Source organism: Micromonospora sp. NPDC003241 (genome assembly GCF_053589795.1).
Genome location: NZ_JBSFSO010000001.1, coordinates 1 through 57,671 on the forward strand (window position 1 = coordinate 1; position 57,671 = coordinate 57,671).

Consider the following 57,671-nt stretch of genomic DNA (forward strand, 5'->3'; position numbering starts at 1 on the left):
CCTGTCATTTCGCCGAGCTGCGATCGGTGTAAGGAAGGGTCCCCTGCTAACGCCTGGTGTATAGCAGGGGACCCTTCCTAACATCACAGCCGCAAGCGCACCCGGCGCCGCCGGTCGCGCGGCGGCGGGTCAGTGGAAGAAGTGCCGGGTGCCGGTGAGGTACATGGTGACGCCGGCCTGCTTGCAGGCGGCGATCACCTCCTCGTCCCGGATCGAGCCGCCCGGCTGCACGATCGCCCGGATCCCGGCGTCGATCAGGATCTGCGGGCCATCGGCGAACGGGAAGAACGCGTCCGAGGCCGCCACCGCGCCCCGCGCCCGGTCGGCACCGGCCCGGCTGACCGCCAGTCGCGCCGAGTCGACCCGGTTGACCTGGCCCATCCCGACACCGACCGTGGCGCCGTCCTGCGCCAGCAGGATCGCGTTGCTCTTCACCGCGCGCACCGCCCGCCAGGCGAAGGCCAGGTCGGCCAGGGTCGCCTCGTCGGCCGCCTCGCCGGTGGCCAACCGCCAGGTCGTCGGGTCGTCGCCCGGGGCGTCGATCGCGTCGCGTTCCTGCACCAGCACACCGCCGGTGATCTGCCGCCACTCGGTCGGCAGCGGGCGGAACTCCGGTGCCCGCAGCAGCCGGATGTTCTTCTTGGCCTGGAGCACCTCGGTGGCCCCCGGCTCGTACCCGGGCGCCACCACGACCTCGGTGAAGATCTCGGCGATCTGCCCGGCCAACTCGACCGAGACCGGCCGGTTCACCGCGATGACGCCGCCGAAGGCGGAGACCGGGTCGCAGGCGTGCGCCTTGCGGTGCGCCTCGGCCACGTCCGCGCCGACCGCGATGCCGCACGGGTTGGCGTGCTTGATCACGGCCACCGCCGGCTGGTCGGCGAAGTCGTTCGCGGCCCGCCAGGCGGCGTCGGCGTCGACGTAGTTGTTGTAGGACATCTCCTTGCCGTGCAACTGCTCGGCCTGGGCCAACCCGGGCGGGCTCGCCGGGTCCGCGTAGACCACCGCGCCCTGGTGCGGGTTCTCGCCGTACCGCAGCACCGCCTGCCGCCGCAGCGCCAGCCCGGCGAACTCCGCTCCGCCGTCCTCCGCCGGGGCCAGGGACGTGGCGAACCAGTCGGCGACCGCCACGTCGTACTCGGCGATGTCGGCGAAGGCGCGGGCGGCCAGCGCCCGCCGCTGCGCCAGGGTGAAGCCACCGCCGTCGAGCGCGGCCAGCAGCAGCGGGTACGCGGCCGGGTCGGTCACCACGGCCACCGAGGCGTGGTTCTTGGCGGCGGCGCGCACCATCGCCGGACCGCCGATGTCGATCTGCTCGACGCACTCGTCCTGGCTCGCGCCGGAGGCGACGGTCTGCTGGAACGGGTACAGGTTGGACACCAACAGGTCGATCCCGGCGATGCCGTGCTCGTCGAGCTGGGCGACGTGGGTGTCCTTGCGCAGGTCGGCGAGGAGTCCACCGTGGATCTTCGGGTGCAGGGTCTTCACCCGGCCGTCGAGGATCTCCGGGAAGCCGGTCACCTGCTCCACGGCGGTCACCGGTACGCCGGCACCGGCGATCGTCGACGCGGTGCTCCCGGTGGAGACGATCTCCACCCCGGCGGCGTGCAGCGCCCGGGCCAGGTCGACCAGACCGCTCTTGTCGTAGACGCTGACCAGTGCCCGCCGGATCGGGCGGCGCCCGTCCTCGATGGAACTCACGGAACTGTGACCTTTCTCCCGGTGATCGTCCAACCCTCGCGGACCAGCCGGCCCACCTGCTCGACGAGTTGCTGCCGCTCGGCTTCCTTGATGCGCTCGGTGAGCGTGTCCACGTCGTCGTCCTCGTGCACCGGCACCGCCACCTGCGCCACGATCGGGCCGGTGTCCATCCCGGCGTCGACGAAGAAGAGCGTCGCCCCGGTGACCTTCACCCCGTAGGCGAGCGCGTCCCGGGGGCCGTGGATGCCGGGGAACGCCGGCAGGAGGGTGTTGTGGGTGTTCAGGTAGCGGTCGCCGAAGGCGGCGAGGAACCGCGTACCGACAAGCTTCAGGAACCCGGCGGAGACGACCAGGTCGGGCCGGTGCTCGGCGACCTGCTCGGTGAGCGTCGCGTCCCACTCCTCACGGGACGGGTGGTCCTTGACCCGCGCCACGAAGGTCGGCACCCCTGCGGCGGCGGCCCGGTCCAGCCCGGCGATGCCGTCGCGGTCCGCGCCCACCGCGACCACCCGGGCCCCGTACGCCGGGTCGGTGGTCGCGTCCAGCAGCGCCTGCAGGTTGCTGCCGGAGCCGGAGACGAGGACGACGATGCGGGCGGGCTCGGTCACCGGCACACCCTATCCGGCGGCGGATCGGCGCTGGTCCGGTGCCCACCCGGTGGGCCGCCCACCCTTCGCCGGCCACCGAAGTCGCACAGACCGGGTACGCTGCCGGTCGCTTGGGACCGGCGCATGTCCGGCCCGCACCCATCAGCGACACGTACGTGAGGAGCTCGTCACCATGCAGCCCGGATACCCCTCCCAGCCGCCCCAGCAGGTCGACAACAACATGACGATGTCGATCGTCGCCATCTTCCTCTTCTGGCCACTGGCGATCCCCGCCATCATCAACGCCTCGAAGGTCAACCAGCTGCTCCAGCAGGGTGACCACGCCGGTGCCCAGGCCGCGTCCGCCGAGTCGAAGAAGTGGTCCAAGTGGGCCATCATCGTCGGTGTCGCGTGGCTCGCGATCGTGCTGCTCTGCTGCCTGGGCGGTGGCGTTCTCGGTTCGCTCAGCGGCTCGAACGTCTGAGTTACGGAACCACATGCAACCCGGTAACCCCGGTCAGGACCCGTACGGCCAGCAACAGCCGTACGGGGACCCGACAGCTCCACCTCCGCACAACCCGTACGCTCCGCCGCCGGCCAACCCCTACGCGCCGCCGCCGGCCAACCCGTACGCCACACCTGAACCGCACACGCCTGCGGTCGACCCGTACCAGCAGGCCGACCCGTACGGTCAGCAGCCGCCCGCCTCGGGGCAGCCCTACGACCCGTACGGCCAGCAGCCGCCCACCTCCGGGCAGCCGTACGACCCGTACTCGGCCCCGCCCGCCGGAGCGCCGGCGTACGGTCAGCCCCCGGCCTACGGTCAGCCGCCGACGTCGGGGCACCCCTACGGTGGCCAGCCCTACCATGACCCGTACGCCCCGCAGCCGTACGGCGGTGCGCCGATGTACCCGCACGCGGGCTTCGCCGGCTCGGGAGGACAGCAGAACACCCTCGGCCTGGTGTCGATGATCCTCGGCATCGCATCGATTCCGCTGGTCTGCTGCTATCTCGGCATCCCGCTGGGGTTGGCCGCGGCCATCACCGGTTGGCTGGGCAAGCAGAAGGCCGATCAGGGCCTGGCGAACAACTCCGGGCAGGCCCTCGCCGGCCTGATCTGTGGTGGCATCGGAATTCTGCTGGGCGTGATCCATCTCGTGCTGTTGCTGATCGGCTACTTGGCCGATGCCTAGACAGGGCTGGTCGAGGGGCGCTCCGCACTGGCGGAGCGCCCCTCGCCCGTTTCTGGCCCTCGCACAGCGGTGACGGTCTCCGCCGTGACGGTCGGCCCAGCGGTCAGCTCGGGTGACGGGTGAGCCAGCGGGTGGCCCCCGCGCCGAGCACCGCCCCGCCGCCCGTGATCAGCGTCGCGGCCAGCGCCACCTGCCAACCGACCGGGCCGACCTCGGCCAGCCGTCCGGCACCGAGCGGCCCGCCGGAGACCTCGGCGAGCACCCCGAGAAGCGCCCCGGCCACCGGGCCGACGAGTACGGCCGGCACCAGCAGCCGCCGCCAGCGCAGCGGTGCGCGGTCGGCCCCGGCGGACCGGATCAACCGGCGGGCCAGTAGCCAACCGGCGCCCATGCCGACCAGGACCGGCATCGCGAGAACCACGATCGAGCCGAGCCCGTCGATCGGCCCGCTCGGCAGTCCGGCGAACAGCGGCAGCGCCGGTAGCGCGCCGACGGACACCTCGCTGGTGCGGACCGCCGTGTCGGTGCCGACGGCGAAGCCGGGCCCGAGCAGGTAGCTGGTGGCCCAGAGGGTGGCGTTGGGCGCGTACGCCAGGCTGACCAGGGTGATGCCCGCCTGCCCGGCCACGCCGGTGCGGTAGGCGCCGATCAGGTCGGCCGCGTCGCCCCCGCCGGTCGCCACGGCCAGTCCCGCCCCGGCCGCCCCCGCGCCGAGCAGCACCAGTGCGGCCACCAGGCCGGCCCGGGCCCCTTCGCGCACCGGCGTCGGCACCTGCCCGGCGAGCACGTCGGCCAGCTCGGTGGTCCGGGCCGCGCCGAGACCGGCGGCGAGTGTGCCGAGCACGGCGAGCGTCACTGCGGCCCGGGACCACGACACACCGGTGTCGCCGGTGCCCACGAGCAGCGCGGCGAGCAGCCCGATCAGCCCGTACCCGACTCCGACCGCCGCCGCGACGGCCAGCGTGCGTCCCGGCGACCGGCTGCCGCGCGCGCCGACCGCGCGGCTGGCGTGCACGCCGGCTCGGGTGAGTCGCCAGATCGCCAGCACGGTGACCGCGAGCGGGGCCAGGCCCAGAGGGCCGGCGGCGGTGTCCAGCGGTACGCCGTGCCCGAGCAGCCATCCGGCCGCCCCCGCGCGGATCGCGCCCAGCAGGGTGGCGGCGCCCTCGCTGAGCTGGAACAACCAGAGTGCGAACGCCACCGGCAGCCAGGAGGTGAGCGCGGCCCCACCGGCGGCCACCAACGCGGCGACCGCGAGGGGCGGGTGACGGCGACCGCCGGGCGTGCCCCGTTGCACCGGTACCCGGCGGGGCGGGCCGGCGCGACCGGGTGGCCGGGCGCCGACTCCGCGGGCGTCGGTGGCCCGGCGCGGCTGGTCAGGGGTGACGGAGGACATCGTCTCTACTCTGGCATGCCGGGGCCGCCTCGGCTGTCCGACACCACCCCGTCCGGAGGTGAGTTCGCCTGATCCGGCATGCCGGCGGCAGGGTCCGGTCTAGCCTCGGCTCAGGGCCGTGGCCGACGTCGCGGCAGCTAGTGTCCGAGAGGGAAGTGCCGTGAACGCTCCGTATCCACCGCCCCCGCCGCCACCGGCAGGCCGGGACCGCACCACTCTGTGGGGCGTGCTGGGCATCGTGACCGGGGTGCTCTGCTGCGGCATCCTCGGCATCGTCTTCGGTTGGTTGTCGATCCGCGACGCGCGCCGCTACCGGCAGTCCCCGGTGCTGGGCTACGTCGCTATCGGTCTGGGTGTGCTCAACATCGTGGTGAGCCTGATCCTGTCCGCCACGGGCAACTACCCGTACTGGAACCGCTGAGGGGCCGACCTTCCGGTCGGCCCCTCGAAGACTGTCGTACCGGCTCAGCCGGCGGACATGATCTCCCGCATCAGCTTGGCGGTCTCGGTCGGGGTCTTGCCGACCTTGACGCCGACCGCCTCCAGCGCGGCCTTCTTCGCGTCGGCGGTACCCGCCGAACCCGAGATGATCGCGCCGGCGTGCCCCATGGTCTTGCCGGGCGGGGCGGTGAAGCCGGCGATGTAGCCGACCACCGGCTTGGTGACGTTGGCCTTGATGTACTCGGCCGCCCGCTCCTCGGCGTCGCCGCCGATCTCACCGATCATCACGATGGCGTCGGTGTCCGGGTCGGCCTCGAACGCGGCCAGCGCGTCGATGTGCGTGGTGCCGATGATCGGGTCACCACCGATGCCGACGCAGGTCGAGAAGCCGATGTCACGCAACTCGTACATCATCTGGTAGGTCAGCGTGCCGCTCTTGCTGACCAGGCCGATCCGGCCGCTGCCGGTGATGTCGGCCGGGATGATGCCGGCGTTGGAGGCGCCCGGCGAGGCGATGCCGGGGCAGTTCGGCCCGACGATCCGGGTCCGCTCGCCCTTGCCCGTGTTGTACGCCCAGAAGGCGGCGGTGTCGTGCACCGGCACACCCTCGGTGATCACCACGGCCAGCGGGATCTCGGCGTCGATCGCCTCGATGACCGCGCCCTTGGTGAACTGCGGGGGCACGAAGATGACGGTGACGTCGGCGCCGGTGTCCTTCATCGCGTCCGCGACGCTGGCGAAGACCGGCAGCTCGGTGCCGTCGAAGTCGACGGTGGTGCCCGCCTTGCGCGGGTTCACGCCGCCGACGACGTTGGTGCCGGCCGCGAGCATCCGCCGGGTGTGCTTGGAACCCTCGGAACCGGTCATCCCCTGGACGATGACCTTCGAGTCCTTGGTCAGCCAGATAGCCATTGTCAGACCCCCGCAGCCGCCAGCTCGGCGGCCCGCTCGGCCGCGCCGTCCATGGTGTCGACCCGCTGCACCAGCGGGTTGTTCGCGCTGTCGAGGATCGCCCGACCAGCTTCGGCGTTGTTGCCGTCGAGCCGCACGACGAGCGGCTTGGTGACCTGCTCCCCGCGCTGCTCCAGCAGGGCCAGCGCCTGGATGATGCCGTTGGCGACCTCGTCGCAGGCGGTGATGCCACCGAAGACGTTGACGAAGACGCTCCGGACCGCCGGGTCGGAGAGCACGATCTCCAGGCCGTTGGCCATCACCGCAGCGCTCGCACCGCCGCCGATGTCGAGGAAGTTGGCCGGCTTCACGTTGCCGTGCCGCTCACCGGCGTACGCGACCACGTCGAGCGTGGACATGACCAGACCCGCGCCGTTGCCGATGATGCCGACCTCGCCGTCGAGCTTGACGTAGTTGAGGTCCTTCTCCTTGGCGGCCTGCTCCAGCGGGTCCACGGTCGCCTGGTCGACCAGGGCCTCGTGGTCCGGGTGCCGGAAGCCGGCGTTCTCGTCCAGCGAGATCTTGGCGTCCAGCAGCAGCAGGGTGCCGTCACCGGTCTTGGCCAACGGGTTGACCTCGACCAGGGTGGCGTCCTCGGCGACGAACGCCTTCCACAGCCCCACCGCGACGTCGACGACCTGGTCGGCGACCTCGGCCGGGAAGCCGGCGGCGGAGACGATCTCCCGGGCCTTGGCCTCGTCGACACCCTTGACGGCGTCGATCGGGGCCTTGACGACCTTGTCCGGGGTGTCGGCGGCGACCTGCTCGATGTCCATGCCGCCAGCGACGCTGGCGATGCAGAGGAAGGTGCGGTTCGCCCGGTCCAGCAGGTACGAGAAGTAGTACTCGTCGGCCACGTCCGCGGTCACCGTGATCATGACCTTGTGGACCGTGTGACCCTTGATGTCCATGCCGAGGATGTCGGTGGCGCGGGCCACCGTCTCCTCCGCGCCCTCGGCGAGCTTGACGCCGCCGGCCTTGCCTCGCCCGCCGACCTTCACCTGCGCCTTGACGACCACTCGGCCGCCGAGGCGATCGGCGATCGCGCGGGCCTCCTCCGGGGTAGTGGCAACGCCGCCGGCGAGCACGGGCAGACCGTGCCGCTCGAACAGGTCCCGCCCCTGGTATTCGTACAGGTCCACGATTGCGCGTCCCGTCCCGTCTCCGCGGCGCACCGTCGCGCCGCCACCAGCGTATGGAAAGTAAACAGTGCGGTGCCTGACATCAGTCGAAGTTGACGCAGACCGCTGAACCTCGCGCGGCCCGAACCGCACGGCACTCGCGCACCGCGCCCGCCCCGTGGATCCTGCGGACCGTGGGCAGAGGTGGTGCGGGGTTCATTGGGCGCAGCCTAACGATGTCGGCACGGGCGGCAACCGAGCGGGTGCGGGGTGTGCGGTAATCCACAGCCACCACCGACGCTGCGTCACCGGCGTGCACCGCGCCGCAGCGACCGCTCCGGTGTCACCCGTTCGAGCGATCTCGACGGGCCGGGCAGGGAACCCGGTGCCGGTCCGTAACCCGGTCGGCAGGGCCTCGTTGAGTCAGATGTCGGAGCGCTGAACGGCGCGAGGACGCAAGCGGCCGATGCCCTGTCGGTCGAGGGGTGGCGGCGGGGCATCGTGCATAGAGGGGCCGGACGTGTGAGGGGTGCGTCCGGCCCCTCCCCTTGCGCGCCTTTTCCGCGTCGGTTCCCGTGCGCGCCCGATCGGGTCCGCGCGTGCCGGGTTCAGCTCACCGGTTGGGCGACGTTGCTGCGGACCCACTCCACGATGGACTGGGTGGTCGCGCCCGGCGTGAAGATCTTGGCCACGCCGAGCTGCTCCAGCTCCGGGATGTCGGCGTCCGGGATGATGCCCCCACCGAAGACCACGATGTCCCGGGCGTCGCGCTCGCCCAGCAGTTCGAGCACCCGGCGGAACAGCGTCATGTGCGCGCCGGAGAGCACGGAGAGGCCGACGGCGTCGGCGTCCTCCTGGATCGCGGTCTCCACGATCTGCTCCGGCGTCTGGTGCAGGCCGGTGTAGATGACCTCCATGCCGGCGTCCCGGAGAGCGCGGGCCACCACCTTGGCCCCACGGTCGTGGCCGTCCAGGCCCGGCTTGGCGACGACGACCCGAACACGAGAGCTCATCTGCGCATCCCTTTCACCGGCTCCGGGGCTTTCACCTGAACGAACGGTAACCCGCGCCCCCGAACTCGGGGAACCGGGGCCGGGCCCCGGTGACGGACCCGCCGCCACGACGACCTCACACAGAGGCATGACCAACCCGGTCCGGGTCAAGGAGGACGACTCCGCCGATCGGTCACGGTGTGCGACGAACGGACGATAACGAGGGCAGCCCTCCAGTGCCGCGAGCCATGACATTAATGGACGGAAAGGGACAGAAAGGTCCAACGAGTTCGGCGCTCCGGCTTGTGGGGCGACTGACGGTTGGCTACCGTGTCCACGGTTGTCATCAGGTTTGCGGACGGGTGACGACGCGACCAGCCGGCGGACGGATCACTGATCCGGACGGCGGCCGAACGCCTCGGAACCCCGACAACGGAGGGTGTGCGTGCGCCAGCGCCTGTCGTCTGAGCCCGATCGATATCGCGGTCGCCGCCGCGTACCCACCCCCCCGCGTAGCCGCTACGCCGCAGTCGTCACCACCGCCTTCGTCGGTGCCGGCGTGGTGGCACTGGGCGCCGGCGCACTGCCGGACGCCAAGAGCGTCGAACAGTCGGTTCTCGACGAGCTGAAGCAGGCAGCGGTCAGCAGCCAGGGTGCTGCCGAGCGTGCCGACGCCGCCGAGCGGTCCTCCCGGGACGGCCGGAGCGCTCCGGAGACCGTCGAGGACTCCGGCGTCTGGCTGCTGCCACTGCAGGGCTACGACTTCAACTCCCCCTACGGCATGCGGTGGGGCAAGCTGCACACCGGCATCGACCTGGTCGCGCCGGAGGGCACCCCGTACGTCTCGATCCACGAGGGCACCGTCACCAAGGCCGGCTGGTTCGGCGGGTACGGCAACGCCGTGATCGTGCAGCACCCCGACGGCAGCGAGGCGATCTACGGCCACTCCTCGGCCGTCAGCGTCCGCGAGGGCCAGCAGGTCAAGGCCGGCGACCAGCTCGGTCTGGTCGGCAACACCGGACACTCCTACGGGGTCCACCTGCACCTGGAGATCCATGTCAAGGGCAAGCCGCTCGACCCGGTGCCCTGGCTCCAGGAGCGCGGAGTGGACATCAAGCTGCAAACTGAGGCAATTTACAGCGAGGTAACGGAGTTCTGACACCCCGTTGCACCCGTTAACCGCCCGGATCGATTGATCCGGGCGGTTTTTCGTGCCGTCCCGGATCGCAAAGTGTCCCGGGCCACAGTCGGCACTGTGGTCGAGCGCACACCCCGGCCGACGTATCGACCCGGTCATCCGGCGGCAACCGGGGACGGACCGGGAAAGCAGCACCGCCATCACCGCCCGCCCACCCAACCCCGGTACTCGACGAACACCCGGCGGACCCCAGGATTTCCAGGTCACGTACCCCTCGATCCAGTGAGGTCCACCCCGTGCAGGACGACAGCTCCACCCCGAACCCCGAGCTCCCCCACGCCCCCGCCCGGCACCGCCGCCGGATCGGCCGGCGCGGCCGTCGGCTGGCCGTCGGCGCGGTCGCCGTACTGGGACTCGGACTCGGTGGCGTCGTCGTGACCAATCTCGACGACAGCCCCACCCCGAGCCCCGTCTCACTCGACGCGCAGGCCAGCGCCGAAGCCGCCGACCGCGCGGAGGCCGCCGACCGCGCCGACCGCTCGGCCCGGGAGACGGCCGCCCCGGAGAGCCCGACGCCGACCCCGACGGCCAGCCCTACCGCGACACCCAGCGCGAGCCCGACCGCGAAACCTCGTCCGACGGCGACCAAGGCCAGCAAGGCCGCCACGAAGACCACCACGAGCGCGGCACCGAAGCCCGACTGGGTCATCCCGATGGCCGGCGCCGCGATCACCTCGTGCTACGGCCCCCGCTGGGGCACGCTGCACGCCGGTATCGACTTCGCGCTGCCCGCCGGCACACCGGTGCGGGCCGCCTCCAAGGGCACTGTCACGAAGGCCGGCGACGTCGGTGACGGGTACGGCATCTCGGTCGTCATCGACCACGGCAACGGCTACCTCACCCACTACGCCCACCTGAGCACCACTCGGGTGAGCGTGGGCGAGAAGGTCAGCACCGGGCAGACCATCGGCCTGGAGGGCTCCACCGGCGACTCCACCGGGCCACACCTGCACTTCGAGGTGCACCAGGGTCAGATGTGGAACCAGATCGACCCGGCGCCGTTCCTGCGTGCCCGGGGCATCGACGTGGCGTGCTGACCTGACGCCCAGCGTCCGGCGCACCGGCCCACCCCGGGCCGGTGCGCCGAGCCGTCAGATCTTCTCGATCGGGGCGTGCCGCAGCACCAGCCACAACGTCTGGTCGCCGAAGTCGATCTGCGCGCGGGCACCCGGACCGTGGCCCTCCACCGTCACCACCCGACCGAGTCCGTACCGCTGGTGGTTGACCCGGTCCCCGGCGGAGACCTTGGGGCCCTGCGGCAGCTCGCTCGCGGTGGCCAGCCGACTGCCGTCCACGCCCAGCTTGCGGGCCAACTGGACCGCGCGGGGCGTACCGCCGGTGAAGCCGCCGCCCACCCGGTCCGCGCGACCGCCCACGCCGCCGCCACCGCCGCCCCAGGAGGTGTACGACCCCTCGGTGCGCTCCCAGCGGACCAGCTCGGTCGGCAGTTCCTCCAGGAACCGCGACGGCGGGTTGTACGCCGGCTGCCCCCACGCCGACCGGGTCACCGCCCGGGACAGGTAGAGACGTTGCCGGGCCCGGGTGATGCCCACGTATGCCAGCCGCCGTTCCTCCTCCAACTCCCGGGTGTCGCCCAGCGAGCGCAGGTGCGGGAAGACGCCGTCCTCCAGGCCGGTCAGGAAGACCACCGGGAACTCCAGCCCCTTGGCGGTGTGCAGGGTCATCAGCGTGACCACGCCCTGGTGCTCGGGATCGTCGGCGGGGATCTGGTCGGCGTCGGCCACCAGGGCCACCTGCTCCAGGAAACCGGCCAGCGTGGCCCGCTCCCCCTCCGCGCCGGTCGCCTCGATCCGTTCGGTGTACTCCCGGGCCACACTGACCAGTTCCTGGAGGTTGTCCACCCGGCCCGCGTCCTGCGGGTCCAGGCTCTCCTCCAGCTCGGTCAGGTAGCCCGAGCGGGTCAGCACCGCCTCCAGCACCTCCTCGGGGGTGCCGTCGACGGCCACCTCCCGAGCGGAGTCGAGCAGCGCGACGAAGTCGGCGATGCCGTTGGCCGCGCGGGTGGAGATGCCCGGCGCGTCCTTGGCCCGACGCAGCGCGGCACCGAAGGAGACGCGGTCCCGGCTGGACAGTGCCTCCACGCACGCCTCGGCCCGGTCACCGATGCCCCGCCGGGGCGTGTTCAGGATCCGGCGCAGACTCACCGTGTCGTCGTCGTTGACCACCGCGCGCAGGTAGGCCAACGCGTCGCGGACCTCCTTGCGCTCATAGAAGCGCACCCCGCCGACGACCTTGTACGGCAGGCCGACCCGGATGAACACCTCCTCGAAGACGCGGGACTGCGCGTTGGTGCGGTAGAAGACCGCCACGTCGCCCGGCCGGGTCTCGTCGGCGTCGACCAGCCGGTCGATCTCCCGACCCACCCAGTCCGCCTCGGCGTGCTCGGTGTCGGCGACGTACCCGACGATCTGCTCGCCCGCCCCGGCGTCGCTCCACAGCCGCTTCGGCTTGCGCGAGGTGTTGCGGTCGATCACCGCGTTGGCCGCGTTCAGGATGGTCTGGGTGGAGCGGTAGTTCTGCTCCAGCAGGATGGTGCGGGCGTCGCCGAAGTCGCGCTCGAACTCCAGGATGTTGCGGATCGTCGCGCCCCGGAAGGCGTAGATCGACTGGTCCGCGTCACCGACCACACACAACTCCGCCGGCGCCAGCCCCTCGGTGCCGGAGACCAACTCCTTGATCAGCACGTACTGCGCGTGGTTGGTGTCCTGGTACTCGTCGACCAGCACGTGCCGGAACCGGCGGCGGTAGGTCTCGGCGACGTGCGGGTGCGACTGGAGCAGATGCACCGTCGTCATGATCAGGTCGTCGAAGTCCAGCGCGTGCGCCTCGCGCAGCCGTCGCTGGTACAGCGTGTACGCCTCGGCCAGCGCCCGCTCGTTCGGCCCCGACGCCCGGCCCGCGAAGGTCTCCGGGTCGACCAGCTCGTTCTTGAGATTGGAGACCTGGGCCGCCAGGCCCCGCGCCGGGTAGCGCTTCGGGTCCAGGTCGAGCTCGCGGGTGACCATCTGCATCAACCGGCGGGAGTCGTCCGCGTCGTAGATCGAGAAGGTGGACTTGAGCCCGGCGTGCTCGTGCTCGGCGCGCAGGATCCGTACGCAGGCGGAGTGAAACGTGGAGACCCACATCATCCGGGCGCGCGGACCGACCAGGGCGGCCACCCGTTCCTTCATCTCACCGGCGGCCTTGTTGGTGAAGGTGATCGCGATGATCTCGCCGGGGTGCACGTCCCGCGCGGCGAGCAGGTACGCGATCCGGTGGGTCAGGACCCGGGTCTTGCCGGAACCGGCACCGGCGACGATCAACAGCGGTGAGCCGGCATGGGTGACCGCGTCCCGCTGGGGGCCGTTGAGGCCCTCCACCAACTCGGACGGATCGAGGCGGCCGGGAGCCGGCCGGCGCGGTGGCAGCGCCCGGTCGGGCTCGGGCGCGGACGGGGACGCGGGGATGTCGAAGAGAGGATGCATCGCAGGGCGAGTCTATGCCGCCGCCCCGACATCCCCGCCCCACGCCGCCGCCCCGTGAAAGGAAGGGTCCCCTACTAACGCCTCGTGCATAGGAAGGGTCCCTTCCTAACCGGTTTCCTTGCGCGGCGACGGCTGCTGCGGGCATACTCGACGGCGTGATCGACCAGCGCTTCTACTTTTACTACGGCCCCGGGAGTCCGGCAGCCGTAGGTCGCGCCTGATCGACAAGACCTACGAAAAGCCCCGGGCTCTCGGAGTCCGGGGCTTTTGTCGTCCCGGGATCCGGGCACCGGGCACCACACCGTGAGAGGTACCCGAAGATGACAGACGTGATGGAGCAGAACGGCGTCCCAGGCGAGTCCGGCACGGCCCCGAACGGCACCGGCGCGGGGGGCAGCACCAGCCCCGGCGCGGACACCCCGGGCACCGGGACCGCGGAACCGGGCGCCGCCGCCCGCATCGCCGACATCCGGGTACGGATCGACGAGATCGACCGCACGATCGTCGAGCTGTGGCAGGAGCGGGCCGCACTGTCCCGCGAGGTCGGCGCGACCCGGATGGCCTCCGGCGGCACCCGGCTGGTGCTCTCCCGGGAACAGGAGATCCTGGAACGCTTCCGGGTCGCCCTCGGTGCCGACGGCACTCAGTTGGCGCTGCTGCTGCTGCGGGCCGGTCGCGGCCCGCTCTGACCCGGGCAGGTCGATCGGAGTGGCACACTGGGGACCGGCCGTCCCCGTGAACGGGCGCCGGGCCGACCGTGGACGACCCGGCCGTGGCGGCCCGGACACGGCAGCCCGGACACGGCAGCCCGGACACGGCAGCCCGGACACAGCAGCCCGGACACAGCAGCCCGGACACAGCGCGGCCCGGAAGCGGCAGCCCGGACACAGCGGCCTGGAAGCGGCAGCACTGACACAGCGGCCTGGAAGCGGCAGTCCGGGCGCCAGGGCAGTCCGGGCACGGCGGCTTGGACGCGGACCGGGGCGCCGGCCGCTGGTGACGGCCGACGCCCCGAATCACTGAGGAGGCACTACCTTCACCGCCGCTCCCGGTGTGGATGACCGGCCACGACGGCGTCTGCGTGGCTACTCCGTCGCGTGCACCACGTCGCGTACCTCGGCGAAGTGGCAGGCGCTCGGGTGGCCGGACTTGTCCCTGATCTGCAGCAGTGGCTCCTCTTCCGCGCAGACGTCCTGGGCCTTCCAGCAGCGGGTGCGGAACCGGCAGCCGGACGGCGGGTTGGCCGGCGACGGCACGTCGCCGGTCAGGACGATCTGGTCACGGTGCCCACGCAGCTTCGGGTCCGGCACCGGCACCGCCGACAGCAGCGCCTGGGTGTACGGATGCGTGGGCGTCTCGTAGATCTGGTCCTCGGTGCCGATCTCGACGATCTTGCCGAGGTACATCACCGCGACCCGGTCGGCGATGTGCCGCACCACGGACAGGTCGTGGGCGATGAAGATGTACGACAGGCCCAGCTCGTTCTGGAGCTTCTCCAGCAGGTTGATCACCTGCGCCTGGATGGATACGTCCAGCGCCGAGACCGGCTCGTCGCAGAGGATGATCTCCGGGTTGAGCGCCAGCGCCCGGGCGATGCCGATACGCTGCCGCTGGCCGCCGGAGAACTGGTGCGGATAGCGGTTGATGTGGTCGGGGTTCAGACCGACCAGCTCCAGCAGCTCCTGCACCTTGGGCCGGCGCTGGCCCTTCGGCACCACGTCCGGGTGCACCTCGAACGGCTCGCCGATGATGTCGCCGACGGTCATTCGCGGGTTAAGCGAGGTGTACGGGTCCTGCATCACCAGCTGGATGTTCCGCCGGCCCCGACGCCGTGCCTCGGCACCGACCTTGGCCATGTTCTTGCCCTGCACGAACAGGTCACCGGAGGTCGGCGTCTCCAGACCGACGAGCAGCCGGGCCAACGTCGACTTGCCGCAACCGGACTCGCCCACGATGCCGAGGGTCTCGCCGCGCCGCAGCTCCAGGTTGATCCCGTCGACCGCGCGGACCGCGCCGATCTGCTTCTTGAAGACGATGCCCCGGGTGAGCGGGAAGTGCTTGACCAGGTCGCGGGTCTCCAACACCACGTCACTCATCGCCCTTGACCTCCTTCCAGAAGTGGCACGCAGCCGTCCGGCTCGGCGACACCTGGTACAGCGGCGGCGCCGGGTCCTGCTTGCAGACGTCCTGGGTGTACCGGCACCGGGGGTTGAAGGCGCATCCGCGCGGGATGTTGGTCAGCGCCGGGGGCAGACCCTTGATGGCGCTGAGCTCCTGGCCCTTGAGGTCCAGGCGCGGGATCGACTCCAACAGACCCTTCGTGTACGGGTGGGCCGGGCTGGCGTAGATGTCGTTCACGCCGGCTTCCTCGATGACCCGACCGGCGTACATGACGGAGATCCGGTCCGCCACGTCGGCCACCACACCCATGTCGTGGGTGATCAGCACCAGCGCCATGTTCCGTTCCCGCTGGAGCTCGGCGAGCAGGGCCATGATCTGGGCCTGCACGGTCACGTCCAGCGCGGTGGTCGGCTCGTCCGCGATCAGCACCTCAGGGTCGAGCGCCAGCGCCATCGCGATCATCACGCGCTGCCGCATACCACCGGAGAACTGGTGCGGGTAGTCGTTCACCCGCTGCTGCGCCGCCGGGATCTTGACCAGGTCGAGCAGTTCGACAGCCCGGGCCTTGGCGGCCTGGCGGGACATGCCCCGGTGCTTACGGAACAGCTCGGCGAGCTGGAACCCGACGGTGAAGACCGGGTTCAGCGCGGAGAGCGCGTCCTGGAAGATCATCGCGATCCGGTTCGCGCGCACCTTACGACGCTCGGACTCCGGCAGCTTGAGCAGGTCGACACCCCGGTACAGGATCTCCCCACCGGTGACGAACCCGGGCGGGCTGTCCAGGATGCCCATGATCGCCTGAGCGGTCACGCTCTTGCCGCAGCCCGACTCACCGAGGATCGCCCGGGTCTCGCCGGCCCGCACATCGAAGCTCACCCCGTTGACCGCGCGCGCCACGCCGTTACGGGTACGGAACTCCACCTGCAGGTTCTTGACCTGAAGTGGCAACGCGTTCGGGTCGAGGCCCGGCAGCGCGTCCAGTTTGACGTTCACATCACTGCTCATGCCGACACTCCGCTTCGCTCCGCGCCGGCATGAGACACCAACGCGCTGAGCCTGCTGATTCGCTCGCTCCGCTCACTCATTCGGGATCACCGGAACTTCGGGTCGAGGGCGTCACGCAGTGCGTCACCCATCAGGATGAAGGACAGCACCGTGCCGACCAGCAGGCCACAGGGGAAGAGCAGCAGCCACGGGTCCTCCAGGAAGTAGACCTGGTGAACCGAAATCATGATGCCCCACGACTGCGCCGGCGGCTGGAGCCCGACACCGAGGAAGGTCAGCGTGGCCTCCGCGGCGACGAACGAACCGAGCACGATGGTGGCGTAGACCAGCATCGGGGCGATCGCGTTCGGCAGGATGTGCCGGAACATCAGCCGCGAGTTCCGGGCACCGACCGCCTTGGCCGCGTGTACGTAGTCCAGGTCCTTCGAGGAGATGACGCTGCCTCGGGTGATCCGGGCGATGGTCGGCCAGGCGAGCAGGAACAGCACGAGGGTCAGCGTCCAGATGTTCTGCCGCTTGATGACCGTGAGGAACACGATCGCGCCGAGCAGGAACGGCAGCGACAGGACGATGTCCATCACCCGGGAGATGATCGCGTCGACCCAGCCGCCGTAGTAGCCGGCGAGCAGGCCGAGTACGCCACCGACCAGCACGATGCCACCGGTCGCCATGACCGCGATGACCATCGACGGCCGCGCGCCGTAGATCGCGTGCGCGTAGTAGTCGCAGCCCAGGATGTCGTACCCGAACGGGTGCTCCCAACTGGGCGAGATCCGGGACCGGTCGGTGTTGCAGGCCCGCGGGTCCTGGCTGGTCCACAGCTTCGGGAAGGCCGCCATCGAGCCCACCACGAGGATGTACAGGGAAGCGATCATGAAGACCGGGTCGCGCAGCAACTGCCGCCGGGCGTCCGCCCAGAGACTGGCGCTGCGCTCCTTGCCGCCGACCGGCGCATCGGTCGTGGGGCCGTCACCGCCCACCGGTGCCCCGCCGACGGCGGCGCCCGCACTACTCAGGTCACTCATGCCGGCGCTCCGCTCCGCTGCGCGCCACCATGAGGCACCAACACACTGAGCCCGATGATTCGCTCACTACGCTCACTCATGCTCATACCTCGTTTCGCTCCACCGGCACCCGGGAGCGGTCGGAAGATCCTGCGTCGGCATCGTCACCACGGTCCGGTCACTCATAACGGATCCTCGGGTCGAGCACGGCGTACAGGAGGTCGACCAGCAGGTTGGCGATCAGGACGACCAGCACCAGCATGGTCACCACGCCGATCACCACCGAGGACTCCCCGGTACGCGCGGACATCGTCACCAGCCGGCCGATACCCGGCACGTTGAAGATGGTCTCGGTGACCACCGCGCCGGCCATCGCGGCGCCGATGTCGACGCCCAGGAAGGTGATCACGGGGATCAGCGAGTTCCGCAGCGTGTGCACACCGATGACGCGCTTGGTGGTCAGGCCCTTGGCCTTCGCCGTCCGGACGTAGTCGGCCCGGATGTTCTCCATGATGCTGGTCCGGGTGAGCCGGGCGGTGACCGCCAGCGACGTCGCACCGAGCACCATGCCCGGGATGATCAGACTCGCCCAGGGATAGTCGGGCTTGAAGCCGGGGCTGAACATGCCGGTGGAGATCACGTCGGGGATCCAGCTCTGGCCCCGCAGCACGTTGCCGAACTTGACGCCGACGAACTCCCGCACGATCAGGCCGAGCACGAAGATCGGCACCGAGATGACGAAGACCGTGCTGATCTTGACCGTGTAGTCGGCGAAGCTGCCGCCGCGCAGACCGGCGAGCACACCGGCGGCGATACCCACGACCGCCTCGAAGACGATGGCGATGAGCAGCAGCTTGAGCGTGAACGGAATGGCGTCCGCCACCAGGTCGGTGACCTCACGCTGGCGCAGGTTGATGCCGAAGTCGAAGTTCAGGAAGATGCCCTGCAGCCGGTCCAGGAACATCCCGAAGCAGGGGTTGCCCTTCTGGTCGAGGCAGGGGTCACCGTAGCCGAGTCGCTCGGTGATCGCCTCCAGCAGCGCGGGCGGCGGCGTCCGGTCCCCGAACAGCGCCCGGACCGGGTTCCCGCTGAACTGGATCGCCAGTGAAGTCAGGTAGTGGAGCAGGAACATGGTGCCCAGCACGGTGGGGATGAACTGGAGCAACCGTCGAATGACGTAGCGCCCCATGTCGGGGTCTCCTCTCGGCGCTGACGTGGCGGCAACGATCACCCTGGTGGGGAGACCGTTGCCGCCACGTCGTGTTACGGCAGGATCAGGCGGTTGAAGCTCAGTTCTGCTTCAGCGAAATCGCTGCGTAGTCGGCGTCCGAGACGGAGTTCCAGACGAACTGGTCGACGTTCTCGCTGTAGAGGGCACCAACCTTGTTGAACCACATCGGGATGACCGGCAGGTCCTCACCGACCAGGTCCTCCGCCTTCTGGTAGGACGGGATCGCGGCCTGGATCGAGTCGGCCGAGTCACCCTCCTTCATGGCAGCGTCGAACTCGGGGTTGCTGTAGGTCGAGTTGTTGCTGCCCGAGCCCGTGCCGTACAGCGGGTAGAGGAAGGTCTCCATGAACGGGTAGTCCGGACCCCAGCCGAGGCGGAACCCACCGGTGAACTTCTTCTGGTCGGCGGTCTCCAGGTACTCCGCGAACTGCAGGTTCACCCGCAGCTCGTAGTCGATACCCAGGGCCTCCTTGATCTGGTCACCGACCGCCTGCAGCCACTGGTCGTGGCCGGCACCGGCGTTGGCCCACAGGATCAGCTTCTCACCGGCCGGCCAGCCGCCGGCCTCGGCGAGCAGCTGCTTGGCCTTCTCGACGTCCTTCTTGGCGTACGGCGTGACGTTCTCCCGCGCACCCTCGAAGGTCGGGGCGACGAAGCCGGTGGCCGGGGTGAACCGGCCGTCGAAGACGGCGTCGATGATCGACTGGCGGTCGATCGACAGCGAGAGCGCCTGGCGGACCCGCTTGTCCTTGAAGTTGTCCTGGTAGAGCGGCATACCGACGTAGGTGAAGCTGTCACCCGGCTGCTCGTACATCCGGTCGGCGTAGGTGGCCTTGGCCTCCTTGTACCGGGCCGGCGGCACGGTGTACAGCACGTCCAGCTCGCCGGCCTGGAAGGCGGCATAGCCGGCGTCGATGTCAGCGAAGATGCGGTACTCGATGCGGTCCGGCTTGCCGGGCTCGCCCTTCCAGCTGTCGCTGCGGACCACGTTGATCGCGACGTTGTGCTGCCAGTTGCCGTCGATCTTGTACGGGCCGTTACCGATCGGCTTCTCGTTGCAGGCCGCGATGTCGGCGATGCAGGCCTCGGCCATCGGGAAGAAGCCCGGGTAGCCGATCGTGGTCGGGAAGCCGGAGAACGGAGCCTCCAGCTCGACGGTGAAGGTCAGGTCGTCGACCTTCTTGAGGCCGGACAGCTCCTTGGCCGTCGGCTCCGGGGCCTTCTGCGGGCCGTCGCCGTCCGGGTCGGTGGACTGGACGTCCTTGATACCGGCGATCCGCTTCATGAAGTAGCCGTTGTTCTGGGCGTTCGGGCTGTAGGCCGCGAAGTTCCAGGAACGGATGAAGGAGTCGGCGTTGACCGGCTCACCGTTGTCGAAGGTGTAGCCGTCCTTGATCTTGATCGTCCAGAGCTTCTGGTCGTCCGACTCGACCGACTCGGCCAGGTCCATCTCGACCGCAGCGCTCTCGGCGTTGTACTTGACCAGACCACGGAAGAGCGAACGGATCACGTACAACGACGGCTCGTCGTCACCGCCGGAAGGCGTCAGGAACGCCGGCTCCGCGTTGTAGACGCGCAACGTACCGCCGGCCTGGCCGCTCGACTCGCTGTCGTTGTCGCTACCACCGCCGCAGGCGGTGGCCAACATGGCGGTGGCGGTCGCCGCGACCGCCACCTTCAGGAATTTCCCGCGCATGGGAGTGCCTCCTCAGGGCGCTCGGCTCACGAGGGGGTTGTGAGGTGCCTGCCACTGTGACACCCGATGCGCCCAAGCCGAAAGGCGTGTTATCAACCCGATACCCGCCCGGGACGGCCTCGACATCGACCCGGAGCCCCGTCCACGCCACCCGACAGGCATGCTATGAGCTGCCCGTCAACGGCTTTTTCGCGCCCGAATGGCCGATTGCCGGCGCGGCCGGAACACCCCGAAGCATCGACCAGGAAACCTGAGGTGAATCCCGCCACGTCGCCCTGAATCCTAACCGAAAGGACGATGCCGATTCCAGACGGGAGACCGAATCAGTTCCTCGGGTGATCGTCTGCCCGAGGCCCGGACGAACCCCCGTCCGCTCACACCAACCGGCGGTCCGCGGCCCAGCGGGACAGCTCGTAGCGGTTGGACATCTGGAGCTTGCGCAACACGTTGGAGACGTGGGTCTCGACCGTCTTGATCGAGATGTACAACTCCCGGGCGATCTCCTTGTACGCGTACCCCCGGGCCAGCAGCCGCAGCACCTCGCGCTCGCGGTTGGTGAGCTGGTCCAGCTCGGGGTCGGCGACCGGGGCGTCGGGGCGGGCCGCGAAGGCGTCCAGCACGAACCCGGCCAGCCGGGGGCTGAACACGGCGTCGCCGTCGGCCACCCGCCGGATCGCGGCGGCCAGCTCGTCCGGCGAGATGGTCTTGGTGACGTAGCCCCGGGCACCGGCCCGGATCAGCCCGATCACGTCCTCGGCGGCGTCGGAGACGCTGAGCGCCAGGAACCGCACCTGCGGATGGCTGCGCCGCATCGCCTCCAGCACCGCACGACCGCCCCCGTCGGGCATGTGTACGTCGAGCAGCACCACGTCCGGTTCGGTGGCCGCGATCCGGCTGACCGCCTCGGACACCGTGCTCGCCTCGCCCACCACCTCCACGTGCGCGCCCAGCTCGGCGCGTACCCCGGCGCGGAACATGGCGTGGTCGTCGACCAGGAACACGCGCAGCCGCTCGGGTCCGGCTCCCGTCGGCTCGGCCGCTGGCGTCGACTGCTCGGTCATGATCTGTCCCTTTCCGCCGTGGCCGAGTCCCGACTGATCGGCAGGATCAGTCGCACCTCGGTCCCCTCCCCCGGCCCGGAGCGGATCTCCGCCCGGCCGCCGTGTCGCTTCATCCGCCCGATGATCGAGCCCCGTACACCGTGCCGGTGATCCTCCACGGTATCCGGATCGAAGCCCGCTCCCCGGTCCCGTACGAAGACGCTGACCTGGTCGGGTTCCACCTCGGCATAGAGCGAGACGGTCTGCACCCCGGCGTGCCGGGCGGCGTTCACCAGCGCCTCCCGGGCCGCGGCGACGATCGCACCGACCCGTTCGTCGGTGTCCCGGTCACCGACCACCACCGTCTCCACGGTGATCGCGAAGGTGTCCTCGACCTCGGCGGCGGCCTGCTCCAACGCGGCGGCGAACCGTTCGGTGGGCGAGGCGGTGGGCTTGTAGAGCCAGTTCCGCAGCGAGCGCTCCTGGCCCCGGGCCAGCCGCTGGACGGCCTTCACGTCACTGGCGTTGCGCTGGATCAGCGCGAGGGTGTGCAGCACCTGGTCGTGCACCATGGCCGCCAGCTCGGCGCGTTCCTGTTCCCGGATGCGTCCCTCGCGCTCGGAGCGGAGCTGGTTCCACGTCCGCCAGAGCACCGGCGCGGCCACCACCCCGACACCGGCCAGGCCGACCAGCGCGAAGATCACGCCGTTGATCACCGCGTCGAGGTTCTGCGCCGGGGAGTACACGGCGGCGACACCGATGATGCCGACGGCGACCAGTACCCCACCGCCGACGAAACGGAGCACGAAGGCCCGCCGGTCGCTCTCCTCCACCACCGCGCCGAGCCACGGCACCGGCATCGACTCGCCCCACTGCCGCCGCCGCTCGGGGGTCGACTGGTGCCAGATCACGCCGGCCCCCACCGCGATGATCGCGACCAGCCAGCCGGCGGTGCCCGCGGCACCCACCGAGTCGAAGAGCATCATCTGGACCAGCAGGACACCGAGCCCGATCGCCACGAACGGCAGCAACTGCCCGAACTCCCGCCGGGGCGGCACGGCGGTGTCTCCCGGCCGCAGCGGCACGACGGCCCAGAAGGCGGCGTAGAGCAGCAGGCCGAGCCCGCTCAGCCCGAGCAGCACCATGAAGGCGACCCGGACCCGGAGCACCGGGACGCCGAGGTGCTCGGCGATGCCGGTAGCCACCCCGGCGGCCATCCGGTGCTCCGGGGCCCGATAGAGGCGCGGTGGCTGACTGACGGTGCTGATCACGTACTCCCTGGTCAGGACGGATCGCGCCGGAGAAGGACGGTGCGGCGGCGCTGGTCCGATCGTCACACGCGCGGTGGTCGGCCGACCACGGGGACGCCCCGGACATCACCGCCCCACCGATCTCAGGGTGGGGTCAGGGTCGTCTCCGGAGGTCGCTCGGGTCCGCCGCGCAGCAGTATCGAGACATGACCGACGACGCTGCTCAGCCGCACCGGCCCGGGCCCACGGAGAAGGCACCGGGGCACGACGTCCCGGCGCCGGACGCGTCCGGACCACCGGGGGCCGTCCAGGACGGTCCCGACACCCCGGCCGCCGAGCCGGACGGTTCCGGCACCTCGGCCGCACCGCCACCGGCGGGGGGAACAGCCTGGGACGCGATGCCTCCGCCGGTCGGCACGCCACCACCCGCCGGGCCGGGGGGGCCGGGCGGGTACGGCGGGTCACGCGGGTACGGCGAGTCGGCGTACCCCGGTGGCCCGTCGGCCGCCCCACCACCCGGGGGGACCGGCACGCCACCACCCGGGGGGACCGGCGCGCCGCCGCCGTCGGACGGCCCCTGGTCGCACTTCGGCGGTGCCGGATTCACCTCGCGGTACGGGTTGGTCCGTCCCCGAGACGGCCGCTACCTGGCCGGGGTGTGTGCCGCCGTCGGTCGCGCCACCAACACCGACCCGGTGCTCTGGCGGGTGCTGCTCGCGGTGCTCGGCTTCTTCGGCGGCATCGGCATCCTGCTCTACGTCGCCGCCTGGTTGATCATCCCGGGCGAGGGTGACACCGCCTCACCGGTCGAGTCCATGCTCGGTCGGGGTCGGTCCAGCATGTCCCCGGTGACCGTGATCGTGCTCAGCATCCTGGTCGCGATCAGCTTCGGCTTCATCGTCACCGACGCCTTCCGCGCGGTGCTGCTCGGCGCGGCGATCCTGGTCGGCGGCGCGTTGCTGCTCAACCGCCACCAGCAGCGCGCCCCGCAGCCGGCGGGCGGAGCGTCGGCGCCACCTGCCGGACCACCCGGCCCGGTGCCACCGGTGAGCTATCCCGGCCCCGCCGGGTATCCGCCGCCGGCCGGTGGGTTCGGCCGCACCACTCCGGCGTTCGCCGCGCCGGCCGCCTTCCACGCGCCCGCCCCGGCACCCGCTCCGGGCGGGCAGACCGAGGAGCCGACGCGGTACCTGCCGCCGACGCCCCCGTGGCCGTCCATGGGCGCGCCGACGCCACTGGTGGTGCCGCCGACCGTGCCGCCGCACTCACCCACCTACCGTGCCCCGTTCGCCCCGCACGGCCCGTACGCCGGGCAGACCCCGGTGGTACCGCCGCCGCCCAGGCCCAAGCCGCCGAAGAAGCCCCGCGAACGCTCCGCCCTCGGTGCGGTGACCTTCTCGCTGATCTTCGTCGCGCTGGGTGTGGTGGGCATCCTCGACCTGCTCGACGTCTTCCACGTCAGCGCGTCGGCGTACTTCGCGGCGGTGCTCGCCGTGATCGCGCTGGGCCTGCTCGTGGGCACCTGGTTCGGCCGGGCCCGCTGGCTCATCGCCCTCGGTCTGGTGGCCTCCGCCGCGCTGGCGGTGGCCACGGTCGCCGAGTCGTACGACCGGGTCCGTGGGGTGGACGGCACCGTGACCTGGGCACCGACCGACCACCGCGAGCTCGCGGTGCGGTACGAGCAGAGCTTCTCCGACGCGGTGCTCGACCTGCGCGGGGTCGACTTCGACCAGAAGGACACCGAGATCACCGTGGTCATCAACTTCGGCGAGGCCACCGTGGTCGTTCCGCCGAACGTGGACGTGACGGCCAACGCGCATGTCACCGCCGGTGACGCCAACGTCTTCGGCCAGCGTGCCGGCGGCCTGGACAACCGGCTCACGGAGATCGTCGACCTCGGCGCGGACGGTGCCGGTGGCGGCAAGCTCCGCCTCAACCTGCAGATCAACGCCGGACACATGGAGGTGACCCGGTGAGGGTGCATCGCACGGACCTGGTGTCGTTCGCCTTCGGGCTGCTCTTCCTCCTGCTCGCCGCGTGGTGGCTGCTGGCCCAGGTGCTCGGCCTGGTCCTGCCGCCGGTGGGCTGGTTCCTGGCCGGCGGGCTGATCCTGATCGGTGTGCTCGGCCTGGTCGGCGCGCTGCGGTCCAGCCGGCACAGCTCGGCGGACGAGTCCACCGAGGCCGGTCCGACCGACCCGGTCGGACCGTCCCCCACCGGCCCGGACGCGGACCCGGCCGACGACCCGGTCACCGGGGCGGCACCGGGCCGGGCGGAGATGGACGACCAGACCCTCGATCTCCCCCACCCCGACGACACGTCGCCCCCGTCGCCACGGGGGCCCGCCGCCTGACCATGCGACGCTTGTCGTCAGCGGCCTATGCTGGCCGGTGTGCTCCCGCCTCCGTCGGCCGGTCCACGCCGCAGGGCGTCCTGCGCGGGCCGCCGGCTCGCGCGGGCCGTCCGTGGCGGGCCCGGCCCCGCCGCTGGCGGTGATCTCGCGACAGTCGCCTCTATCTCGTCAGGAGCCAGTTCGACATGACCCAGTCCCCCGCCGTGCGTGTCCCCGGGCGGTCCGGTCCGGTCCGCCTCGGCGAGCGTGCCGCCCGTACCCTCGTCGCCGAGTTCGCTCGGATCAACGACCCGAAGGCCGCCCTGCTGGTGGGCGCCGCCCCGGAGTCCGCCGTGCTGGCCGCGGCGATCGACGCGCTGCTGCCCGGCGACACCCTCACCCTGGTGCCCACCGAGCGGGTCAGCGCGACGGCGCTGCGGGAACACGTCACCGCCCAGGGGCGCTGGGTCGCCGACCGGGTCCGCGTGGTGGACACCCTCACCGAGGCCGAGCCCGCCACCGTCGTCGTCGCCGGTGAGCCGTTCGTCGGCACCGCGGACGAGACCCGGAGCGCCGTCGAGGAGCTGACCAAGTACCTCGCCGACGGCGGAGTGCTCACCGTCTCCACCGCAGTGGGCCGGACCGCCGGCGCCGCCGCCGAGCTGGAGCGGCAGGGCGCACTGCACGGCGTCGGCGCCGATCTGGTGCTGCTCAACTCGCCTCCGGTACGCGTCTACCGGCTCCGCTTCACGCCCGCCGACGCCGCGTCGGCGGAGCGCCTCGCCCCCGCCTACCGGCCGTCGAGCGTGCCGCTGACCCGCGACATGCACATCGACTCCAACGGCGTGGCCGCCGCCGGCATCGCCCTCGGGCTGGCCGCCCTGACCCGCCTGGCCCGGCCGAAGTCGAAGCTCTGGCTGCTGCCCGCGCTGGCCGCCGCACCCGTGGCCGCCTTCTTCCGCGACCCGCAGCGGGACGTGCCGGAGGACCCGTCGGCCGTGGTGGCCGCCGCCGACGGCGAGGTGCTGTCGGTGCAGCGCCTGCACGACGAGCGCTTCGGCGACGGCGAGTTCCTGCGGGTCGCCGTCTTCCTCTCGGTGCTCGACGTGCACGTCAACCGCGCACCGGTGGCGGGCAAGGTGGTGGACTACTTCGTCGCCGACGGCGGGTTCGTCAACGCGATGAAGCCGGACGCGGAGCACAACGTGGCCGCGTACACGGTGCTGGACACCGCGCACGGCACCGTCGTGGTGGCCCAGCGGACCGGGCTGATCGCGCGGCGGATCGTGCAGCGGGCGCCGATCGGCGCGCTGCTGGCCCGGGGCGAGCGGTTCGGCCTGATCCGGTTCGGCTCGCGTACCGATGTCTACCTGCCGGCGGATGCCGCCGAGCCGCTGGTCGGGCCGGGCGACAAGGTCGTCGGCGGGGCGAGCGTCATCGCCCGCTGGCGCTGAGCAGCACGAAGAAGGGGCGCCCCGGCCGGGGCGCCCCTTCTTCGTGCCATGTCGATCAGGTCAGATGATGGTGCGACGCTGCCGGAGCCAGAGCACCGGGCCGCTGACCAGGTAACCCACCACGATCAGCCCGAACGTGACCCGGATGTCGATCAGCGCGCCGAGCACCGGGGCCACCCAGATCCACGGCGGGAGCTTGACCAGCCGCGCGAGCTTGGCGTACGGGAAGCTGCTGACCATGGTGAAGGCGAGCAGCGCCACCCCGGCGACCTGCACCAGACCGGGCACCGGCAGGCCGATCACGACCATCAGGGCGAGCACGGCCGCCGCCATGGTGGTCGGCACGCCGCAGAAGAAGCGGCCGTCCTTGGGCGAGACGTTGAAGCGGGCCAGCCGGATCGCGGCGCACGCGGCGACCAGTGCGGCGGCCACCCCGGCGGCGGCCATCGGCACCTCACCGGCGAGCGAGGCGTAGACCACCACCGGCGCGGCGAGACCGAACGAGCACATGTCGGCGAGCGAGTCCATCTGCGCGCCGAAGGGGCTGGAGACCCCGAGCTTGCGGGCCAGCGCGCCGTCCAGGCCGTCGAAGGCGACGCAGGCGATGAGCAGCAGGGCGGCCAGTTGTACGTCGCCACGCATGGCGACGAAGATCGCGTTGATGCCCAGCACCAGGCTGGCCAGTGTGCAGGCGTTGACCAGGGCGAACTTCATCCGCCGGGCCATCGTCCGCTCGCCGGGGAGCAGCGGGATCGGTGTCTGGGCGCTCTCCTCGACCGGAGCCGGCACGACGGCGGGGCTGACCGGGGCGATTGTCTCGATCCGGGCGCGGTGGAACCGCTGCAGGCCGTACCGGCGACGCGGGCGGTCCTGGTACCTCGGCTCGGGCAGCACGTCAGCCGTGCCGCCCCCCTCCACACCTCGACGACCGACGCGGACCAACAGGACCTGGCGGGCGAGACTGCCGCTGCGGCGCAGCGGGCCCGTCCAGTTGCGTCCGGCGGGACGCGGGCTGTCAGTGGTACGACGCCGGCGCCATGGGGCTCTCGGCACGCTTCCTCCATCACCGGATCGTTGGCCGCCACCTGGGGCCGGCGTCCGGCTCTCTCGTGCCGGGTCTCTTCGACCCGGCAGCCGTTTTGCGGAGTACACCATTGCATAGGGGGACGGGGATTGGCGATAGCTACCGGCGGTACTTATATCTGCCTCAACCGCGCAAACCGCCGTCTTATTCCCATCTCGGACTTCCTGCCCGTTTTTGTTGTCAGCCCTGCCTCGACTGTACCGGAGCAGGTCATCACCGGCCTGGTGAGCAGTGGCCCGGGCAGCGACGCGACGCGCGTCACACGAGCGCGTCGAGCGCCCAGGAGGCGATCTCCGTCAACGGGAGTTCTCGCAGCTCAGGAGCGGTGAACCAGGCGGAGTCGGCGGTCGAGCCGCCAGCCAGTTCGGTCACCGCCGCAACGGTCGGAAGGTCGACCAGAACCCGGTAGACGACGCGGATCCCGTGCCAGTCGAGCGGATAGCCCTCCGGACCCAGCGCAGCCGGATTGTGCAGATTGTCCACTTCGATCAACTCGGTCACCCGACCCAGTTGTCCGGACTCCTCGACCAGTTCCCGTAGCAACGCGGTGACCGGCTGTTCGCCATGATCCGTACCGCCGCCGGGCAGGTGCCAGCGGCCGGCACCCGGATAGCCGTCCGCGATCAACGACAGCAACACCCGACCCGCCGGGTCGGTGACCACGCCGTACGCCCCGAAACGCTGCCGACGGTGGGGCTCGGGAGGCGGGAAGGGCGCCGTCCGACGCAGCGCCTGCGGCGGCAACGGGACCACCGGCAGACCGAGCGCCTCGGCGGTGAACGGCAGCAGCGGCAGCACGGACGCCTCGGCCGGGGTGAACCAGCGGGCGAGGTCGGTGCTGCCGACCCGCTCGGCGCGCAGCCGCCCGCCCAGCGGGGTCACGTCGAACAGCACCCGGTCGGTGTGCAGGGCCACCCCGAGGTCCGGATACGGCGTCACGTCCGCGACCACCGCCCGCAGCCCCGTCACCTCGACGGTCAGGCCGGTCTCCTCGGCGACCTCGCGGACCACCGCGTCGGCGGGATGCTCGGCGTGCTCCAGGCCGCCGCCGGGCAGCGACCACACCGCAGGGAAGTCCGCCGCCGCCGAGCCCCGCACCAGCAGCACCCGCCGCTCGGCGTCCCGCAGCACCCCGTACGCCCCGACCCGCCGCACCTGTTCCACGCCCCCGACCCTACGGCCTGTTCCGCCACCGCCCGGATCGTCAGGCGTCAGGCATCAGGTCAGTCGAGCCGCCTGCACGGCCTCCGCCGTGACCTCGGTGAGGCGGTCGGAGGGCAGGGCGCCCAGCTCCTCCCGCGCGAACCAGCGGGCCTCACAGGTGGAACCACCGACGTCGGCGACGGTGGGCGGGGCGGGCTTGTCCACCACGACCCGGTAGAAGGCACGGACGCCGTGCCAGTCGATCGGATAGCCCTCCGGGCCGAGCGAGGCGGCGTCCCGGTGGCTGGCGACCCCGAGCAACTCGACCAGCCGCCCGTCCTGCCCGGTCTCCTCGACCAGTTCCCGGATCAGCGCGGCGCCCGGCTGCTCGCCGTAGTCGGTGCCGCCGCCGGGCAGGTGCCAGCAGCCCGCACCCGGGTACCCGTCGGAGACCCGGGTCAGCAGCACCCGCCCGTCCGGGTCGGTGACGACGGCGTACGCGGCGAAGCGCTGTGCCCGGTGCAGCCCGTCCGGGCCGGGCACCGCATAGAAGGAGGGGAACTCCGGGGCCTCGTCGGGGACGATGTCCGCCGAGGAGGCGGGCAGCCCCAGTGCGCGGGCCGTGAAGGAACGCAGCGGCAGGTGCTGCGCCTCCTCCCGGGTGACCCAGCGGGCCAGGTCGGTCGGCCGGTCGACCCGGTCGGTCAACGAGCCGCCCCGGACCGAGACCCGATAGAGCAGCCGGTCGGTGTGGATGGTGATGCCCCGCTCGGGCAGGGCACGCATGTCGGCCAGGACGTCCTGGAGGCCGGCCACGGCCACCGACAGCCCGGTCTCGGCGGCCGTCTCGCGGACGACGGTGTGGTGGGGGTCCTCGCCGTGGTCGACAGCTCCACCGGGCAGGGACCACGTGCCGGGTGTGCCGGAGCGCTCCGATGCGCGGACCAGCAACACTCGGTCAACCGAATCAGCACAGACTGCATATGCCGCGATCCTGCGGAGCGGCTCCAGCATGGTGGTCACGGAGCCAAATTCTCCCCGTGTCCGGTTACCGCAGCGGAAAAGAGTCGGATTCCTGACTGATCACTCGCCCCTGAGGGGCAGGTCAGGGTAGGACTCCGGGCCATCACCGAGGTCGATGGGCGTCGCGACGCGGACCGTGGAGTCATGACTTCCACATCGCAGGCCCCGTACAAGCAGTTGCGCCGCCCGACCACCGACCGGATGATCGCCGGTGTGGCCAGCGGCCTCGGCCGGTACTTCGCCGTCGACCCCACCCTGGTCCGCGTCGCCTTCGCCGTCGGCACGCTGCTGACCGGCGGTATCGCCGCGCTCGCGTACCCGGTCATGTGGTTCCTGATGCCCGAGGAGCCGGCCGACGCGCCGGCCTGGCCGCACCCGGCGGGCGCGGCGCCCTACGCCGCACCGCCGCCCGGACCGGCCGGTGGTCCGCCGCACCCCGCCTGGCCCTTCCCGGGCCCCGGAGCGGCACCCACCGGCCCGGCACCCACCCCGCACGCGGCGCCACCGGCCCCGCACACTCCGCACCCGACGGCGGTCCCGCAGGAGGCTCCGCACGCGGCGACCGCCGCACCGGGAGCGCCTCCGGCGACACCGCCCGCGTCGCCGACTCCGGACGTTCCGCAGGCGACCACCGCCGCGCAGGGGTCGTCGACGTCAGTCGCCGCACCGGGACCGGTCGTCGAACCGGGGCCGGAGGCCGGGCCGCAGCCGACCCCCGGGACCTCGCCTCAGCCGCCGGAGAGACCGGCCGCCTGAGGCGTCACTCCCACTCGATGGTGCCCGGCGGTTTGCTGGTGACGTCCAGGACCACCCGGTTCACCTCGGCGACCTCGTTGGTGATCCGGGTGGAGATCCGGGCGATCACGTCGTAGGGCAGGCGGGACCAGTCGGCGGTCATCGCATCCTCGCTGGAGACCGGGCGCAGCACCACGGGGTGACCGTAGCTGCGCCCGTCGCCCTGTACGCCGACACTGCGCACGTCGGCCAGCAGCACCACCGGGAACTGCCAGACGTCGCGGTCCAGCCCGGCGGCGCTGAGCTCCTCGCGGGCGATGAAGTCGGCCCGGCGCAGCAGGTCCAGCCGCTCCCGGTCGACCGCTCCGATGATCCGGATGGCCAGGCCGGGACCGGGGAACGGGTGCCGCCAGACCATCGCCTCGGGCAGGCCGAGCTGGAGGCCGAGCGTGCGGACCTCGTCCTTGAACAGCGTGCGCAGCGGCTCGACCAGGGCGAACTTGAGGTCCTCGGGCAGCCCGCCGACGTTGTGGTGGCTCTTGATGTTGGCGGTGCCGGTGCCGCCGCCGGACTCGACCACGTCCGGATAGAGGGTGCCCTGCACCAGGAACTCGACGTCACCGTGTGCGGCGACCTCCCGGGCGGCGGCCTCGAAGACCCGGATGAACTCCCGGCCGATGATCTTGCGCTTCTGCTCCGGGTCGGTCACCCCGGCCAGCGCGCCGAGGAACCGGTCCGCCGCGTCGACCACCTTGAGCTTGATGCCGGTGGCGGCGACGTAGTCCTTCTCGACCTGCTCGGCCTCGCCCGCGCGCAGCAGGCCGTGGTCGACGAAGACGCAGGTGAGCTGGTCACCCACGGCCCGGTGCACCAGCGCGGCGGCGACCGCGGAGTCCACCCCGCCGCTCAGACCGCAGATGACCTCCTTGTCGCCCACCTGCGCGCGGATCCGGGCCACCTGCTCGTCGATGATGTTCTCGGGAGTCCAGGTCGGCTCGATCTCGGCGATCTCGTAGAGGAAGCGGGTCAGCATCTCCTGCCCGTGCGCGGTGTGCCCCACCTCGGGGTGGAACTGCACACCGGCCCGCCGACCGGCGAGGTCCTCGAAGGCGGCGACCGGCGCACCGGCCGACTCGGCGGTCACCGTGAAGCCCTCCGGCGCCTCGGTGACGCAGTCGCCGTGGCTCATCCAGACCGGCAGGTCGGCCGGGAGGTCGCGGAGCAGCACGCCCGGGTCGAGCAGGCGGGGCCGCAGCGGGGTGCCGCCGTACTCGCGGTTGCCGGTGCGGGCCACCGTGCCGCCGAGCGAGCGGGCCATCGCCTGGAACCCGTAGCAGATGCCGAAGACCGGCACGCCGGTGTGGAACAACCCGTCGTCCACCTGCGGCGCGCCCGGCTCGTAGACGCTGGACGGGCCGCCGGAGAGGATGATCGCGGCCGGGTTCTTGGCCAGCATCTCGGCCACGGGCATGGTGTGCGGGACGATCTCGGAGTAGACCCTCGCCTCGCGTACCCGGCGGGCGATCAGTTGGGCGTACTGGGCACCGAAGTCGACCACGAGGACAGGACGCGGCAGGCTCATGTGCACGAAGCCTACCGACAGTCACCGGTCGGCCCGGCCGCGCCCTGCGTGCTCCCATCGACCGTCGCGTGACCGGCGCCGAGGCGGCCCGGAGCCGCCCTAGTCGGGCAGGGCACCCGGCGCGCCGGGCGGCACGGCCGGACGGTGCGGGCGGACCGTCGCGAGCCGGCGGTACGGCGTGCCGAGCGGTGGACGAGGGTCCGCCTCGCCCCGGTTGGGCCAGAGCGACGTCGCGCGTTCGGCCTGGGCGGCGATGGTCAGCGACGGGTTGACCCCGAGGTTGGCCGAGACGGCGGCACCGTCCAGCACGTGCAGCCCCGGGTGGCCGAAGACCCGGTGGTACGGGTCGACCACCCCGTCGGCGGGGGACGCGCCGATGACCGCACCGCCCAGGATGTGCGCGGTCATCGGGATGTCGAACGGCTCGGTCAGCGCGCCGCCCGGCGTACCGTCGATCTCCTCCGCCAGCAGTCGGGCGGCCCGGTGACCGGCGGGGATCCAGGTCGGGTTCGGTGCGCCGTGACCGGGGCCGGAGACCAGCCGGCCACCGAACGGACCGCGCCGCCACCGGGTGGTCAGCGAGTTGTCCACCGCCTGCATGACCAGCGCGATCACGGTGCGTTGCGACCAGCCGCGTACGGAGAGCATCCGCGCGGCCCGGCCGGGATGCCGGACGAGCTGCCCCACCCAGCGACGGACCCGGTGCGGCCCGCCCTCGACCAGCAGCGTCTGGAGCAGCCCCATCGCGTTCGCGCCCCGCCCGTACCGGACCGGCTCGACGTGGGTCTGCGGGTCGGGGTGGAACGAGCTGGTGATCGCCACCCCCTCGGTGAGGTCGACCCCGCGCGACCGGGCCTGCCGGCGGGTCATCGAGGCGCCGAGGATCGCCTCCGAGTTGGTGCGGGTCAGCTCACCGAGGCGGGAGGAGAGTCCGGGCAGCGCGCCGACCGCCCGCATCTCGTGCAGCAGCCGCTGGGTGCCCAGCGCACCGGCGGCGAAGACCACCTGGTCGGCGTCGATCACCTGCCGACGCCGCCGCAGCCAGGCCCCGCTGCGCTCGGTGTGCACCCGGTAGCCGCCCTCGACCGGCCGGACCTCGGTCACCGTGGTCAACGGGTGCACCTGGGCACCGAGCCGTTCGGCCAACCAGAGATAGTTCTTGACCAGCGTGTTCTTCGCGCCGTGGCGGCAGCCGGTCATGCAGGCGCCGCAGTGCGTACAGCCGGTGCGGGTGGGACCGGCACCCCCGAAGTACGGGTCGGCGACCGACTCGCCGGGCCGCCCGATGTGCACGCCGACCGGGGTGGCGTGCACGGTGTGCCCCACCCCCATCCGCCCGGCCACCCGTCGCATCACCCGGTCCGCCGGGGTCACCAGCGGGTACTCGGTCACCCCGAGCATCCGCTTCGCCTGGTCGTAGTGCGGGGCCAGCTCGGCGCGCCAGTCCGTGACGTCCCGCCACTGGGGATCGTCGTAGAACGCGTCCAGCGGCTCGTAGAGCGTGTTGGCGTAGACCAGCGACCCGCCGCCGACACCGGCTCCGGACAGCACCAGCACCCCACCGCCGACTCGCCGGTCGGCGGCCCGCAGCAGGGTGAGACGTTGCAGGCCGAGGCAGCCCAGCCGGGGCGCCCAGAGGAACCGGCGCAGCCGCCACGAGGTCCGGGGGAACTCGTGGTCGGCGAACCGCCGACCGGCCTCCAGCACGCCGACCGAGTAGCCCTTCTCGGCCAGCCGCAGCGCGGCGACGCTGCCGCCGAAGCCGGACCCGATCACGACCACGTCGTACCGCATGCAGGCATCATTACTCGTGAGTAGATCTCGCGCCAGGCGCGGTTTTCGCGCCATCATGCAGCGCACCCGACCGCCGTGGGCCCGACGCGTGCCACGACGCCGTCCCGGACGCCCACGGACCGGTCGGTGGCAACCCGGCCCGTCGCGCGGCGGCGGCCCGGCATCGCAGGAGGAGGCGGGGGATGGCGTTCGGAGGAGACCGTAGACGGCTGACACTGGCGGTGGCCGGCCTGGTCACGGTGGCGGTGGTGGCCGTCGGCGCGGTGGCGGTGGCCCGGACGGTCCGCGACGACCGCGCGCCGGCCGCCGTGCCCACCGGCGTCGCCACCTCGCCGACCGCGTCGCCCAGCCCGGTCCCGAGTACGCCCCCACCCGGCGCCGACATCACCGGCCCGCTCAACCTGCTGCTGGTCGGCATCGACACCCGGGTCAGCGTGCCCGGCTGGCAGCCGAACGCCGACGCCGTCCTGGTGCTGCACGTGCCGGCGGGACTGTCCCGGGGGTACCTCTTCTCGCTCCCCCGCGATCTGCTGGTGGACATCCCGGCGTTCCCGGCCGCCGACTACCGGGGCGGGCGGACCAAACTCACCCACGCGATGAGCAACGGCAGCCGGGTCCCGGGCCGACCGAACAAGCCCGACCCGGCCCAGGGGTACGAGTTGCTGCGCCGCACCGTCAGCGAGTACACCGGGCTGCGCATCGACGCGGGCGCGGTGCTCACCTTCGGCGGCTTCGACAAGCTGGTGGACAGCCTCGGCGGGGTGGACATCCGGGTCGACCAGCGGGTCGTGTCCCGGCACCGTCAGCCGGACGGCAAGCACCGCCAACCCGGCCCCGGCGTCGGCGGCTACGTCGGGCCGAGGATGGTCTACGAGCCGGGCGACCGGCACCTCACCGGCTGGCAGGCAGTGGACTACGCGCGCCAGCGCTACCTGCCCGGCGGCGACTACACCCGGCAGCGCCACCAGCAGCAGCTCGTCCGCGCGCTGATCGGCCGGATCCTCGCCGACGACCTGGCCCGACAACCGCAACGGGTCGAGCAGGTGGTCGCCGCACTCGGCGACGCCATGGTCTATGTCGGCGGGCGGCGGATCGTGGAGTTCGCGTACGCGCTCAGCACGCTGTCACCGGAGACGCTCACGCTGGTCGGCCTGCCCGGGGCGTCGGTCGGCCGGGGCGGTGCGTACCGGGGCGAGGAACTGACCACCGTCGGTCGCCGGTTCCTGACCGCGCTGCGCGCCGGACGGGCGGACGCGTACCTCGCCGAGCACCCGAAGCTCACTGTGCCGCAGTGAGCGGTGCCCGCCTGGTGGCAGGGGTGACCGGGCAGGGGTGACCGGGCAGGGGCGGTCGGGACAGAGCGGTCAGGGCAGGCCGGGCGGGGTGGTGCCGGTGAGCCAGGTATCGAAGAAGGCGCCCAGCGACCGCTGGGAGACCCGCTCGGACAGGGCGACGAAGTCGCTGGTGGTGGCGGTGCCGTCCCGGCGTTCCGTGGTCCAGGAGCGCAGGATCTCGAAGAAGGCGTCGTCGCCCACGGTACGGCGCAACGCGTGCACCACCAGCGCCCCGCGCTTGTAGACGGCGGTGCTGAACATCTGGCCCGGACCGGGGTCGAGGGTGGGCCGCGACCAGTCGGTGTCGGCGTACTGGAGTTCGAAGCTGCGCTGGGCGGTACGCCCGCCGTCGTGTTCCGCCCACAGCCACTCGGCGTAGCTGGCGAAGCCCTCGTTGAGCCAGATGTCGCCCCAGCGGGCCAGCGCCACGCTGTTGCCGAACCACTGGTGGGCCAGCTCGTGCGCGACCACCGCGTAGTTCGGTTCGCCCTCGCGGAAGAAGCCCGGCCCGTAGACCGGCCGCGACTGCGTCTCCAGCGCGTACCCGATGCGGCTGTCGTCGACCACCACCCCGCCGTACGCCTCGAACGGGTACGGCCCGAAGCGCCCGGCCAGGAAGTCGGCGATCTCGCCGGTGCGCGCCAGTGACCGGGCCTGCGGACCGGAGGCGGGCGTCCCGGTCGGCACGGCGGTCACCAACGGCTTGCCGCCGTGCGTGCCGGTCTCGACCCGGTAGTCACCGATCACCAGCGTGGTCAGGTAGCTCGCCATCGGCGACCGCTCCGCCCACCGCCAGGTGGTCCAGCTGTCGGCGCTGGTCCGCTCCCCCGGCACCCCGTTGCTCAACGCGGCGAGGCCGTCCGGGACGGTCACCTCGATGTCGTACGTGGCCTTGTCGGAGGGGTGGTCGTTGACCGGGAACCAGGTCGACGCCGAGCGGGGCTGACCGAGCGCGATCGCGCCGTCGTCGGTGTGCTGGAAGCCGCCACTGCCCAGCACGTTGTCGGCGATCGGCTGCGGCACGCCGGCGTACGTCACGTCGACCGTGAACCGGCTGCCCTCCGGAAGTCCCCGGCGCGGGGTGACGGTCAGCTCACCGTCGGCGTGCCGGTGCTGCGCCGGTGCGCCGTCCACCGTGACCGTGTCGACCGACAGCCCGGCCAGGTCCAGGTTGAAGCGGGACAGCCCGTGGGTCGCGGTGGCCCTCACCTCGGCCCGGCCGGTGAGCCGGTCGTCGGCCGGGTCGTAGCGCACCACCAACCGGTAGTGGTCCACGTCGTACCCGCCGTTGCCGCTGCCCGGTACGTACGGGTCGGCCAGGTCGACGCTGCCCGCCCGGAACCCGTCCCGGTCCGCGGGTTCGCGGTCACCGGTGCAGCTCACCAGCCCCACAGCGGCCACGACGGCCACCACGCCAGCCCGCCACCGCCGCACCGAACCCCTGCTCATCCGCCAGAGCCTACCGCCGCCCACGTGATCGATCATGGAGTTGTGGCGGTGGCGAACCGTGCGAAATCAGCACAGCCCACATGCCACAACTCCATGATCGACGCCGCCACGGGCGCGCGGGGCGGGAGGGAGCGTCAGCGGTCGAGGACCAGGCCGACGCGCTGGAACTCCTTGAGGTCGCGGTAGCCGCACTTGGCCATCGCCCGGCGCAGGCCGCCGAAGAGGTTGAGCTGGCCGTCGGGCTCGTCGGCGGGGCCGAACAGCAGCCGCTCCATCGAGCCCAGCGGCTCACCGGCCACCTCGAACGCGCCCCGGGGCAGCGACGGGTGGCTGGCCGCCGAGTGCCACCAGGCACCGCCGGCCGGGGCCTCGGCGCAGAGCGACAGCGGCTCGCCGAGCATCACCGCGTCGGCGCCACAGCCCAGCGCCTTGGCGATGTCACCGGAGGTACGGATGTCGCCGTCGGCGATCAGGTGCACGTACCGCCCACCGGTCTCGTCCAGGTAGTCCCGGCGGGCCGCGGCGGCGTCGGCGATCGCGGTGGCCATCGGCACCCGGATGCCGAGCACCGACTCGGTGGTGGACCACTCGTCCCCGCCGATGCCGACGATCACGCCCGCCGCACCGGTCCGCATCAGGTGCAGCGCGGTCTTGTAGTCGGTGCAACCGCCGACGATGACCGGCAGGTCCAGGTCGGCGATGAACTCCTTGAGGTTGAGCGGTTCGTCGGTGGTCGAGACGTGCTCGGCCGAGACGATCGTGCCCTGGATGACCAGGAGGTCGACGCCCGCGTCGAGGATGACCGGAGCCAGCGCCAGAGTGTGCTGGGGGGACACCCGGACGGCCACCGTGCTGCCGCCCTCCCGCAGCTCGCGGACCCGCTCGGTGATCAGGTCGGGCCGGATCGGCTCGGCGTACACCTCCTGGAGGCGCTTCGTGGCGCGGGCGTCCTCGCCGAGGTCGGACAGCTCCTCCAGCACCTTGGTCGGGTTCTCGTACCGCGTCCACAGCCCCTCGACGTTGAGCACGCCGAGGCCGCCCAGCTCGCCGAGCCGGACCGCCGAGGCCGGGCTCATCGTCGCGTCGGAGGGGTGCCCGACACAGGGGATGCCGAACTGGTACGCGTCGAGCTGCCAACCGGTGGAGACGTCGTCGACGTCCCGGGTGCGGCGGCTCGGCACGATCGCGATGTCGTCCAGGTGGTAGCCGCGCTGCGCGGTCTTGCCCAGCCCGATCTCGACCACGTCACGCATGGGGACTCCAGATGTCTTCGGGGGTGGAGGGGGGTGTCAGCGGGTGTGGTAGTTGGGGGCCTCGACGGTCATCTGGATGTCGTGCGGGTGGCTCTCCTTGAGCCCGGCCGCCGTGATCCGGATGAGCTGACCGCGCTCGTGCAGCTCGACGATGCTCTCCGCGCCCGCGTACCCCATCGCCAGCCGCAGGCCGCCGACGAGCTGGTGGGCCACCCGGGCGAGCGGCCCGCGGTAGGGAACCTGGCCCTCGACGCCCTCCGGGACCAGCTTCTCGTCGCTGGTCACGTCCTGCTGGAAGTAACGGTCCTTGGAGTACGACTTGGCCTGGCCCCGGGACTGCATGGCACCGAGCGACCCCATGCCGCGGTACGCCTTGAACTGCTTGCCGTTGACGAAGATCAGCTCACCCGGGCTCTCCTCGCAGCCGGCCAGCAGGCTGCCGAGCATCACCGTGTCGGCGCCGGAGACCAGCGCCTTGGCGATGTCGCCGGAGTACTGGATGCCGCCGTCGCCGATCACCGGCACACCGGCCGGGCGGGCCGCCCGGGCGGCCTCCATGATCGCCGTGATCTGCGGCACGCCGACGCCGGCCACGATCCGGGTGGTGCAGATGGCACCCGGGCCGACGCCCACCTTGACGCCGTCGGCACCGGCGTCGACCAGGGCCTTCGCACCGGCGTAGGTCGCCACGTTGCCGCCGACGATGTCGATTGCGACGTCCTTCTTGAGCCGGCTGACCATCTCCAGCACGGCGCGCTGGTGCCCGTGCGCGGTGTCCACGATGATCACGTCGACCCCGGCGTCGACGAGCGCGCGGGCCCGCTTGTACGAGTCCTCGCCCACGCCGATCGCGGCGGCCACCCGCAGCCGACCCGCGTCGTCCTTGGTGGCGCTCGGGTACTGCTCGCTCTTGGTGAAGTCCTTGACGGTGATCAGCCCGCGCAGCTTGCCGGAGCCGTCGACGATCGGCAGCTTCTCCACCTTGTGCTGGCGCAGCAGGTCGAGCGCGTCCTCCTTGCTCACCCCGACCGACGCGGTGACCAGCGGCGCGCGGGTCATGATGTCGCGCACCGGGGTGGCCGGGTCGGAGACGAAGCGCATGTCGCGGTTGGTGACGATGCCCACGAGCTGGCCCTGTCCGTCCACCACCGGCACACCGGAGATGCGGTAGCGCCCGCAGAGCTGGTCCACCTCGCGCAGCGTGTCGTCCGGGCTGGCGGTGACCGGGTTGGTGATCATGCCGGACTCGGAGCGCTTCACCAGGTCGACCTGGAGCGCCTGGTCCTCGACCGAGAGGTTGCGGTGCAGCACGCCGATGCCGCCCTGGCGGGCCATGGCGATCGCCATCCGCGCCTCGGTGACGGTGTCCATCGCGCTGGAGAGCAGCGGGATGGAGAGCGTCACGTTGCGGGTCAGCCGAGTGACGGTGTTCACCCGGCTCGGCACCACGTCCGACTCGCCGGGCTGGAGCAACACGTCGTCGAAGGTCAGCCCCAGCGGCACCACCCGGGCGGAGCCGGCCGGCAGCTCGGGCAGATGGCCGCCCAACTCGCCACCCTCGGCGCCGGCGAAAAGGTCGGAACGAGGCGAATTCTCCACGATTGCTCTCCTGAGCTGGTCGAACGGGGCTTCAGCGAGGTGGCACGGGTGGGCACCGGCGAGCGCCGGGCGAGGGTGCGTCAGGGCCATCGTACCCAGTGGCCGGGGCCACACCCGCGTCCGGCGGTCCGCGCGGCGGGGTGGCGACGACCTCAGCGGGGTACGTCGGCTTGCGCGAAGGGGGACAGGCGTCCGACGTGCCTTGGGTCTACGGTGAGGGGGTGCACGACGAGCCCATCGACCCGTTCACCGGCGATCCGACCGACCCGTCGGCCGATCTGGACGGCCCCGGTCGCGACGCCCCGCTGGATCCGCTGACCGACGTCGAACGTCAGGACGTGCTGGAAGACCTCGCCGATCTGGAGATCTACCAGGCGCTGTTGGCGCCGATCGGCGTACGCGGGCTCGTCATCGAGTGTGAGGACTGCCGGGAGCCGCACTACTTCGACTGGGACCTGCTCCGGGGCAACCTGCGTCACCTGCTCAGCTCGGGCCGTCCCCGGGTGCACGAGCCGGCCTACGACCCCGACCCGGACCACTACGTCACCTGGGACTACGCCCGGGGGTACGCCGACGGTGTGCATGACACCCTGAGCGAGGGCACCGAGGACGAGTCCACCGGCCGGGACTGAGCCGCGCCGCCTCACGCGGCCAGCGCTGCCCGCTGCCGGGCCGTAGCCGCCGTCCGATGGCCGGTAAGGAGGGGGCCCTTCCTATACACCAGGCGTTAGCAGGGGGCCCCTGCTAACCAGTCGGTGTCAGGCGACCAGGCCGGCCCGGAAGCCGGCGGCCACCGCGTGTGCCCGGTCGCGGGCGCCCAGCTTGCGGAACAGCCGCCGGGCGTGGGTCTTCACGGTGTCCTCGGAGACGAACAGCTCGCGGCCGATCTCGGCGTTGCTCTTGCCCTCGGCCATGCCGAGCAGCACCTGGAGTTCCCGTTCGGTGAGGCCGACGGTGGACCGGTCGGCCCGCGCCGGGGCGGCCTTGCCGGTCTCGGGGGCGGCGTCCGGCTCGGCCGGGTCGTCGCCCCGCTGCACCGGCACCATCGCCGGGCCACCGGCGGCGTCCCCGCCCGGCCAGGCCGACGCGGCCTCGCCGGTGGTGGGCCGGGTGCCGGGGGCCGGGCGGCCGGGGCCGCCGACGGCGGCGGTGTCCCGTGCCGGGTCGGCGATCCGGGGCCGGTTGGCCCGACCGGAGGCGGCCAGCAGCAGCAGCGCCTTGGCGACCGCGCTGGTGAGATCGTGGTCCACGCCCTGGATCAGTCCGCGCGCACCGGCGCTGATGGTCGCCGCCGCCGCCTCGGACTCCTCCGCGCCGAGCAGCAGCACGCTGGCCTGCGGCGCGCGGGCCAGGACCCGGCGGACGAAGCCGGCGCTGTCGGGCCGGGTGATGGCGGTGTCGGCGAGCACCACGTCGGCGGGGCGCTCGGCGAGCCGCAGCATCACCTCCGGATCGGAGACCGCCGTCCGGACCGCACCCGACAATCCCAACCGCGCTGCCGCGGAGGTCAGGTGCTGCGCCGCGAGCGGCGTCCGAACGCACACGAGAACCGTACGCACTGTGATCTCCTCTCCGCACACGAGCAGACCATGACCGGGTGGGGTCGGGAGGAGGTTCCCGGCAACTCTTCCAACTTTTCCGACAGATAGGGCATATGCCCCAATCTGCCAAAGGTTTTGGATCACGCACGTGTGAGCCGAGAGGGGGCTGGGTACCGAGGGGCTCAGGCCGGGAACGGTGCGCCTGCGCGGCCCGCCGCCCGGACAGCCGGCCACGAAGTATCTCGCGGTGCCGCGCGAGAGGAGGGGTGCAGATGTCGAACGTACGTAGACTGCCCGGACCGATCATCGACCTGTGGGACTGGCAGCGGCTCGGCTCCTGCCGTGGCCGTGACAGCGCACAGTTCTTCCACCCCGACGGCGAGCGAGGATCCTCCCGGCTCCGGCGGGAGTCCTCCGCCAAGAACGTCTGCCGCGCCTGCCCGGTACGCGCCGAGTGCGCCGCCCACGCGCTGGCCGTGCGGGAGCCGTACGGCGTGTGGGGTGGGTTCAGCGAGTCGGAGCGCCTGCGCCTGCTCGCGGTCGGCTGGGAGGACCTCGCCGACCGCCGGCAGAGCCGGGTCGACGTCAACCGGTTGGAGGCCCGCCTGGGCAGCTCCCACCGCGCGGCCCTCCCGCCCCAACGCAACGTCGCCTGACCGAACGCCCCCGACGCCGCGCTCCCGCCCCCCGGAAGCGCGGCGTCGGTCTGTGCGTCACTCGACCGTCAGGGTGATCGAGTGCCAGCCGGTCGCGCCGTCCGGCGCCACGGCCTGCCGTTGCCCGGTCTGCGTCTCGCCGGTGCTGTCCGTCGCCCGGACCTGGAGCGTGTGCTCGCCGGGCGTCGCCGCCCACCGCCAGGACCACTGCACCCAGGTGTCCACCGAGGCCGTCGGCGCCAACTCCGCCTCCTGCCACGGCCCGCCGTCGACGCGTACCTCGACCCGGCGTACGCCCCGGTGCTGCGCCCACGCCACCCCGGCCACGGTGACCGGGCCGGCGGCCGGACGGTGGCGCGGACGAGGCGTGTCGATCCGCGACTGCGTCTTCACCGGCCCCTCGGCGGACCAGCCCCGAGGCACCCAGTACGCGTCGAAGTCGGCGAAACTGGTCAACTCCAGCTCGGTGATCCACTTGCACGCCGACACGTAGCCGTACAGGCCGGGCACCACCATCCGGGCGGGGAATCCGTGCGCCACCGGCAGCGGTTCGCCGTTCATGCCGACGGCGAGCAACGCGTCCCGCCCGTCCCGCAGCACCGCCGTCGGGGTGCCGCAGGTCCAGCCGTCCACCGAGCGCCCGACCACCTGGTCCGCGCCGTCGAGCGGCTGCACCTCGTCGAGCAGCTCCCGGAGCGGTACGCCGAGCCACCGCGCGTTGCCGATCAGGTCGCCGCCGACCTCGTTGGAGACGCAGGCCAGTGTGACGTACCGCTCCACCATCGGCCGGGCCAGCAGGTCCGCGAAGCTCAGCGTCACCGGGTTGCGCACCCGGCCGTGGATGCGCAGCCGCCACGTCTCCGGATCCACCTGCGGCACCACGAGCGCGGTGTCGATGCGATAGAAGCGCCGATTCTCGGTGACGAAGGGCGCCAGGCTCGGCACCTGAAGGTCGACACCGGCGGGCAGCGGCGGCGCGGCGGAGACCGGGGCGGGCAGGCTGATCGCCGCCCGCGCGTCGGCGACACCACGTCGACCGGCCCACCACCGCCCGGCCGCACCGCCGACGACGGCCACCCCGAGCACCGCGCCGACACCGGTGAGGAACCGCCGCCGCGACTCCGGATCGGCACTACGCTGCGGACCCGCGCCGGCCATCGCGGGTGAATGCTGGGGCCCGGCCCCAGGCAGCTCATGTGCGCGCGGCGGTCCGGCCTCGCCCGGCCCGGGTGCGTGCTGCGGTCCGGCTTGGTCCGGGCCGGGTGCGCGCGGCGGTCCGGCTTCGTCCGGTCCGGGTGGGCGCGGCGGTCCGGCTTGGTCCGGGCCGGGTGCGTGCTGCGGTCCGGCTTGGTCCGGTCCGGGTGGACGCTGTTCCGTCGGCGGGGACCAGGGCCACGGGTCGAGTTCCAGCGGACCGGCGACGAACGCCCAGAGCGTCACGCCGCCGACCAGCGCGCCGACCAGCGACGGCAGCGCGTCCAGGCCGTCCGCGCCGGCCCGGGTCAGCGCCGCACCGGCACCCAGTGCGGCGAACGCCGCGATACCGGCCAGACCGACCACCAGACGGCGGACGGCCAGCACACCCAGCAGGGCGGCGAAGGCGGCCAGCAGCAATGCCGTCCCGACCAGCAGAGCGATCTTGTCGTACGTGCCGAAGACCGCGATGCCGAACCGCTTCACCGGCTCGGGGGCGGCGTCCACGACCAGCCCACCGACCGCCACCAGCGGGGCGGAACGAGGGCCGGTCAGCACCGCCACCACTTCGGCGGCACCGATGGCCGCCGCTGCGGCGGCGACACCGGCCAGGGCTGCGTACCGGGGAGTCGTACTGCTCACCGGTCCAGTGTTTCCGACCGTACGCCCGACCGGTAGTCACCTCGACCCGGCGTGACCGGGCCGGAACACACGCGGGGCGCACCGTCGTCGACGATGCGCCCCGCGTCCACGTACTCCTCGGGTCAGAAACCCGGGCCGTGCTGGTGGCCGTGCCCGTGGCCGTGGCCGTGACCACCGGCGGCGGGCTCCGCCTCCTTGGGCTTGTCCACCACGAGGCTCTCGGTGGTGAGCAGCAGACCGGCGATCGACGCGGCGTTGGTGACCGCGTTACGGGTCACCTTGACCGGGTCGATGATGCCCGCCTTGGCCAGGTCGACGTACTCGCCGACGGCCGCGTCGAGGCCGGTGCCCCACTCGGCGGCGATGACCTTCTGCACCACCACGTAGCCGTCGTGGCCGGCGTTCTGGGCGATCCAGCGCAGCGGCTCGACCAGCGCCTTGCGCACGATCGAGACGCCGACCTTCTCGTCACCGGTGAAGCCCAGGTCGTCGTCGAGCACCGGCAGGATCTGGGCCAGGGCGGCACCGCCACCGGGGACCGTACCCTCCTCGACCGCGGCCTTGGTCGCGGCGATGGCGTCCTCGATGCGGTGCTTGCGCTCCTTCATCTCGACCTCGGTGGCCGCGCCGACCTTGACCACCGCGATGCCGCCGGAGAGCTTGGCCAGCCGCTCGGCGAGCTTCTCCCGGTCCCACTCGGAGTCCGACGCCTCGATCTCCTTGCGGATCTGGGCGACCCGGTCGGAGACCTCGGTGCCCTGACCGCCACCGTCGACGATCGTGGTGTTCTCCTTGTCGACCACGATGCGCCGGGCGGTGCCCAGCACCTCCAGGCCAACCTGGTCGAGCTTGTAGCCCAGCTCGGGCGCGACCAACTCGGCACCGGTCAGGATCGCCATGTCCTGGAGCATCGCCTTGCGGCGGTCGCCGAAGCCGGGGGCCTTGACCGCGCAGACCTTGAGGGTCTTGCGGATCGCGTTCACCACCAGGGTGGACAGGGCCTGGCCCTCGACGTCCTCGGCGACGATCAGCAGCGGCTTGTTGTTCTGGAGGACCTTCTCCAGCAGCGGCAGCAGCTCCTCGATCGCCGAGATCTTCTGCGTGGTGATCAGGATGTACGCGTCCTCCAGGACGGACTCCTGCGACTCCACGTCGGTGACGAAGTTCGGCGAGATGAAGCCCTTGTCGAACTGGAGACCCTCGGTCACGTCCAGCTCGGTGTGCAGGGCGGAGCCCTCCTCGACGGTGATCACACCGTCGCGGCCGACCCGCTCCATCGCCTCGGCGATCAGCTCACCGATGGTGGAGTCCTGCGCGGAGACCGTCGCGACGTGCGCCACGGCCTTCTTGTCGGAGACCTCGACGGCCTTGCCGAGCAGCGCCTCGGAGACCTTCGCGGAGGCCGCGTCGACGCCCCGCTTGAGGCCGGCCGGGTTGGCACCCGCGGTGACGTTGCGCAGACCCTCGCGGACCATGGCCTGGGCCAGCACGGTCGCGGTGGTGGTCCCGTCGCCGGCGACGTCGTTGGTCTTGGTCGCCACCTCCTTGACCAGCTGCGCGCCGAGGTTCTCGTACGGGTTGGTGAGCTCGATCTCCTTGGCGATGGTCACACCATCGTTGGTGATCGTCGGCGCACCGAATTTCTTGTCCAGGACGACGTTGCGCCCGCGCGGCCCGAGGGTGACCTTGACCGCGTCCGCGAGCGCGTTGACACCGTGCTCCAGCAGGTGCCGGGCGTCGTCCGAGAAGCTCAGGATCTTCGCCATGAATGTCCCTTCGACGCGAGGTTGCCCCGGCCCGGCGAGCCGGACCGGGGCAACGTCACTGATCGGTTGGTTACTTCTCGATGACCGCGAGGACGTCGCGGGCGGAGAGCACCAGGTACTCCTCGCCGGCGTACTTGACCTCGGTGCCGCCGTACTTCGAGTAGAGGACGGTGTCGCCGACGGAGACGTCGATCGGCACGCGGTTGCCCTTGTCGTCGATCCGGCCCGGGCCGACAGCGAGGACGGTGCCCTCCTGCGGCTTCTCCTTGGCGGTGTCGGGGATCACGATGCCCGAGGCGGTGGTGGTCTCGGCCTCGTTCGCCTGGACCACGATGCGGTCCTCGAGCGGCTTGATCGCAACCTTGGTCGCGGTAGTCACGGGCATACCCTCCTGGGGTACTTGGTTTCGTTACCGATCGGCATGCCGACCGGCGTCAATTGCCACATGCCACCGGGCGGGGCCGTCGTCGCGGGTGCCGGTCCGCCTGGCGTTCAACCCCCGGGCACCAGGGCCCGGACGTTGGCACCCTCAGGGTGAGAGTGCTAATCGCAGGTTATTCCTCGGCTAGCACTCCGTCAAGGAGAGTGCCAACCCGCCACCTCGTGTCGCCACTCTTGCGCCATACCTCTGCGCTCTTGCGCCACTGTTCTGCCACTCTGGCGCCAGCGTTCGCCACGGTCGACCGCAACACGCCGACACTCGCTTCCCCACCGAACGGCCGACCCTTACTCTCCGGCGCGACTACGTGACGGAGGGCGGACAAATGGCGGACATGCCAACCCTGGATTTCCTGCGCGACCAACTGCGCCGGGCCCGCAAGCTGCGCGGGCTCAGCCAGGAAGAACTGGGCAAGATGGTCAACTATGCTCCGTCGTCGATCAGCGCGATGGAGACCGGGCAGAACCAGCTCAGCGCCGACTACCTGGCCCGGTTCGACAAGGTACTGGAGACCGGTGGCCTCTTCGTCGGGATGCTGGAGTTGATCCGGCTGCACGCCGAGCCGGACTGGTTCCGACCGTGGGGCGAGATCGAGCGCGAGGCCGTCGCGCTGCGCTGGTACGACCCGGCGGTGGTGCCGGGCCTGCTCCAGACCGAGGCGTACGCGCGGGAGATGTTGCGGGCCGGGCCGCCGCTGACCGACGAGCAGATCGAGAAGCGGGTGCTGGCCCGGATGGCGCGGCAGGAGATCCTCGCCCGCGAGGAGCCGCCACAGCTCGTCGCGGTGCTCGACGAGCAGGCGCTGCGCCGGCAGGTGGGCGAGCCCACGACCATGTACGAGCAGGTGAAGCACCTGCGCGCCCTCGCCGACCATTCGCACGTGCAGGTACGGATCGTGCCGGCCGAGACCCCGTGGTACGGCGGGCTTGCCGGACCGTTCGTGCTGGCCCGGCTCGCCGACGGCACCGAGGTGGCCCACCTGGACAACCAGCTCCGGGGCCACACCGTGGACAGCCCGAACGAGCTTGCCAGCCTCGGACGGCGTTGGGAGACTGTGGCCGGTGAGGCGCTGCCGCGCCGGCAGTCCGCCCGCCTGATCGAGGAAGTGGCGAACTCATGGACCTGACCCGTGCCGCCTGGCGCAAGTCCTCCCGCAGCAATCAAAATGGCGGCGCCTGCGTCGAGGTAGCCGACAACCTGCCCGGCGTGGTCGCCGTACGCGACAGCAAGGACCCGACCGGCCCGGCGCTCACCTTCACCCCGGCCGCCTGGCACGCCTTCGTCACCACCCACCACCCCACCCGCTGACCCACACCCGGGCGCTGATGCTGGCGCCCACCACCCTCAGCACCCGCCGCCGCAGTCGCCCCTCCACCACCCGCGACGCGCCCCGCCCCCGCCGCCTCGTGGCCCCGCCGCCTCGTCACCTCGTGGCCCTGCCGCCTCGCCGTCTCGACGCCATGTCGCCTCCGGCGCTGGCCCGGGTGGCCGGTCCGGCAGTCGCCCCGTGGCCCCGTGGCCCTGCCGTGGCCCGTCGGCTCGTGGCCCCGCCTTCGCCCTGCCGTCGCCCCGTCTTCCCATCGCCCTGCCGCCGCCCCGCCGCCTCGCCGCCGTCCCGTCGCCCCGCCGTCCCGTCGCCCTGCCGCCGCCCCACCGTCCCGCCGCCGTCCCGCCGTCGCCTCGTCTCCCGCCCGCCTCGTCGATCATGGAGTTATGGTCGACGAAACGCCCCGATCCAGGGCATTTGCACGAGCCACGACTCCATGATCGACGGGGCGATGCGCGGACTGCCGCATGATCCACGGGGCGATGGGCGGGCTGCCGCATGATCGGCGGGCGGACGAGATGCCGCCAACGATGTCGAGGTCACCTGCCTCCGCGAGGAACCCGCCGACCGCCCGCAGCCGCTCGATCCAGGATCGAGTGGTATCCAGGCGACCGCGAGACCACTCGATCCTGGATCGAGCACGATCATGAACGGGACAGCGCCGGGCGAGCACGATCATGAACGGGACAGCGCCGTGCGAGCACGAACATGAACAGGACAGCGCCGGGCGAGCACGAACATGAACAGGACAGCGCCGGGCGAGCACGAACATGACCAAGACAGCACCGCATCGGGCAGGGGCGGTCGGGCGCGATCGGCGGGGGCGGTCGGGCACGATCGCGGGGGCGGCCGGGGCGGGGACGGGTGGGGGCCCGGACAATGGGCGGGTGGATCTGGAGCAGTTTGCCGCGTTGCGTACCGACGAGGGGTCGGCTGCGCTCGACGCGGCGGGGCGGGTGGCCGGCGGTGACCCGCTGCACGCGGCGGCCACGCTCCGCACGGCCGGGGTACCGGCCGGACTGGCGGCGGCGGCACTGACCCAGGCGGAGCTGCGCCGCCGCGCCACCGGCAAGTTCGGGCCGGAGGCGAGCGGCATGTTCTTCACCCGGCCCGGTCTGGAGCAGGCCACCCGGCGGGTCGTCGCGGATCGCCGGGCGCGCCGCCTGCGGGCGGCCGGGGTGGGCACCCTGGCGGACCTGGGCTGCGGGTTGGGCGCCGACGCGCTGGCCGCCGCCCGCGCCGGCATCCGGGTGTACGCGGTGGAGGCCGATCCGCTCACCGCCGCGCTCGCCGAGGCGAACGTGCACGCCGCCGGGGTGGCCGATCTCGTCACGGTCGAGTGCGGCGACGCCACCACGTTCGACGTGACCCGGGTCGACGCGGTCTTCTGTGATCCGGCGCGCCGTCGGGCCGGCACCGGTCGGCGGATCTTCGACCCGAACGCGTACTCGCCGCCCTGGGACTTCGTCGTCGGGCTCGCCGAACGGGTGCCGCGCACGGTGGTGAAGGTGGCGCCGGGTCTCGATCATGCCCTGATCCCGGCCGGTGCCGAGGCCGAGTGGGTCGGCGTCGACGGCGATCTGGTCGAGGCGGCTCTCTGGTGCGGCCCGCTCGCCGAGCACCGGCGCCGCGCGACCGTGTGCAAGGAGGGGTCCCCTACTAACGCCTCGTGCATAGCAGGGGTCCCTTCCTTACACCCAGGCGCACGCGTGTATCAGCTCACCGGGTCGGGGACGGCGCAGGCGCCGGTCGGGCCGGTACGCAGGTTCGTCTACGACCCGGATTCGGCGGTGGTGCGGGCGCATCTGGTCGCCGAGCTGGCCGAAGACCTGGACGCCTCGCTGGCCGACCCGAGCATCGCCTACCTCTACGCCGACCGGGCCACCCCCACCCCGTACGCCCGGTGCCTGGAGGTGACCGACGTGCTGGCGTTCTCGCTCAAGCGGCTGCGGGCGCTGCTGCGGGAGCGCCGGGTCGGCCGGGTGGAGATCCTCAAGCGGGGCTCCGCGCTGGAACCGGAACGGCTCCGGCGTGACCTGCGGCTGGCCGGTGACCAGCCGGCCAGCCTGGTGCTGACCCGGGTCGCCGACGCCCCGACGGTGCTGGTCTGCCAGCCGGTGCCCTGACCCGCCGGATCACCGCACGGCGAGCACCTGACCGCCAGCTCCAACCGGAACGCCAGCGATGACGCGGACCGCCGGCGGGCCGCACCGGACCGCCGCTGGCCCACCGGATGGTCGGCCGACTAGGTTGGCGGGCATGGCGGGACGGGGTACGCCGGCGATCGCGCTGCTGGCGAAGCGGCGGATCACGCACTGCACCCACCCGTACGACGTCCCGGCGGACGCCGCCAACTACGGCGCGCTGGTCGCCGCGGCGCTCGCGGTCGCGCCGGAGCGGGTCTTCAAAACCCTGGTCACCGAGGTCGACGGTGCGCTGACCGTGGCGGTGGTGCCGGTCACCGGCGAGCTGGACCTCAAGGCCCTGGCCGCCGCCGTGGGCGGCAAACGGGCGGCGCTGGCCGACCGCGCGGTGGCCGAGCGTGCCACCGGGTACGTGCGGGGTGGCATCAGTCCGCTCGGCCAACGCAAGCGGCTGCCGACGGTGCTCGACGAGTCCGCCCTGGCCCACCCCACCGTGTACGTGTCGGCCGGCCGCCGGGGTCTCCAGGTGGAATTGGCGCCCACGGATCTCGTGGCGCTCACCGAGGCCCGCACCGCCGCGCTGACCACCGGCTGACCGCACTCCACCTGCGCACTCACCCGCCACCGTTCGGCTTCGTACCGGGCGGGTGTCGTCGGCGTTGCTGAATTGTTACCGCCGACAACAAACTCATCGCCATCGCGCTCTTGTGCTGACGGGTGGGGCGCAATACGTTGCCGGACACAACAAAACAAACACCGATACCTTCCCCCACCCTCGAAAGGACCCTGCAGATGCGCAAGGGCTTCCTCGCCGTCGGCGCCGTGGGTCTCCTGACCCTCGGCTCCCTGACGGCCTGCGGCGACGACTCCGGCGGCGACCAGGCCGGTTCCGACAAGACCCCGAAGATCGGGGTGATCCTGCCGGACAGCAAGTCCTCGGTCCGGTGGGAGAGCGCGGACCGTAAGTTCCTGGAGGAGGCGTTCAAAGCCGCCAACGTTCAGTACGACATCCAGAACGCCCAGGGTGACAAGAACGCGTTCCAGACCATCGCCGACCAGATGATCACCAGCGGCGTCACCGCGCTGATGATCGTCAACCTGGACTCCGGCACCGGCAAGGCCGTGCTCGACAAGGCCAAGTCGCAGGGCGTCGCCACGATCGACTACGACCGCCTCACCCTCGGCGGCTCGGCGGAGTACTACGTCAGCTTCGACAACGAGGCCGTCGGCAAGCTCCAGGGCGAGGGCCTCGTCAAGTGCCTCACCGACGCCAAGGTGGAGAAGCCGGCGATCGCATACCTGAACGGCTCGCCGACCGACAACAACGCGACCCTGTTCAAGAACGGGTACGACTCGGTCCTCAAGCCGAAGTTCGACTCGGGCGAGTACACCCAGGCCGCCGACGACTCGGTGCCGGACTGGGACAACGCGCAGGCCGCCACCATCTTCGAGCAGCAGCTCACCAAGGCCGGCGGCAAGATCGACGGCGTGCTGAGCGCGAACGACGGCCTGGGCAACGCCGCCATCTCGGTGCTCAAGAAGAACAACCTCAACGGCAAGGTCCCGGTGACCGGCCAGGACGCCGACCCGCAGGGTCTGCAGAACATCCTCGCCGGTGACCAGTGCATGACCGTCTACAAGGCGGTCAAGCAGGAGGCGGACGCCGCCGCCGAGCTGGCCATCGCGCTGGCCAAGGGCGAGCGCAAGGAGACCGGCCAGACGGTCAAGGACCCGGAGAGCGGCCGTGACGTGGCCAGCGTCCTGCTCACCCCGAAGGCGATCTTCAAGGAGAACGTCAAGGACGTCATCGCCGACGGCTACGTGACCAAGGAAGAGGTCTGCACCGCCGACTTCGTCAAGCTCTGCACCGAAGCGGGCATCAGCTGACCCACCCGCCTAGGCGGCGCCGCCCGGCACGGCAACCCCGTGCCGGGCGGCGCGACGCCGCTGGACGGGCCCCGATCTCCCTCCGTGTCTAAGGAGAACCCCGTGTCCGCGACCCCACTGCTGGAGCTACGCGGGATCGACAAGAGCTTCGGTCCCGTCCAGGTCCTGCGCGACGTCGCCTTCGCCGCCTACCCGGGCGAGGTGACCGCGCTCGTCGGCGACAACGGCGCCGGCAAGTCGACCCTGGTCAAGTGCATCAGCGGCATCCATCCCACCGACTCCGGCGAGTTCGTCTTCGACGGCCGCCCGGTGCACATCAACAGCCCCCGGGACGCCGCCTCGCTCGGCATCGAGGTCGTCTACCAGGACCTCGCGCTCTGCGACAACCTCGACATCGTGCAGAACATGTTCCTCGGGCGCGAGAAGCTCAGCGGCATCGTGCTGGACGAGCCGACCATGGAGCAGATGGCCGCGGAGACCCTGGCCGGGCTCTCCGTACGCACCGTCAAGTCGCTGCGCCAGCACGTCTCCAGCCTCTCCGGCGGTCAGCGCCAGACCGTGGCGATCGCCAAGGCGGTGCTCTGGAACAGCAAGCTGGTGATCCTGGACGAGCCGACCGCCGCGCTCGGCGTCGCGCAGACCGCCCAGGTGCTCGAACTGGTCCGCCGGCTGGCCGACAACGGTCTGGCCGTGGTGCTCATCTCGCACAACATGAACGACGTCTTCGCCGTCTCCGACCGGATCGCCGCGCTCTATCTCGGCCAGATGGTCGCCCAGGTGAGGACCACCGACATCACGCACTCGCAGGTGGTCGAGCTGATCACCGCAGGCCGTTCCGGCGGGCTCGGGCTCGCCACCGAACCGGCCGTCAACGGCAACGGTGGAGCACCCGCCAGCGGCAGCACAGGAGGGCTGGCATGAGCGAGCCTCGGCGAGCGAATCATCAACTCCGGGCCGATGCCGGCCCGCAGCGCAGCGGAGGGTCGGCATGAGTTCCACCGCCGTCAAGCAGGACGGGCCGGCCGCCGTGGCGCCGGCACCCACCGTCGGCAGTCACGTACGCGGCTACTGGCGTCGGGTACGCGGCGGCGACATCGGCGCGCTGCCCGCCGTCGCCGGGCTGCTCGTACTCTGCACGATCTTCTCGATCATGCGTCCGAGCTTCCTCACCGCGGGCAACTTCGCCAACCTGTTCACCCAGGGCGCGGCGGTCACGTTGATCGCCATGGGCCTGGTCTTCGTCCTGCTGTTGGGCGAGATCGACCTGTCCGCCGGTTTCGCCAGCGGCGTCTGCGCGGCGGTGCTGGCCAACGTGGTGACCGTCCTCGGGTACCCCTGGTACGTGGCGGTGCTCGCGGCCGTGCTCACCGGCCTGGTCATCGGCACCACGCTGGGCTTCCTGGTCGCCAAGGTCGGCATCCCGTCGTTCGTGGTCACCCTCGCCGGCTTCCTCGCCTTCCAGGGCGTGGTGCTGCTGCTGATGGAAGAGGGCCGGAACATCTCGGTCCGTGACTCGGTCCTGGTGGCGATCGCCAACCGCAACCTGCCGCCGGCGCTCGGCTGGGCCCTGACCGCGCTCGCGGTCGCCGGTTTCGCCGCGGTGCAGTTGCTGCGGTACCGCAAGCGTGCCGCACGCGGCCTGATCAACGACCCGCTGGCCATGGTGCTGGGCCGGATCGGCATCCTGGCCGTGGTCCTCGGCGTCGCCGTCTACGTGCTCAACCTGGAGCGCAGCCGCAACGTGCTGATCAGCTCGCTCAAGGGTGTGCCGATCGTGGTGCCGATCATCGCGATCCTGCTCGTGGTCTGGACGTTCGTGCTCCAGCGCACCAGCTACGGCCGGCACATCTATGCGGTCGGCGGCAACAAGGAGGCCGCGCGCCGCGCCGGCATCAACGTGGACCGGATCCGCATCTCGGTCTTCGTCATCTGCTCCACGATGGCGGCGATCGGCGGCATCGTGGCAGCGAGCCGGGCCAACTCGGTCGACCCGAACACCGGTGGTAGCAACGTCCTGCTGTACGCGGTGGGCGCGGCGGTGATCGGTGGTACCAGCCTCTTCGGCGGCAAGGGACGCGTCCTGGACGCGGTCCTCGGTGGCGCCGTGGTGGCGGTGATCGACAATGGCATGGGGCTGATGGGCTACAGCTCGGGCGTGAAGTACGTGGTCACCGGCGTGGTGCTGCTGCTCGCGGCGAGTGTCGACGCGTTGTCGCGACGACGAGCCTCGGCCACCGGCAACCGCTGATCCGCTGTACCGAAGGTAGTAACGCCCGATGCGCGTAGGACCCAGCCAGGACGAGATCCGCCGGCAGAATCTCGGTGCCCTGCTGCGCTACGTGCACCTGCACGGTGCCACCACGCGTGCCGAGCTGACGAACACGCTGGGCCTGAACCGGAGCACCATCGGCGCGCTCACCGCCGACCTCGCCGCGGCCGGCCTGGTGAGCGAGGGAGCGCCGAGGGAGACCGGCCGGGCCGGACGACCGTCGCTGGTCGTCCGGCCCGAGTCGGACCGGGTCTTCGCGTACGCGTACAGCATCGAGGTGGACCGGCTGCGGGCCGCGCGGGTCGGTCTGGGCGGTGCGGTGCTCGACCGCTGGGAACTGGACCGACCGCGCGGGTTGACCGCGACGGAGGCCGCCCCGCTGCTGGCCGGGGCGGTCAAGGAGATGCGGCACGGGCTGCCGCAGGGCGCGGTCTGCGTCGGGGCCGGGGTGGCGGTCTGCGGCATGGTGCGCCGCGACGACGGGCTGGTCCGGCTCGGCCCGACCACCGGGTGGGTGGACGAGCCGATCGGCACCACCCTCGGCAGCGAACTCGGCGTCGACGTCCCGGTCACCGTCGGGAACGTCGCCGACGTGGCGGCCTTCGCCGAACACGCCCGAGGCGTGGCGGCCGGCTGCGACAACGTCATCTATCTCTACGGCGACGTCGGCGTGGGTGCGGGGATCATCGCCGGTGGCCGCCGCCTGACCGGGCACGGCGGCTACAGCGGCGAGGTCGGGCACATGGTCGTGACCCGCGACGGGGTGCGCTGCGAGTGCGGCAACCGGGGCTGCTGGGAGACCGAGATCGGCGAGCACGCGCTGCTGCGGGCCGCCGAGCGCTCGGACGCCCGAGGCCGGGAGGCGATGCTCGCGGTCTTCGACGCCGCCGACCGTGGCGACGCCCGGGCCCAGACTGCGGTACGCCAGGCCGGCGACTGGCTGGGTTTCGGCGTCGCCAACCTGGTCAACATCTTCAACCCGGAGATGGTCATCTTCGGCGGCACCATGCGTGACCTCTATCTGGCCGCCGCCGCCCAGGTACGCAGTCGACTCAACTCGAACGGCCTGCCCGCCTGCCTGGAGCACGTCCGCCTGCGGACCCCGAAGCTCGGCGAGGACGCCCCGCTGGTCGGTGCCGCCGAACTCGCTTTCGACCGGCTGCTGGCCGACCCGCTCGACGTCGGCTGATCCGGCCGGACATGACCGTGAACCGGTTTCGGAACCGGTGAACTGATCGGCCACTCATTCCGTACCACTGTGCGGACGAGCGGCCGGCGGGGTGCGGCCGCCCGTCACGTAGTCGACCGGTTCTCGTCCGAGGAGGCGCCGCAGACATGGCACCGCTGGATTCCGTTCGTCGCCGGCAGGGCACTCGGTCCCGTCGCCTGGCGGTGCTGCTCACCACGATCGCCGCCGCTCTCGTCTGGCAGCCCGGCGCCGCCGTGGCCGCGCCCGTCGGTCAGCAGCTCGCCGCCGCCGACCAGGCCCTGCTCGACGGGGTGCGCCTGGCCGGGCTCTGGGAGATGCCGGCCGGGCAGATGGCCGCCGAGAAGGGCCAGTCGGCGGTGGTCCGCGAGGTCGGTGCGGAGATCGCCCGACAGCACGAGGAACTGGACCGCCTCACCGTGGAGGCCGCCAACAAGCTCGGCGCGACCATCCCGACCGTGCCGTCCGCACAGCAGCAGCAGTGGCTGACGGAGATGAAGAACGCCACCGGCGCCCAGTTCGACCAGATCTTCGTCACCCGGCTCCGGGTCGCCCACGGCTCGATCCTCCCGGTCGTCACCGCGGTCCGGGGCAGCACCCGCAACGACGTGATCCGGGACCTGGCCAACGCCACCAACAAGTACGTCAGCGACCACATGCTGATGCTGGAGAGCACCGGCCTGGTGCGGTACGCCGAACTGCCGCCCGCCGTGCTGCCCGCACCCGGCGAAGACGGACTGATCGCCGCCGCGCAGGCCAACACCGCGCCGCCGATGGGCATCAGCAACACCCTGATCTGGGCGATCTTCCTCGCCGCCCTCGGCACCGGCGGCTTCCTCAGCTATCGGCTGTTGCGCCGCAGGTAACCAGCCGACCCGCACCGATGGCTCCCCGTACCCGGGCCCTCGCCCTGCTCGGGCTGGTCCTGGCCACCCTGTGCGCCGCCCTGGGTCCCGCCGGCCCAGCGGCGGCGCACGCCGTCGTGGTGAGCACCACCCCGCAGCGCGACGAGGTGCTTCCGTACGCGCCGCGCGAGGTCCTGATCACCTTCAGCGAGTCGGTCGCACCGGTGTCCGGCCGCGTGCAGGTGCTCGCGCCGGACGGCAAGCGAATCAACATCGGTGACCCGGAGGTCCGTGACCGGACCCTGCGGATCATGCTGCGCGCCTCCGACCGGCCGCTCGGCACGTACCTTGTCAGCTACCGCGTCATCTCCGCCGACAGCCACCCGGTCGCCGGCAGCTTCACCTTCGCCGCCGGAGCGCCGTCGGTGGCCCCGCCACTGCCGGCCGCTGCGGAGTCGGAGTCACCGGCCGGGGTCCTGGTGCCCGCCGCCAAGTTCCTCGGCTACCTGGGTCTGCTGCTGGCGGTCGGCCCACCGCTGCTCGCGGCGGCGCTCTGGCCACCCCGGCGATCCCGGCGGGGTGCGACGGTGACCGCGCTGGTCGGTCTCGGCCTGGTCGCGGTGGCCACCGTCGGCACCTGGGTCGGGCAGGCCGCCCAGGTGGTCGGCGCGCCGGTCGGGCAACTCTCCCCCGCCGACCTGCGTGCCGTCGCCGACACCGACATCGGGCTGGTGCTGGCCGCACGCCTGGCCCTGGTCGGCGTCGTCGCCGCGCTGCTGCCGGCGGTCACCCGGGGTACCGCCGGACGCGCCCGGACCGGGGCGCTGGCCGCAGTGGGGGTGGCCGGAGCGGTCACCTGGCCGCTCGCCGGGCATCCGGTCGCCGCACCCGTGCCACCGGTGAGCATCGTGCTGACCACCGTGCACGTCGTCGGGGTCGCCGTCTGGCTGGGTGGGCTGCTCACCCTCACCGTATTCCTGCTCCGGGGCACCCACGAGCGGGTCCTCGCCCGCATCCTGCCGGCCTGGTCGAGGTGGGCCACGCTGGCCGTGGCCTGGCTGGTCACCGCCGGGGTGCTCCAGGCCGCGATCGAACTCGGTCGGCCGTCGGCGCTGCTCGGCACCGCGTACGGTCGTCTGCTCTGCGCCAAGGCCGCACTGCTCGCGGCCGTGCTGGCGATCGCGGCCTGGCAGCGACGCCTGATCCGGCGGCGGGTCGCCGCCGGACGCCCCCGCTGGGTCGCCCGCGCGGCCGGTGTCGAACTCGCGGTGACCGCGCTGGTCCTGGCGCTGACGGCGGTACTGGTGCAGACACCGCCGGGGCGTACCGACGGCGCGACGGCCGACGGGGTCACCCGGGACGGTGTCGCGCAGTCACTCACCACCAGCATCTTCGTGGTGCAGTTCGACATCTACCCGGCGGCGCCGAACACGGCGAACAGCCTGCACGCGTACGTCTACACGCCGGAGGGAAAGGAGTTGCCGGTGGCGGAGTGGAGCATCACCGCCGCGCTGCCGGAAGCGGGTGTCGAGCCGATCGCGATCGACGTGCTCAGCCTGGAACCGCACCACGGCAGCGCCGAGATCCAGTTCCCGCTGGCCGGCGAGTGGACGCTGCGGATCAGCGCCCGGACCAGCGACATCGACCGGGCCACCGCGACCACCACGGTGACCATCCGCTGACCTGGTGGCCTGCGGGTCAGCGGTCGACCTGGGTGAAGTCCCAGGAGTGCGGCGGCCGGGCGAGCAGCATCACCGGCGGCTCGGGCAGCGGCCGGGGGCTGCTGCGCCACTTCGAGATCACCACCACCCGGTGGTCGGTGGAGGAGAACACCTCGCTGGACAGGTGCAGCGGGTCGTGCTCGAACTCGGGCAGGGCGCTGTCGCAGACCCAGGTGATCAACTCGGCGAACGCGTACGGCTCCGCCCGCGCCTCCCACATGCGTACGATCACGTCGCCGTCCTCCCTCACACGCTGACCGTGGTCAGCGGCATCGCCGAATCCGCGGGCAGGTCGAGCCGGCTCGGCGCGACACCCGAGGCGACCAGGTGCGAGCCGAGGGCCGCCACCATCGCGCCGTTGTCGGTGCACAGCCCCGGCCGGGGTACGCGTACCCGGATGCCCGCTCGCGCGGCCCGCTGCTCGGCCAACGCCCGCAGCCGCGAGTTGGCCGCCACTCCCCCGCCGATCACCAGCGTCTCCACGCCGGTGCTGCGGCAGGCGTCCAGCGCCTTGGTGACCAGCACATCGCAGACCGCCTCCTGGAAGGACGCGGCGACGTCGGCCACCGGCACCGGTTCACCGGCCCGCTGTCGCGCCTCGACCCACCGGGCCACCGCGGTCTTCAAGCCGGAGAACGAGAAGTCGTACCGGTGCGCGGCCAGGTCCTTGGCGGCGGTCAGGCCACGCGGGAACGCGATCGACGCGGGGTCACCGGCCCGCGCCTCCCGGTCGATGTACGGGCCGCCGGGAAACGGCAGGCCGAGCAGCCGGGCGACCTTGTCGAAGGCTTCCCCGGCCGCGTCGTCGATGGTGGCGCCCAGCGGGGTGACGCCGTGGG

General features: G+C 71.8%; 49 protein-coding genes and 2 pseudogenes (1 of these 51 running past the window's edge). 23 read left to right on the forward strand and 28 right to left on the reverse strand.

Features of this window, described 5'->3' with window-relative positions; all coding sequences use genetic code 11:
* Positions 1–129: 129 nt before the first annotated feature.
* Together purH and purN are read right to left on the reverse strand one after the other, a co-directional pair.
* Complete coding sequence (gene purH, locus ACWDVW_RS00005; protein ID WP_449942846.1) at positions 130–1,701, reverse strand: bifunctional phosphoribosylaminoimidazolecarboxamide formyltransferase/IMP cyclohydrolase; 1,572 nt, start codon at positions 1,699–1,701, stop codon at positions 130–132.
* The gene (gene purN, locus ACWDVW_RS00010; RefSeq protein ID WP_449942849.1) at positions 1,698–2,309 is read right to left on the reverse strand and encodes a phosphoribosylglycinamide formyltransferase; all 612 of its coding nucleotides are present in this window, start codon (positions 2,307–2,309) and stop codon (positions 1,698–1,700) included. The genes purH and purN overlap by 4 nt, the downstream gene beginning before the upstream one ends.
* A 172-nt stretch (positions 2,310–2,481) precedes the next feature.
* Here purN and ACWDVW_RS00015 point away from each other — a divergent pair, with 172 nt between their 5' ends.
* Positions 2,482–2,772: a CD225/dispanin family protein gene (locus ACWDVW_RS00015; RefSeq protein WP_449942852.1), complete on the forward strand. Its 291-nt coding sequence runs from the start codon at positions 2,482–2,484 to the stop codon at positions 2,770–2,772.
* Positions 2,773–2,785: 13 nt separating this feature from the next.
* The gene (locus ACWDVW_RS00020; protein ID WP_449942854.1) at positions 2,786–3,481 is read left to right on the forward strand and encodes a DUF4190 domain-containing protein; all 696 of its coding nucleotides are present in this window, start codon (positions 2,786–2,788) and stop codon (positions 3,479–3,481) included.
* 103 nt (positions 3,482–3,584) lie between these two features.
* On the opposite strand, the gene ACWDVW_RS00025 is transcribed toward ACWDVW_RS00020, so the two are convergent.
* Positions 3,585–4,877 carry a cell division protein PerM gene (locus tag ACWDVW_RS00025; protein WP_449942855.1) on the reverse strand — a complete coding sequence of 431 codons (1,293 nt, stop codon included), beginning with the start codon at positions 4,875–4,877 and terminating at the stop codon, positions 3,585–3,587.
* Between the two features lie 160 nt (positions 4,878–5,037).
* Between ACWDVW_RS00025 and ACWDVW_RS00030 the strand changes: the two genes are divergently transcribed.
* Entirely contained in the window at positions 5,038–5,298 is a 261-nt protein-coding gene (locus ACWDVW_RS00030) for a DUF4190 domain-containing protein (protein ID WP_449942858.1), read from the forward strand.
* 44 nt (positions 5,299–5,342) lie between these two features.
* On the opposite strand, the gene sucD is transcribed toward ACWDVW_RS00030, so the two are convergent.
* From sucD to ACWDVW_RS00045, 3 genes are all read right to left on the reverse strand, one after another.
* Positions 5,343–6,230: a succinate--CoA ligase subunit alpha gene (sucD, locus tag ACWDVW_RS00035; RefSeq protein WP_176095199.1), complete on the reverse strand. Its 888-nt coding sequence runs from the start codon at positions 6,228–6,230 to the stop codon at positions 5,343–5,345.
* Positions 6,231–6,232: 2 nt separating this feature from the next.
* Positions 6,233–7,411 carry an ADP-forming succinate--CoA ligase subunit beta gene (sucC, locus tag ACWDVW_RS00040; protein WP_449942862.1) on the reverse strand — a complete coding sequence of 393 codons (1,179 nt, stop codon included), beginning with the start codon at positions 7,409–7,411 and terminating at the stop codon, positions 6,233–6,235.
* A gap of 587 nt (positions 7,412–7,998) precedes the next feature.
* Positions 7,999–8,403, reverse strand: a complete 405-nt coding sequence (locus ACWDVW_RS00045) for a cobalamin B12-binding domain-containing protein (RefSeq protein ID WP_350692734.1) — start codon at positions 8,401–8,403, stop codon at positions 7,999–8,001.
* Positions 8,404–8,827: 424 nt separating this feature from the next.
* Here ACWDVW_RS00045 and ACWDVW_RS00050 point away from each other — a divergent pair, with 424 nt between their 5' ends.
* Together ACWDVW_RS00050 and ACWDVW_RS00055 are read left to right on the forward strand one after the other, a co-directional pair.
* Complete coding sequence (locus tag ACWDVW_RS00050) at positions 8,828–9,541, forward strand: M23 family metallopeptidase (RefSeq protein WP_449942866.1); 714 nt, start codon at positions 8,828–8,830, stop codon at positions 9,539–9,541.
* Between the two features lie 275 nt (positions 9,542–9,816).
* The gene (locus ACWDVW_RS00055; protein WP_449942868.1) at positions 9,817–10,617 is read left to right on the forward strand and encodes a M23 family metallopeptidase; all 801 of its coding nucleotides are present in this window, start codon (positions 9,817–9,819) and stop codon (positions 10,615–10,617) included.
* Between the two features lie 54 nt (positions 10,618–10,671).
* Here the strand turns inward: ACWDVW_RS00055 and pcrA are convergent, their stop codons facing one another.
* Positions 10,672–13,065: a DNA helicase PcrA gene (gene pcrA / locus ACWDVW_RS00060; RefSeq protein WP_449942871.1), complete on the reverse strand. Its 2,394-nt coding sequence runs from the start codon at positions 13,063–13,065 to the stop codon at positions 10,672–10,674.
* A 320-nt stretch (positions 13,066–13,385) separates the two neighbouring features.
* Between pcrA and ACWDVW_RS00065 the strand changes: the two genes are divergently transcribed.
* Positions 13,386–13,754: a chorismate mutase gene (locus ACWDVW_RS00065; RefSeq protein ID WP_449942873.1), complete on the forward strand. Its 369-nt coding sequence runs from the start codon at positions 13,386–13,388 to the stop codon at positions 13,752–13,754.
* A gap of 396 nt (positions 13,755–14,150) precedes the next feature.
* On the opposite strand, the gene ACWDVW_RS00070 is transcribed toward ACWDVW_RS00065, so the two are convergent.
* The 7 genes from ACWDVW_RS00070 to ACWDVW_RS00100 all read right to left on the reverse strand — a co-directional run bounded on the left by ACWDVW_RS00070 (position 14,151) and on the right by ACWDVW_RS00100 (position 22,448).
* The gene (locus tag ACWDVW_RS00070) at positions 14,151–15,161 is read right to left on the reverse strand and encodes an ABC transporter ATP-binding protein (protein WP_350692744.1); all 1,011 of its coding nucleotides are present in this window, start codon (positions 15,159–15,161) and stop codon (positions 14,151–14,153) included.
* Positions 15,154–16,191: an ABC transporter ATP-binding protein gene (locus ACWDVW_RS00075; RefSeq protein WP_449942876.1), complete on the reverse strand. Its 1,038-nt coding sequence runs from the start codon at positions 16,189–16,191 to the stop codon at positions 15,154–15,156. The genes ACWDVW_RS00070 and ACWDVW_RS00075 overlap by 8 nt, the downstream gene beginning before the upstream one ends.
* Before the next feature lie 86 nt (positions 16,192–16,277).
* The gene (locus tag ACWDVW_RS00080; protein WP_449942878.1) at positions 16,278–17,216 is read right to left on the reverse strand and encodes an ABC transporter permease; all 939 of its coding nucleotides are present in this window, start codon (positions 17,214–17,216) and stop codon (positions 16,278–16,280) included.
* Between the two features lie 157 nt (positions 17,217–17,373).
* Entirely contained in the window at positions 17,374–18,384 is a 1,011-nt protein-coding gene (locus ACWDVW_RS00085; protein WP_131053632.1) for an ABC transporter permease, read from the reverse strand.
* A 100-nt stretch (positions 18,385–18,484) separates the two neighbouring features.
* Positions 18,485–20,122 carry a peptide ABC transporter substrate-binding protein gene (locus ACWDVW_RS00090; RefSeq protein ID WP_449942881.1) on the reverse strand — a complete coding sequence of 546 codons (1,638 nt, stop codon included), beginning with the start codon at positions 20,120–20,122 and terminating at the stop codon, positions 18,485–18,487.
* Positions 20,123–20,496: 374 nt separating this feature from the next.
* A complete protein-coding gene (locus ACWDVW_RS00095; protein ID WP_350692752.1) occupies positions 20,497–21,183 on the reverse strand; it encodes a response regulator transcription factor in 687 nt (228 codons plus the stop codon).
* The gene (locus ACWDVW_RS00100) at positions 21,180–22,448 is read right to left on the reverse strand and encodes a PspC domain-containing protein (protein WP_449943482.1); all 1,269 of its coding nucleotides are present in this window, start codon (positions 22,446–22,448) and stop codon (positions 21,180–21,182) included. Before ACWDVW_RS00100 ends, ACWDVW_RS00095 begins: the two co-directional genes overlap by 4 nt.
* Before the next feature lie 362 nt (positions 22,449–22,810).
* On the opposite strand from ACWDVW_RS00100, the gene ACWDVW_RS00105 reads away from it, so the two are divergent.
* From ACWDVW_RS00105 to ACWDVW_RS00115, 3 genes and pseudogenes are all read left to right on the forward strand, one after another.
* Positions 22,811–24,388, forward strand: coding sequence for a PspC domain-containing protein (locus tag ACWDVW_RS00105; protein ID WP_449943485.1), 1,578 nt, complete (start codon positions 22,811–22,813; stop codon positions 24,386–24,388).
* Positions 24,385–24,657 (forward strand): annotated as a pseudogene (locus ACWDVW_RS00110) (hypothetical protein); the annotation flags it as partial. The gene ACWDVW_RS00105 and the pseudogene ACWDVW_RS00110, both read left to right, overlap by 4 nt.
* A 293-nt stretch (positions 24,658–24,950) precedes the next feature.
* Positions 24,951–26,198: a phosphatidylserine decarboxylase gene (locus ACWDVW_RS00115; protein WP_449942884.1), complete on the forward strand. Its 1,248-nt coding sequence runs from the start codon at positions 24,951–24,953 to the stop codon at positions 26,196–26,198.
* 60 nt (positions 26,199–26,258) lie between these two features.
* Here ACWDVW_RS00115 and ACWDVW_RS00120 read toward each other — a convergent pair whose 3' ends face one another.
* The 3 genes from ACWDVW_RS00120 to ACWDVW_RS00130 form a co-directional block, all read right to left on the reverse strand.
* A complete protein-coding gene (locus ACWDVW_RS00120; protein ID WP_449943488.1) occupies positions 26,259–27,176 on the reverse strand; it encodes a CDP-alcohol phosphatidyltransferase family protein in 918 nt (305 codons plus the stop codon).
* 364 nt (positions 27,177–27,540) lie between these two features.
* A complete protein-coding gene (locus ACWDVW_RS00125; protein ID WP_449942887.1) occupies positions 27,541–28,446 on the reverse strand; it encodes an NUDIX hydrolase in 906 nt (301 codons plus the stop codon).
* Between the two features lie 54 nt (positions 28,447–28,500).
* Positions 28,501–29,448, reverse strand: coding sequence for an NUDIX hydrolase (locus ACWDVW_RS00130; protein WP_350692758.1), 948 nt, complete (start codon positions 29,446–29,448; stop codon positions 28,501–28,503).
* A gap of 144 nt (positions 29,449–29,592) precedes the next feature.
* On the opposite strand from ACWDVW_RS00130, the pseudogene ACWDVW_RS00135 reads away from it, so the two are divergent.
* Positions 29,593–29,895, forward strand: a pseudogene (locus ACWDVW_RS00135) (PspC domain-containing protein); the annotation flags it as partial.
* A 313-nt stretch (positions 29,896–30,208) separates the two neighbouring features.
* On the opposite strand, the gene guaA reads toward ACWDVW_RS00135, so the two are convergent.
* Both guaA and ACWDVW_RS00145 read right to left on the reverse strand, forming a co-directional pair.
* Positions 30,209–31,765 carry a glutamine-hydrolyzing GMP synthase gene (gene guaA / locus ACWDVW_RS00140; RefSeq protein ID WP_396741580.1) on the reverse strand — a complete coding sequence of 519 codons (1,557 nt, stop codon included), beginning with the start codon at positions 31,763–31,765 and terminating at the stop codon, positions 30,209–30,211.
* Positions 31,766–31,864: 99 nt separating this feature from the next.
* A complete protein-coding gene (locus ACWDVW_RS00145; protein WP_449942891.1) occupies positions 31,865–33,559 on the reverse strand; it encodes an FAD-dependent oxidoreductase in 1,695 nt (564 codons plus the stop codon).
* 182 nt (positions 33,560–33,741) lie between these two features.
* On the opposite strand from ACWDVW_RS00145, the gene ACWDVW_RS00150 reads away from it, so the two are divergent.
* Positions 33,742–34,854: an LCP family protein gene (locus ACWDVW_RS00150; RefSeq protein ID WP_449942894.1), complete on the forward strand. Its 1,113-nt coding sequence runs from the start codon at positions 33,742–33,744 to the stop codon at positions 34,852–34,854.
* Between the two features lie 69 nt (positions 34,855–34,923).
* On the opposite strand, the gene ACWDVW_RS00155 is transcribed toward ACWDVW_RS00150, so the two are convergent.
* The 3 genes from ACWDVW_RS00155 to guaB form a co-directional block, all read right to left on the reverse strand.
* Positions 34,924–36,342: a M1 family metallopeptidase gene (locus ACWDVW_RS00155; protein WP_449942895.1), complete on the reverse strand. Its 1,419-nt coding sequence runs from the start codon at positions 36,340–36,342 to the stop codon at positions 34,924–34,926.
* Between the two features lie 134 nt (positions 36,343–36,476).
* Positions 36,477–37,595, reverse strand: a complete 1,119-nt coding sequence (locus ACWDVW_RS00160) for a GuaB3 family IMP dehydrogenase-related protein (protein ID WP_449942898.1) — start codon at positions 37,593–37,595, stop codon at positions 36,477–36,479.
* A gap of 36 nt (positions 37,596–37,631) precedes the next feature.
* Entirely contained in the window at positions 37,632–39,194 is a 1,563-nt protein-coding gene (guaB, locus tag ACWDVW_RS00165; RefSeq protein ID WP_350692768.1) for an IMP dehydrogenase, read from the reverse strand.
* A 221-nt stretch (positions 39,195–39,415) separates the two neighbouring features.
* Between guaB and ACWDVW_RS00170 the strand changes: the two genes are divergently transcribed.
* Positions 39,416–39,826, forward strand: coding sequence for a DUF5319 domain-containing protein (locus ACWDVW_RS00170; protein WP_449942902.1), 411 nt, complete (start codon positions 39,416–39,418; stop codon positions 39,824–39,826).
* Positions 39,827–39,952: 126 nt separating this feature from the next.
* Here ACWDVW_RS00170 and ACWDVW_RS00175 read toward each other — a convergent pair whose 3' ends face one another.
* Positions 39,953–40,753 (reverse strand): response regulator transcription factor, encoded by an 801-nt coding sequence (locus tag ACWDVW_RS00175; RefSeq protein WP_449942904.1) that lies wholly within the window; start codon positions 40,751–40,753, stop codon positions 39,953–39,955.
* Between the two features lie 254 nt (positions 40,754–41,007).
* Between ACWDVW_RS00175 and ACWDVW_RS00180 the strand changes: the two genes are divergently transcribed.
* Positions 41,008–41,391, forward strand: a complete 384-nt coding sequence (locus tag ACWDVW_RS00180) for a WhiB family transcriptional regulator (protein ID WP_396741593.1) — start codon at positions 41,008–41,010, stop codon at positions 41,389–41,391.
* 57 nt (positions 41,392–41,448) lie between these two features.
* Here the strand turns inward: ACWDVW_RS00180 and ACWDVW_RS00185 are convergent, their stop codons facing one another.
* From ACWDVW_RS00185 to groES, 3 genes are all read right to left on the reverse strand, one after another.
* Positions 41,449–43,227 (reverse strand): molybdopterin-dependent oxidoreductase, encoded by a 1,779-nt coding sequence (locus ACWDVW_RS00185; RefSeq protein ID WP_449942906.1) that lies wholly within the window; start codon positions 43,225–43,227, stop codon positions 41,449–41,451.
* A gap of 122 nt (positions 43,228–43,349) precedes the next feature.
* On the reverse strand, positions 43,350–44,993 hold the full coding sequence (gene groL / locus ACWDVW_RS00190; RefSeq protein ID WP_449942911.1) for a chaperonin GroEL: 1,644 nt from the start codon (positions 44,991–44,993) through the stop codon (positions 43,350–43,352).
* Between the two features lie 70 nt (positions 44,994–45,063).
* The gene (gene groES, locus ACWDVW_RS00195; protein WP_089155197.1) at positions 45,064–45,378 is read right to left on the reverse strand and encodes a co-chaperone GroES; all 315 of its coding nucleotides are present in this window, start codon (positions 45,376–45,378) and stop codon (positions 45,064–45,066) included.
* Positions 45,379–45,766: 388 nt separating this feature from the next.
* On the opposite strand from groES, the gene ACWDVW_RS00200 reads away from it, so the two are divergent.
* From ACWDVW_RS00200 to ACWDVW_RS00245, 10 genes are all read left to right on the forward strand, one after another.
* The gene (locus ACWDVW_RS00200; protein ID WP_449942914.1) at positions 45,767–46,558 is read left to right on the forward strand and encodes a helix-turn-helix domain-containing protein; all 792 of its coding nucleotides are present in this window, start codon (positions 45,767–45,769) and stop codon (positions 46,556–46,558) included.
* Positions 46,549–46,740 carry a DUF397 domain-containing protein gene (locus tag ACWDVW_RS00205; protein ID WP_350692779.1) on the forward strand — a complete coding sequence of 64 codons (192 nt, stop codon included), beginning with the start codon at positions 46,549–46,551 and terminating at the stop codon, positions 46,738–46,740. Before ACWDVW_RS00200 ends, ACWDVW_RS00205 begins: the two co-directional genes overlap by 10 nt.
* 906 nt (positions 46,741–47,646) lie before the next feature.
* Complete coding sequence (locus ACWDVW_RS00210; RefSeq protein ID WP_449942918.1) at positions 47,647–48,885, forward strand: THUMP-like domain-containing protein; 1,239 nt, start codon at positions 47,647–47,649, stop codon at positions 48,883–48,885.
* Positions 48,886–49,018: 133 nt separating this feature from the next.
* A complete protein-coding gene (ybaK, locus tag ACWDVW_RS00215) occupies positions 49,019–49,498 on the forward strand; it encodes a Cys-tRNA(Pro) deacylase (protein WP_449942920.1) in 480 nt (159 codons plus the stop codon).
* 197 nt (positions 49,499–49,695) lie between these two features.
* Positions 49,696–50,790, forward strand: a complete 1,095-nt coding sequence (locus ACWDVW_RS00220; RefSeq protein WP_449942923.1) for a sugar ABC transporter substrate-binding protein — start codon at positions 49,696–49,698, stop codon at positions 50,788–50,790.
* A 102-nt stretch (positions 50,791–50,892) separates the two neighbouring features.
* Positions 50,893–51,711 (forward strand): ATP-binding cassette domain-containing protein, encoded by an 819-nt coding sequence (locus ACWDVW_RS00225; protein WP_449942926.1) that lies wholly within the window; start codon positions 50,893–50,895, stop codon positions 51,709–51,711.
* Positions 51,712–51,778: 67 nt separating this feature from the next.
* Entirely contained in the window at positions 51,779–53,038 is a 1,260-nt protein-coding gene (locus tag ACWDVW_RS00230) for a sugar ABC transporter permease (protein ID WP_396741611.1), read from the forward strand.
* 28 nt (positions 53,039–53,066) lie between these two features.
* Complete coding sequence (locus tag ACWDVW_RS00235; protein ID WP_449942930.1) at positions 53,067–54,248, forward strand: ROK family protein; 1,182 nt, start codon at positions 53,067–53,069, stop codon at positions 54,246–54,248.
* 146 nt (positions 54,249–54,394) lie between these two features.
* Positions 54,395–55,132: a DUF4142 domain-containing protein gene (locus tag ACWDVW_RS00240; protein WP_350692790.1), complete on the forward strand. Its 738-nt coding sequence runs from the start codon at positions 54,395–54,397 to the stop codon at positions 55,130–55,132.
* A 17-nt stretch (positions 55,133–55,149) separates the two neighbouring features.
* Positions 55,150–56,793, forward strand: a complete 1,644-nt coding sequence (locus ACWDVW_RS00245; protein WP_449942933.1) for a copper resistance CopC/CopD family protein — start codon at positions 55,150–55,152, stop codon at positions 56,791–56,793.
* Positions 56,794–56,809: 16 nt separating this feature from the next.
* On the opposite strand, the gene ACWDVW_RS00250 is transcribed toward ACWDVW_RS00245, so the two are convergent.
* Positions 56,810–57,064 (reverse strand): hypothetical protein, encoded by a 255-nt coding sequence (locus ACWDVW_RS00250; RefSeq protein WP_449942935.1) that lies wholly within the window; start codon positions 57,062–57,064, stop codon positions 56,810–56,812.
* A gap of 14 nt (positions 57,065–57,078) precedes the next feature.
* Positions 57,079–57,671 carry the 3' portion of a tRNA (adenosine(37)-N6)-threonylcarbamoyltransferase complex transferase subunit TsaD gene (gene tsaD / locus ACWDVW_RS00255; RefSeq protein ID WP_449942938.1) on the reverse strand. 454 nt of this gene lie beyond the right edge of the window, so only the last 593 of its 1,047 coding nucleotides appear in the window; its start codon lies off the right edge, out of view; its stop codon occupies positions 57,079–57,081.

Bases quoted from the DNA above. Each gene is read 5' to 3' on its own strand.
- ACWDVW_RS00220 (WP_449942923.1), top strand. From the start codon at position 49,696: ATGCGCAAGGGCTTCCTCGCCGTCGGCGCCGTGGGTCTCCTGACCCTC.
- ACWDVW_RS00115 (WP_449942884.1), top strand. From the start codon at position 24,951: ATGACCCAGTCCCCCGCCGTGCGTGTCCCCGGGCGGTCCGGTCCGGTC.
- ACWDVW_RS00150 (WP_449942894.1), top strand. From the start codon at position 33,742: ATGGCGTTCGGAGGAGACCGTAGACGGCTGACACTGGCGGTGGCCGGC.
- ACWDVW_RS00230 (WP_396741611.1), top strand. From the start codon at position 51,779: ATGAGTTCCACCGCCGTCAAGCAGGACGGGCCGGCCGCCGTGGCGCCG.
- groL (WP_449942911.1), bottom strand. From the start codon at position 44,993: ATGGCGAAGATCCTGAGCTTCTCGGACGACGCCCGGCACCTGCTGGAG.
- ACWDVW_RS00075 (WP_449942876.1), bottom strand. From the start codon at position 16,191: ATGAGCAGTGATGTGAACGTCAAACTGGACGCGCTGCCGGGCCTCGAC.
- ACWDVW_RS00015 (WP_449942852.1), top strand. From the start codon at position 2,482: ATGCAGCCCGGATACCCCTCCCAGCCGCCCCAGCAGGTCGACAACAAC.
- ACWDVW_RS00065 (WP_449942873.1), top strand. From the start codon at position 13,386: ATGACAGACGTGATGGAGCAGAACGGCGTCCCAGGCGAGTCCGGCACG.
- ACWDVW_RS00235 (WP_449942930.1), top strand. From the start codon at position 53,067: ATGCGCGTAGGACCCAGCCAGGACGAGATCCGCCGGCAGAATCTCGGT.
- ACWDVW_RS00155 (WP_449942895.1), bottom strand. From the start codon at position 36,342: ATGAGCAGGGGTTCGGTGCGGCGGTGGCGGGCTGGCGTGGTGGCCGTC.
- ACWDVW_RS00240 (WP_350692790.1), top strand. From the start codon at position 54,395: ATGGCACCGCTGGATTCCGTTCGTCGCCGGCAGGGCACTCGGTCCCGT.
- ACWDVW_RS00160 (WP_449942898.1), bottom strand. From the start codon at position 37,595: ATGCGTGACGTGGTCGAGATCGGGCTGGGCAAGACCGCGCAGCGCGGC.
- ybaK (WP_449942920.1), top strand. From the start codon at position 49,019: ATGGCGGGACGGGGTACGCCGGCGATCGCGCTGCTGGCGAAGCGGCGG.
- ACWDVW_RS00205 (WP_350692779.1), top strand. From the start codon at position 46,549: ATGGACCTGACCCGTGCCGCCTGGCGCAAGTCCTCCCGCAGCAATCAA.
- pcrA (WP_449942871.1), bottom strand. From the start codon at position 13,065: ATGCATCCTCTCTTCGACATCCCCGCGTCCCCGTCCGCGCCCGAGCCC.
- ACWDVW_RS00020 (WP_449942854.1), top strand. From the start codon at position 2,786: ATGCAACCCGGTAACCCCGGTCAGGACCCGTACGGCCAGCAACAGCCG.
- ACWDVW_RS00105 (WP_449943485.1), top strand. From the start codon at position 22,811: ATGCCTCCGCCGGTCGGCACGCCACCACCCGCCGGGCCGGGGGGGCCG.
- ACWDVW_RS00145 (WP_449942891.1), bottom strand. From the start codon at position 33,559: ATGCGGTACGACGTGGTCGTGATCGGGTCCGGCTTCGGCGGCAGCGTC.
- ACWDVW_RS00045 (WP_350692734.1), bottom strand. From the start codon at position 8,403: ATGAGCTCTCGTGTTCGGGTCGTCGTCGCCAAGCCGGGCCTGGACGGC.
- ACWDVW_RS00025 (WP_449942855.1), bottom strand. From the start codon at position 4,877: ATGTCCTCCGTCACCCCTGACCAGCCGCGCCGGGCCACCGACGCCCGC.
- ACWDVW_RS00090 (WP_449942881.1), bottom strand. From the start codon at position 20,122: ATGCGCGGGAAATTCCTGAAGGTGGCGGTCGCGGCGACCGCCACCGCC.
- ACWDVW_RS00200 (WP_449942914.1), top strand. From the start codon at position 45,767: ATGCCAACCCTGGATTTCCTGCGCGACCAACTGCGCCGGGCCCGCAAG.
- ACWDVW_RS00070 (WP_350692744.1), bottom strand. From the start codon at position 15,161: ATGAGTGACGTGGTGTTGGAGACCCGCGACCTGGTCAAGCACTTCCCG.
- ACWDVW_RS00095 (WP_350692752.1), bottom strand. From the start codon at position 21,183: ATGACCGAGCAGTCGACGCCAGCGGCCGAGCCGACGGGAGCCGGACCC.
- guaA (WP_396741580.1), bottom strand. From the start codon at position 31,765: ATGAGCCTGCCGCGTCCTGTCCTCGTGGTCGACTTCGGTGCCCAGTAC.
- ACWDVW_RS00245 (WP_449942933.1), top strand. From the start codon at position 55,150: ATGGCTCCCCGTACCCGGGCCCTCGCCCTGCTCGGGCTGGTCCTGGCC.
- ACWDVW_RS00080 (WP_449942878.1), bottom strand. From the start codon at position 17,216: ATGAGTGACCTGAGTAGTGCGGGCGCCGCCGTCGGCGGGGCACCGGTG.
- ACWDVW_RS00085 (WP_131053632.1), bottom strand. From the start codon at position 18,384: ATGGGGCGCTACGTCATTCGACGGTTGCTCCAGTTCATCCCCACCGTG.
- ACWDVW_RS00180 (WP_396741593.1), top strand. From the start codon at position 41,008: ATGTCGAACGTACGTAGACTGCCCGGACCGATCATCGACCTGTGGGAC.
- sucD (WP_176095199.1), bottom strand. From the start codon at position 6,230: ATGGCTATCTGGCTGACCAAGGACTCGAAGGTCATCGTCCAGGGGATG.
- groES (WP_089155197.1), bottom strand. From the start codon at position 45,378: ATGCCCGTGACTACCGCGACCAAGGTTGCGATCAAGCCGCTCGAGGAC.